Here is a 56,533-nt window from a genome sequence, read left to right on the forward strand (position 1 = left end):
TGCCGCCGAGCCGTTCCCGCAGGGTCGCGGCGTCGAGCAGGGCCTGGGTGGGGTGCTCGTGCGTGCCGTCACCGGCGTTGACGACCGAGGTGCCGGTGCCCTCCAGCCAGCCGGCCAGGCGCTGCGCGGCCCCGGAGGCCGGGTGGCGGACGATGACGCAGTCGGCGCCGGCGGCGGACAGGGTCAGCGCGGTGTCCCGCAGCGACTCGCCCTTGCCGACCGAGGAGCCGCCCGCCGAGACGTTCACCACGTCCGCGCTCATCCACTTGCCGGCGATCTCGAACGAGACCCGGGTGCGGGTGGAGTTCTCGTAGAACATGGTGATGACCGTGCGGCCGCGCAGCGTCGGCAGCTTGCGGACCTCGCGGCCGAGCAGGGTGCGCTTGAGGCCGTCGGCGGTGTCCAGCACCGCGGTCGCCAGGTCGGGGTCCAGGCCTTCGGTGGCCAGCAGGTGCTTCATGCCTTCGCTTCCCCCTCGCGCAGCAGCACCGCGTCGCGCCCATCCACGTCGGACAGCAGGACGGCGACGTCTTCGGCGCGCGCGGTCGGGATGTTCTTGCCCACGTAGTCGGCCCGGATCGGGAACTCGCGGTGCCCGCGGTCGACCAGGACGGCCAGCTGCACGGCGCGGGGGCGGCCGTGGTCGCGCAGGGCGTCCAGCGCCGCGCGCACGGTCCGGCCGGAGAACAGCACGTCGTCGACCAGGATCACCACGCGGTCGTCGATGCCGGTGTCGGGCAGGGTGGTGTCCGCGAGCGGCCGCGTCGGGCGGCGGCGCAGGTCGTCGCGGTAGAGGGTGATGTCCAGGGCGCCCGTGGGGACCTCGACGCCGGAGAACTCGGCGATCCGCTCGGCCAGCCGGGCCGCGAGCGAGGTGCCCCGGGTCGGGATGCCCAGGAGAACGGGAGGTGCGCCCGTGCCGCCGTCGAGGGCGGTCTTCTCGATGACCTGATGGGCCATCCGGGCGATGGTGCGCGCGACATCACCGGCGGAGAGCAGCTCGCGCTCGCCACCTGGTGCTGCCGCGTCACGAGGGCGTGACGCCACAGCGGACTCCTTCCCCGCCTCACCGGACGGGTCCTTAAAGGACGTCGATCTCCTGCTTGCCGAGGAAATCGACCCGATGTTAACAGGCGGCACCGTTGCCCCGTCCGGGTGGTCCCGGGGGCATCATGTTCTTGACCTGGTGACGACAATGCGTAACCATTACTCTGAGTGTTCAACTCGGCAGTCCCCCGGCGGCCCACGAGACCGACTGGGCGAGGAAACGGAGAACCACCAGATGGGCGATTACGCCAAGGCGCTCGGGGCGAAGCTCCGCGGGATCCGCCAGCAGCAGGGGCTGTCCCTGCACGGGGTCGAGCAGAAGTCCGGCGGCCGGTGGAAGGCTGTCGTGGTCGGTTCCTACGAGCGCGGCGACCGGGCGGTGACCGTGCAGAAGCTGGCCGAGCTGGCCGACTTCTACGGCGTGCCGGTGGTCGAGCTGCTGCCCGAGGGCCGGGTGCCGTCCGGGGCCGAGCCCGCCACCAAGATCGTCATCAACCTGGAGCGGCTGCAGCAGCTGCCGGCCGAGAAGGTCGGCCCGCTGGCCCGCTACGCCGCGACGATCCAGAGCCAGCGCGGCGACTACAACGGCAAGGTGCTGTCCATCCGCACCGAGGACCTGCGGTCGCTGGCCATCATCTACGACATGACCCCCGGCGAGCTGACCGAACAGCTCATCGACTGGGGCGTCCTGCCGCCCGAGGCCCGTCCGGCGAAGGAGGACTAGACGCCGGATGCCCGGCCGCTTGCGTGGCGGCGCGGGGTGGCGGACCTGACGACAGACCCGCGGCGGTGCGAGCTGACTGCCCTCCCGCCGCGAGGGAAAATCGCCTGACCAGCGGAAAAGCCCGGCGCGATCTCCGCGCGCCGGGCCTTTCTGCTGTCTTCTGCCGGGTGCTACAGGACGGCGCGGATGCGGTCGGCGATCGTGCCGATCCGGCCCAGCACGCCGTTGACGAACCGCGGCGAGTCGTCCGTGGACAGCTCGCGGGCCAGGCCCACCGCCTCGTCGATCGCCACCGGGTCCGGCACGTCCGCGGCCCACAGCAGCTCGTAGATGCCCACCCGCAGCACGGCCAGGTCGACCGGCGGCATGCGCTCCAGGCTCCAGCCGTGCGCGTGCTCGGCGAGCAGCTCGTCGATGCGCTCGCGGTGGGCGGTGACACCCTCGACGAGCGAGATCGTGTAGTCGCCGACCGGGTCGGCGTCGGTGGAACCCACCCGGTCCGCGAGCAGCGTCACCGGATCGAGTGAACGCTGGGCGGCCTCGTACAGGATCTCGACGGCGCGCCTGCGGAGAGCGCGGCGGCCGGGCTGACCGTCGCGCCGGGGCGCCGAGGTGGAGTCGGACAACCTACGCCCTGCCCAGGTAACGGCCGTCGCGGGTGTCGACCTTGACCTTGGCGCCGGTGCTCAGGAACAGCGGCACCTGGATCTCGGCGCCGGTCTCCAGGGTGGCCGGCTTGGTGCCGCCGGTGGAGCGGTCACCCTGCAGGCCGGGGTCGGTGTGCTGGATGACCAGCTCGACGGAGGTGGGCAGCTCGACGTAGAGCGGCACGCCCTCGTGCATCGCGACCTGGACCTCGGTGTTCTCCAGCAGGTAGTTCGCGCCGTCGCCGACGGTCTCCCGCGGCACGGTGATCTGGTCGAAGGTCTCGCCGTCCATGAAGACGAAGTCCGACCCGTCGTTGTACAGGTAGGTCATGTTGCGCCGGTCGACGGTCGCGGTGTCGACCTTGGTGCCCGCGTTGAAGGTCTTGTCCACCACCTTGCCGGACAGGACGTGCTTGAGCGTGGTGCGCACGAACGCGCCGCCCTTGCCCGGTTTGACGTGCTGGAAGCTCACGACGGACCACAGCTGTCCGTCGAGGTTCAGCACCAGGCCGTTCTTCAGGTCGTTGGTGGTGGCCACGGGTTGTCCAGTTCTCCTGTTTCCGATCGGGCCGCGTCAGACGACCACGAGTTCCTTGCTGCTCAGGGTGAGGAGTTCGGGATCGGCGTCCCGCACGACCAGCGTGTCCTCGATGCGCACGCCACCGCGGCCGGCGAGGTAGACGCCCGGCTCCACGGTGACCGTCATGCCGACGGCCAGTGTACCGGCGGCGTTTCCCGCGAGCCTCGGTGCCTCGTGCACCTCCAGCCCGACGCCGTGACCGAGCCCGTGGGAGAACTCCTCGCCGTGCCCGCCCTGCTCGATGACGCGGCGCGCGGCCAGGTCGACGTCGGCGACCTCCTGCCCGGCCAGCGACGCCTCCAGCCCGGTCTCCTGGGCGCGGCGGACCAGCTCGTAGAGGTCTTCCTGCCAGCCGGCGGGGCGGCCGAGCACGACCGTGCGGGTCATGTCCGAGTGGTAGCCGTCGACGGTGGCGCCGAAATCCAGTTTGACGAAGTCGCCGGTGCGCAGCGCGCGGCTGGTGGGCCGGTGGTGCGGGATGGCCGAGTTCGGCCCGGCGGCGACGATCGACTCGAACGAGGGCCCGGACGAGCCGTGGTCGAGCATGCGGTTCTCCAGGTCGCGGGCCACCTCCAGCTCGGTGCGGCCGGGCCGGATGCCGCCGTGCTCCAGCAGCGCGGCCAGCGCCCGGTCGGCGGCGGCGCAGGCCATCCGCAGCGCCTCGATCTCGGTCTCGTCCTTGATCAGCCGCAGCTGCTCGACCAGGCCCGGGGCGCGGGTCAGCTCGATGCCCTCGGCGAGGCGGGTGAACGCGTCGTGCGCCTCGACGCTGACGTGCTGGCTTTCGAAGCCGGTGCGCCGGTGGGCGGCGGCGTCTCCGGCGGCGCGCGTGAGCAGGGCCGCGGCGCTCTCCCGCTCGATGACCCGCTCCAGGTCGGGCACCTCGGCTCCGGCCTGGGTGGTGTAGCGGCCGTCGGTGCAGAACAGCGTGCGGTCCTCGCCCGCGCCGTGGACCAGCAGCGCGGCGTTGGAGCCGGTGAAGCCGGTCAGGTAGCGGACGTTGAGCAGGTCGGTGACGAGCAACGCGTCGACGCCGGACTCGTTGAGCACCGTGCGCAGGGCGTCGCGCCGGGAGGCGTGGAGGTCGGGCACAGGAGCAGCTTAGTGCGGTGCGACGATGGGTGGATGGGTATGCGGTCCTGGCTGGTTCGAGGTCTGGGCATGGCGGTGCTGCACGCGATCGCCGAAGTCGCCCTCGCCAAGGCGACGGTCTACGAGCCGACGGGCCTGACGACGGCCCGGATCGCCGTGATCGCGCTGCTGGTGGGCGCGGCGGCGTTGTGGAGCGCGCTGGACGCGTGGCTGCGCCGCGCGGACGCCGGGCGCACGTGGTTCATCGCGTCGCTGGTGGCCGGGCCGGTGTCCGGGGTGCTGTACGTGATCGGCCGCGCGGTGCTCGTGGACCGGACCGGCGCGGAGGAGCTGTGGCCGGCGATCTCCGGTGGCGCCGCGTTCACCGCGCTGCTGGTGCTGGTGCCCGCCGGGCTGGGGTTGTTCGTCGGCGGGCGGCTCAAGCGCCCGGCCGAGCCGGAGAAGCGGCCGCGTCCCACCCCGCGCCCCCGCGCCGCCGCGAAGGACTGACGCCGCGGGCTCAGCCGAGCGCCGGGCCGGCCGGGTAGCTGCGCCACTGCGCGGGTGTCACGTCCTCGGTCGCGGAGCCGTTCGCGGTGACCGCGTCCGCGCGCCGCACCGGGTACAGGCGGCCGTCGTCGAGCAGGAAACCGACGCCGAGGCCGGTCGCCTTCAGCGCCCGCGTGCCGGATTCGAGCCGGGCCGCGACCGGGAACTGGTTGAGCACGTCGAGCCGGGTGTCGAGCACGTGTCCGGCCAGTTCCTGCGCCACCGAGCGGCGGTCGATCCGCACCACCTGGCCGGAGACGACCAGGTCCATGGTCCGCACCGGCGAGGGCATCGCGAAGCCGTCCAGCACGGTCAGCGCCCGCTGGGGGTCGGCGCAGGCGTTGACGCCGACGATGTCCAGCCCGAAGCGCCGCAGGTCGGTCGGCGCGCCGGCCTCGCCGGTCACCGTGGCGCGGACGACGTCCACCGGCACCCGCCCGCACGGGTCCTTCGCCGACACGGGCGCGTGCCCGTCCGGCCGCCGCACCAGGCCCGGCCCCTCCCGCCACACGCCGGGGATCAGCAGCGGCTGGTACGGGGTGTGCACGAAGTCGCGATCCCAGAACGTGATCGTCGTGCCGTCGGCGGTCTCGTGCGCGATCGCCCACGCGCCGAGCGCGTCGATCCACATCAGGTCCGCGCTGAACGCGTCGACCAGCGATTTGGTGCGTGGCGCGGTGGTGCTCGCCACCGGCGCGAACCCGGCCTCCCCCAGCGCTTCGACGCCGCCGGCGAACGCGGGGTCCGTCGAGCGCAGCACGAACTGGCCGGCGCCGTTCCAGCCCGCGGCCAGGCCGGTGGTGTCGGTGAACATCAGGTAGAACCAGCCGTCGAGGTACACCGCGGCCGGCTGGCCCGCGCCGTAGAGGTTCTCGCGGTGGGTGTCGTGGGCCGGGTCGACGATCGGCCTGCCGCCGCCCGCGCGCTGCCAGGTGATCCCGTCGGTGCTGGTCGCGAGGCCGATCGAGTTGCCGAGCGCGTGGTCGCCCGCGGCGCCGGTGTAGTACTGGTAGTAGGTCCCGTTCACGCGGATCACCGACGGGTCGCACGCGTGCACGCCGTCGAACTGGCCGGGGTTGCCGGACAGCACCGCGGGCGGCACCGAGCCGCCGGGGCCGGTGAACGGCCCGTCCAGGGAGGCCGACTCCGCGTAGAGGATGTCGTCGCCGGGCGGCGGCGAGCCGGGGTACTGGCTGCACCACCACATGCGGTTCGTGGCGCCGTCGGCCATCACCGTCGGGCCGTAGTTGTAGGGCGCGCCGGGGCCACCGGCGGCGACGACACCGGCGCTCTCGCGCGGCGAGTCGGTCTTGAGCCGGACGTCGTCGGGCGGGGCCGGGGTGGTTTCCGGCTGGGCGCCGCCGATGACGGCGCGCTCGGCGCCCTCGGCCTGGGGCGGCACGCTGCCGGTGCACCCGGCCAGCGCGGAGACGGCCAGCACCGCGGCCAGCATCCCGCCGAGCACCTTGCGTCCGCCCACCCGTCGTCCTTCCGTTTTCGCCGCCAGCCCAGTGTAGAGAGTGATTAACCCGGTTGAGTGACGTGCGGGGGGTCGGCGACCAGTTCGACCTCGAAGCCGTCGGCGTTCTCCAGATACGCGGCGTGATGATCAGGGCCGCCGGCGTGCGGGTAGCGGTCGGCGAACAGCGGCCGCCAGCCGTGTTCGAGCGCGGCCGCGGCGAGTTCGTCGACGTGTTCGGGTGGTCCGGCGTGCAGCGCCAGGTGGTTGAGGCCCGGCGCACAGCGGTCGTGGACGGTGCCGGTCAGTGCCGGGGACTGCTCGATCACGAGGTAGCCGGGGCCGAGTTTCCAGCTGACGCCGTCCCGCCAGCGCTGATGCTCCCGCCAGCCGAGTTCGGTGAGCAGCCAGCCGAAGCTCTCCTCCGCCCGCGCGAGGTCGGGCACCCACACCTCGACGTGGTGCCAGTGTCCCTGGGTGGCGGGAAGCGCGACGAACACCCGGTGCGGCGCGCCGTAGTGCTGGCCGCCGCCGACGTCGGTGAACCCCAGGCGCCGCACCAGGTTTTGACTGGCCACATTGGACTCGTGCACGAGCGCCCACACCGCGGGCAGACCGAGGGTGGTGAAGGCGTGGCGCAGCAGCGCGTCGGCCGCTTCGGTGGCCAGGCCCTGGCCGCCGTGGGCGGGGTCCAGGAAGTACCCGATCTCGACCAGGTCGCCGGGCAGCTCGGTGGACGGCCGCAGGTGCGCCAGGCCGATGACCGCGCCGTCGCGTTCGATGATCCAGTGGCCGGTGCCGTCCGGCCCGGTGTAGGCGAGCCGCTGTGCGATCGAGGCCCGGCACCGGTCCGGGTCGCTGAGGTCGGCGGCGAGGAAGCGGCTGGTCGCCGGGTCGGCGAAGATCCGGGTGACGGCGCCGGTGTCGGTGGCTTGGAGTCCGCGCAGGCGCAGCCGGGCGGTGCGCAGGTCCGGGACGGTCATCCGGCGTTGGCGGCGAGCCAGCGCAGGGCCAGCGGATAGCCGTCGACGCCGAGCCCGGCGATCACCGCGGTGGCGATGTCGGAGAGCACGCTGTGGTGGCGGAAGGCCTCGCGCTTGTGCACGTTGGAGATGTGGAGCTCGATCAGCGGAGCGGTGAGCTGAGCGGCGGCGTCCCGCACGGCGATCGAGTAGTGGGTCCAGGCGCCCGCGTTGAGCACGACGGGGTGTCCGGCGTCGGCGGCCTCGTGCAGCCAGCCGACCATCTCGCCCTCGTGATCGGTCTGCCGCACCTCGACGTCGATGCCCAGCTCACCGCCGGTCTTGACGCACAGCTCCGCGAGGTCGGCATGGGTGGTCGAGCCGTAGACGGAGGGCTCCCGCTTCCCGAGGCGGCCGAGATTGGGCCCGTTGAGCACGAAGACCTTCACCGCAGCACGCTCCCCCGCTCGGCCCGCCGCGCCCCGGCCACCGCCGAGCAGCCCGCAGCCGCAATTGTCACGCCGCCCTGGCACACCAAGCCTTTCACAGCAACACGCTCCCACGCTCGGCGCGCCGCGCCCCGGCTACCGCTGTGCAGCCCGCAGCCGCAATCGCCACACGGCCCCGGCACACCACGCTCCCACCCTCGGCCTGCCGCGGCCCGGCCACCGCCGAGCAGTCCGCAGCATCCGCCGCGCCGCCCCGGTACACCAAGACCTTCACAGCAACACTCCCCCACCCTCGGCCTGCCGCGGCCCGGCCACCGCCGAGTACGCCGCGGCCAGCAGGGCCGGGTCCGGTCCCTCCAGGCGCCCGGGCTTGGCCAGCCCGTCCAGCACCACGAACCGGAGCACGCCGGAGCGGGTCTTCTTGTCCTTGCGCATGGACTCCAGCAGCTGCGGCAGCGCGTCCGGGTCGTACTTGGTGGGCAGGCCTAGCCGCTCCAGGATGGCGGCGTGCCGCTCGGCGGTGGCGTCGTCGAGGCGTCCCGCGAGGCGGGCCAGCTCGGCGGCGAACACCAGGCCCACGCTGACCGCCGCGCCGTGGCGCCACCGGTAGCGCTCGCGGCGCTCGATGGCGTGGCCGAGGGTGTGGCCGTAGTTGAGGATCTCGCGCAGGTCGGACTCGCGCAGGTCGGCGGCCACGACGTCGGCCTTGACCTGGATCGAGCGGCGCACCAGCTCGCCGAGGACCTCCCCGGCCGGGTCGGTGGCGGCCTCCGGGTCGGCCTCGATGAGTTCGAGGATGCGCGGGTCGGCGATGAACCCGGCCTTGACGACCTCGGCCATGCCGGCGATCAGTTCGTTGCGCGGCAGGGTTTCCAGGGTCGCGAGGTCGACCAGGACGGCGCTGGGCTCGTGGAAGACGCCGACGAGGTTCTTGCCCGCGTCGGTGTTGATGCCGGTCTTGCCGCCGACCGCGGCGTCGACCATGCCGAGCAGCGTGCTGGGCACGTTGACCAGCCGGACACCGCGCATCCAGGTGCCGGCGACGAACCCGGCGAGGTCGGTGACCGCTCCCCCGCCGAGGCCGATGACGACGCCCTGGCGGTCCAGGCCGATGCGCCCGAGGACCTCCCAGCAGAAGCCGGCGACGGAGAGCGCCTTGCCGTCCTCGGCGTCGGGGATCTCGACGCGGTGGGCGTCCAGGCCGGCGGCGTTGAGTTCGTCGCGGACGGCTTCGGCGGTGGTGGTGAGCGTGGGCTGGTGGATGATCGCCACGCTGGAGGCGTCCTTGACGGCCTCGGCCAGCTCGCCGAGCAGCCCGCGGCCGACGACGACCGGGTACGGCCGGGCGGTGCGGACCTCGATCCGGACCGGGTCGGTCACTGCGTTCCCTCCAGGGCTAGTTCGCGGGCGATGGCGTCGACGATCTCGGCCGGGGTGCGGTCGTCGGTGGCGACCTCGATGGTGGCGACCGCGCGGTAGACCGGCAGCCGCGCTTCGAGCAGCGAGCGGTAGGTGGCGCGCGGGTTGACCCCGGCCAGCAGCGGGCGCGCGGTGGACAGGCCGACGCGCTGCACGCCCGCGGCGAAGCCGACGTTGAGGAAGACGACGGGGTGGCCGACCAGGCGCTTCTGGGTGCCTTCGGCGAGGACCGCGCCGCCGCCGACGGAGAGCACCCCGTCGTGTTCGGCGAGCGCCTCGGCGATGACTTCTTCTTCGAGCGCGCGGAAGGCCGGTTCACCGTCGTCGGCGAAGATGTCCGCGATCGGACGGCCGGCGCGGGCGACGATGTCGTCGTCGCTGTCGCGGAACGGCACGCCCAGGCGCTGCGCGAGCAGCGGTCCGACCGTGCTCTTGCCCGACCCGGGCGGGCCGGCGATCACGATGCAGGGAGGTTGGCCCACCGTTCCTCCAGTGCCGCGAGGTAGGACTCGGCGTTGCGCTTGGTCTCCGCCAGCGAGTCGCCGCCGAACTTCTCCAGTGCCGCGTCGGCGAGCACGAGCGCCACGACGGACTCCAGGACGACCCCGGCGCGCGGCACCGCGCACACGTCGGAGCGCTGGTGGATCGCGACGGCCGGCTCGCCGGTCTTCACGTCCACTGTGGACAGCGCCCGTGGGACGGTGGAGATCGGCTTCATCGCGACGCGCACCCGGACCGGCTCGCCGTTGGTGATGCCGCCCTCGAGGCCGCCGGCCCGGTTGGAGCGGCGGGTGACCCCGGCCGGGCCGTCACCGCGGTCGATCTCGTCGTGGGCCTGGCTGCCCCACCGGCGGGCGGTGGTGAAGCCGTCGCCGACCTCGACGCCCTTCATGGCCTGGACGCCCATCAGGGCGCCCGCGAGGCGCGCGTCGAGGCGGCGGTCCCAGTGGACGTGGGAGCCGAGCCCCGGCGGCAGCCCGTAGGCGATGACCTCGATGACGCCGCCGACCGTGTCACCGGCGTGGCGGACGGCGTCCACCTCGGCGACCATCGCGTCGGTGGCCTCCTGGCCGAACGCGCGGACCGGGCTCTCGTCGACGGCAGCGAGGTCCTGCGGCCCCGGCAGCGGGCCCTCGGGAGCGACGGCGCCGCCGATCGACACGACGTGGCTCACGATCTCCGCGCCGAGCAGCTGGCGGAGGAAGTTCCGGGCCACGGTGCCCAGGGCCGTGCGGGAGGCGGTCTCGCGGGCGCTGGCGCGCTCCAGGACGGGGCGCGCCTCGTCGAAGCCGTACTTCTGCATGCCGGGCAGGTCGGCGTGGCCGGGGCGCGGGCGGGTGAGCGGCTCGTTGCGGGCCAGGCCCTCGAGTTCGGCCGGGTCCACGGGGTCGGCCGACATGACCTTCTCCCACTTGGGCCACTCGGCGTTCTCGATGTGCACCGCGACCGGTCCGCCCTGGGTGACGCCGTGCCGGACGCCGCCGAGGAACTCGATGTGGTCGGTCTCGAAGCCCATGCGGGGGCTGCGGCCGAACCCGAGCCGCCGGCGGGCGAGCTGCTCGCTCACGTCGGCGGTGGTGACCTCGACCCCGGCCACCATCCCTTCGAGCACGGCCGCGAGGGCCGGACCGTGCGATTCACCAGCGGTTATCCAGCGCAGTACCACCAGACGATCCTGTCATGTCGGCTACGGCCCGGTGCAGGCGGCTCCGGCGCAGGCGGCTCCGTGCAGAAAGCTCAGTGCAGGAAGCCCGGTGCAGGCTGCTGGGGCGGGTGGGCGCACGGTGGACCTCTCGCGCGGGGGCCGGCTCGACGGTGGCGCGCGTCGTAGCAGCCTGTCCGGACCTCAGCCGTCACGGTCCCGGCGGCCACCGCCGCACTGGACGCCCGCCCGCGGCTACCGCACCCCCAACTGCGAGAGCACCCACCCCTGCCCCGGCGGTCACCTGCGTCGCACGGTCGCGGCGCCCTCGGTTGCACGATGGCCCGTCTCCCGCTGCCGCGCTCGCGGGGCTGCCGTCACCCGGGACGGATCAGCACCAATGTGATGGCCGCCGCCAGTAGCCCCGGGCCGTGCGGCACCCCGTCCGGCCAGCGGCGCGTCGCGGCCAGGACGGCCGTGATCAGCGCGGCCAGCACGACGGCCACCGGCAACGCGAGCCACCCCGCCGAGCCGAGTGCCGCGCCGAGGGCGCCCGCCAGCTTGACGTCGCCGGCGCCCATCGCGTGCGGTGCCAGCAGGTGGACCGCCAGGTGCGCGCCCCCGAAGACCGCGGCCGCCGCGAGCGCCTTCGCCGGATCCGGTGCGACGCCGACGAAGAGCGGGTACGCGGGCAACGTGAGCACATCCGGCAGCCGCCGGTGGCGCAGGTCCGCCGCGATCAACGGCACGGCGAGCGCGGCCAGCACGAAGGCCGTCCAGGCGGGCGCCACGGTGGCGAGCCCCGCCCAGGCAGCTCCGGTGCCGAGCACCACCACGGCGGCCGGCACCGGGGCGTCGGCTCTCCGGAGGAGGCTGGCCGTCCCGGCACCCACTGTTGCTCCGGCGGCGCCGAGCGCCGCCACGATTCCCCAGTTCACGAATCCAGCCTGCGCGGTCGGCCGCGTAACGCCAAATGCGGGCGCGTACGAGATTCCCACTCGCACGGCGCCCTTCGCGCGAATGGTCATTTCGTCGCCGCACGAGAGTTCCAGTCGCGACCGCACGAGAATCCCAGTCATCGCACTGGCGTGATGGGTGGCCGCGTAGCGGGCTCACGAAAGTCCCACTCGCGTGGAATGTGCCGCGGGTTGTGCCACTCACCGCCACGCGAGGTGACCAGCCATCGGCGCGCGAGATGCCCAGTCGTGCCAGGGCGACTCGCGTGCGGAGTCGCAACGTAAGGAGGAACTGCGCTACGCGGCGCAGTGCGGGCTATCCCTCGCAGTACGGGTCACCACGTGCAGTGCGGGCCACCCCAGCAGTACCGGGTACCCATGCAATGCGGGCTACCGCGTGCAGTGCGGACCACCCGCGCAGTGCGGACCACCCGGCGCAATGCGGGCTACTTCACGCAGTACCGGCCACCCGTGCAATGCGGACCACCCGCGCAGTGCGGACCACCCGGCGCAATGCGGGCTACTTCACGCAGTACCGGCCACCCGTGCAATGCGGACCACCCGCGCAGTGCGGACCACCCGGCGCAATGCGGGCTACTTCACGCAGTACCGGCCACCCGTGCAATGCGGACCACCCGCGCAGTGCGGACCACCCGGCGCAATGCGGGCTACTTCACGCAGTACCGGCCACCCCGTGCAATGCGGACCACCCGCGCAGTGCGGACCACCCGGCGCAATGCGGGCTACTTCACGCAGTACCGGCCACCCCGTGCAATGCGGGCCACCCCGCGCAGTGCGGACCACCCGGCGCAATGCGGGCTACTTCACGCAGTACCGGCCACCCCGTGCAATGCGGGCCACCCCGCGCAGTGCGGGCTACGTGGTGCGGGCTTCCCCGTGTGGTGCGGCAGGAGCACCACGGCGTGCCGCAACAGAGATACGAGGCCACGAGGAACGCGCAATGAGGAAACGGTGGCGGCGCAAGGGGCGCGATTCGATGAGAAGACGGCCTCACACGAGGTGCGGCAGCGCGAGAGACAACCTCGCATGAAGCACGGAGCACGGAGCACGGCGCCACAAAGCTCAACGAGGGACGACACTGCAAGGCTCAAACGACGTGCGACACCACGAGGAACGGGAAGGTGCCACGACAAGAGCCGCGGCAACGCGACACCGGAAGACGTGCATTCCGCCCCGTGGCAGCCCGAACGGGTCTATCCCGTGATCGGTGTTTCTGGCGGTTCGGTTAGTAGGTTTCGGCGGCCGGCCAGCGGTCACCGAAGGTGATGGCGAAGGCGTTGAGTACGGGTTTCCAGCGCATCGTCCATCGGGCGCGGCCTGTGCCGGTGGGGTCCAGGCTGCGGGTCACAAGGTACAGGCACTTCAGGGCGGCCTGCTCGGTTGGGAAGTGGCCGCGGGCTCGCACCGCCCGCCGGTAGCGGGCATTGAGCGATTCGATCGCGTTGGTCGAGCAGATCATTTTTCGGATCTCGACGTCGTAATCGAGGAACGGCACGAACTCGGTCCAGGCGTTGCGCCACAGTCGGACCAGCGCCGGATACTGCGCAGACCATTTGTCGTCCAGTTCCTGCAACGCCACTTCCGCCGCTGTCGCGTTGGGGCCTCGTACATGGCTTTGAGGTCCCGTTTGAGCGCGTCGGTGTATTTCCGGGAGGTGAGCCGGAACGAATTGCGGATGAGGTGGATGATGCAGGTTTGCACGATCGCGGCCGGCCAGACTTGTTCCACCACCTCGGGCAAGCCTTTCAAACCGTCGCAGACGAGGAAGAACACGTCCTTCACGCCGCGGTTTTTCAGATCGACCAGGACGCTCATCCAGAACTTGGCGCCCTCGCCGCCGCTGCCCGCCCACAGGCCGAGCACGTCCTTACGGCCGTCCACGGTGACACCGATGGCGGCGTAGAAAGGCCGGTTGGCCACCTGGCTGTCGCGGACCTTGACCACGATCGCGTCGATGAACACCGCGGCGTAGACGACGTCGAGCGGACGGCTGGCCCAGTCCTGCATCTCCGCCACGACCTTGTCGGTGATGCGGGAGATCGTTTCCTTGCTCACCGACGCGCCGTAGATCTCGGCGAAATGCGCCGAGATTTCACCGGTGGTCATCCCCTTCGCATACAGGGACAGCACGATCTCGTCCACATCGGTGAGCCGACGTTGCCGCTTCTTCACAATCTGCGGCTCGAACGTGGATTCCCGATCCCGCGGAACCTCGATCTCCACCTCGCCGGCCGCGTCCGAGAGCACCGTCTTCTTCCGGGTCCCGTTACGCACATTCGCCGAATCACGCCCCGGCTCGGCACGATGCTTCTCATGTCCGAGGTGCTCGGTCATCTCCTCATTCAGCGCGGTTTCCAACACGTTCTTGGTGAACAGCTTCAACAGCCCGTTCGGGCCGGTCAGCTCCAGCCCCCGCTGCCGGGCCTCGGCCACCATCGCCACCGCAGCGGCCTGCTCCGGTGACAACCGCTTCTCACTCTTACGTGGAGTCACAGCCCCAGATGTCATCACTCACAGTGCCCATCCCGCCGGACCTCAGCCCGGCGTGTCGGGCCAGAAACACCGATCTTGAAACAGTCCCGCCCGAACCGCGTCGCCGGGAAAGGGGTGCAACCATCGTCCGCGTCGCTGGGAAAGGGGCCCAGCCACCGTCCGAGTCGCCAAAAAAAGGCTCTGTTGATCTATGTGTGGGTGCGGTCAGGTAGTTCGGGGCGGTAGCCGCCGAGCGCGAGGAGTGCGAGGGAGATCAGGGCGTCGGCGTGTTTGAACCCGAAGGCCAGGCGGGTCAGTAGCCGGATCTTGGTGTTGGTCGATTCGATCAGCGCGTTGGACAGACCGTGATCCAAGCTCGCGTGGATCGCCGGCAGCTCGGACCGGATAGTGCGGGCGAGCTTGACGAACTCGGGTATCCGGCAGCGCACTGCCCAGGACAGCCACCGTTGCAGCGCTTCTTTTCCGGCCTGCCCGCCCACGGCGAAGACGTGTCGAAGGCCTTCTTTGAGCAGGTAGGCGCGGTAAAGCCGGGGGTTGGTCTTGGCGATCCAGGTCAATTTGTGACGCTGATGATCGGTGAGGTTGTCCGGGTTCTTCCACAACGCCCATCGTGCGCGTTTCATGCCTTGAGCCGGACCGGCTGAGGCGGTGCGGCCACGCCGGTCTTTGTGGCTTCCGCCAGGCTGGCGGCGTGCGGTATTCCATACCTGGCGCCGAACCTGGTCTAGAGCATCGGTGGCCCATTTGACCACGTGGAACGGATCAGCGCAGCGGATCGCGTCCGGGCAGTACTGTTCGACGGTCCGCGCGATCCACGCGGCCGCGTCCGCCGAGACATGCGTGATCTGCGCGCATCGATCGGCTCCGAGCAACTCGAAGAACACGGCCAACGTCGGTTTGTCGTTGCCCGCCGCCGCCCATACCAGCCGGCCGGTGTCGTGATCGACAACAATGGTGAGATATCGATGGTTCTTCTTATAGCTGATCTCATCGACCCCGATTCTGCGCAGCCCGGCCAGGCGATCCACCCTCGCGTCGATATCGGCCCGGACCCGGGTGATGATCGAGCCGACCGTCGGCCAGGCGATCCGCATCAGCTGCGCGACCGTGGACCTCGACGTCGCGGTCGCCAGCCAGGCGACGGTGTCGTCGAACGCGCGGGTATGCCCAGCACCGTGCCGCGCCCAGGGCACCGCACTGACCACGACCCCGTGCTGGCGACACCGCACCCGGGATGCGTCCGCCTCGACGAACGCCTGAATAGTTCCCAGGTCCAGTGCACGCCATCGCCGCCGGCCCCGGCCGGCGTCATACCGCGGGCATCGCCGCGAGCACACCCCGCACCGGTCACGATCCCGGCTCCGGACCCGCACCGCGGCCACCAGCACCTGCGCGGCCCCATCGAACTCGACCGACTCCACGACCGCCGGATTCACACCCAGCAACCGACCCCATATCCTGGCAGCGGGCACGTCGTTCTCCGTCTATCCGGTTTCTGTTCCTCGACAGCTCAGAAACCTAGACCCAGCAACGACGTGCCCCTCCGCTACCTGGGCAGACCCACCCACACATCAGTACAAAGAGCCAAAAAAAAAGGGGGCCCAACCACCGCCCGCCGCGCCCGGCAAAGGGGGCACAACCAAACCCTCACGGCTGCCACCGCAGCAGCGGCACCCCGCTCGTCGTGCGGATTTCCAGCGCCTTGATCTCCTCGGGCGGCAGGTCGGTGCCCACCGAGATCCGCGCGTCCCGGTCCGGGGCGGCGTTCCAGGTCGCCAGCTCGAACTCCGAGCCGTCCGCCCGCACGGCCACCAGCAGGTACCCCGCGCCCTGGTAGGCGCCCCGGTAGCTGCACGACATGTCCACCCGGCTACCGCCCGACACCTCGGCCACCGCGGCCGTCGCCTGGACCGGGTAGGCGCCCAGGGGCGTCATCGCTGTCCCACCACCGGCATCCGGCTGCGGTGCGAAGATCGCCACCAGCACCGCCGCCGCAGCGGCCACCGCCACCCCGAACGTCGTCAGCACTCGCCGGCGCCGGGCGCGCCGCACCCCGCGCAGCAGCGCCGGCAGCACCCGGTCCGGCGGCGGCTCCGCCTCGACCATGTCCGGCGTCACCTGCGACAACAGCCCGGGCAGGCCGGCCAGCTCGGCCACCGCGCGGGAACACGCCGCACACCCTCGCAGGTGCGCCTCGTAGGCGGCGCGGTCCTCCGGTGAGAGGGCGCCCAGCACATACGCCGCGTCGTAGGGCACGAACTCGTCGGGCTCGGTCACCGGGTCACCCCCTTCTCCTCCAGCGCGAGCTTCAGCGCCCGCAGCGCGTAGTGCGTCCGGGACTTGACCGTCCCGGCGGAAATCCCGAGCCGCGCGGCCGCGTCGGCGACCGAGAAACCCTGGAAGTAACACAGCAGCAGCACCTCGCGGTGCGCCGCGGACAACTCCTTCAACGCCTCCACCACCAGCCAGCCCTGCAGCGCCCGGTCGGTGTCGTCCGGCGTGGCCAGCTCGGGCGGCGAAGCGGTGGTCACCTCCGACCGGTGGGCGGCCGACCGCCAGTCGTCGATCGCGATGCGGCGCGCCACCGTGAACAGCCACGCCCGCGCCGACCCCCGCGTCTGGTCCAGCACCCGGGGATGCTTCCACGCCCGCAGCAGCGTCTCCTGCACGACGTCCTCGGCGCGGGCCCGGTCCCCGCCGGTCAGGCGCAGCGCGTAGGACCAGAGGGCGGCCGCGTGGTCGTCGTGCAGCGCCCGCATCAACTGGTCTTCCGCGCCGCCGGTCACGCCGGCACGCTCTGCTTCCGCCGCACCCGCTGCGCGAACAGCAACGCCACGCCGAACACGACGCACCCGGCCTCGGTGACCACGCCCCAGGTCTCGGCGGACGTGGCGAACTGCTCCCGCACGCCGAACAGCCCGCCGGGCGTCAGCGAGATCAGGTACGCGCCCAGCGTCACGGCGCCGAACCCGATCGCGGCCAGCACCGGCAGCCAGTGGTGCCAGAACAGCACGGCCAGCGCGATGACCACCCCGGCGACGACGTTAACCAGGAACAACGGCCCGATCACGTCGATCGAGTCGAAGCCCTCGTTGGCCCACAGGTCCCAGTGCACCCACGCGGATCCGAGCAGCCCGAGGACCACCAGGATCCGCAACAGCCACGCGACCATGACCCGACCTCCTCCACCGGCGATCCTTGCACCGTTCACCACGGGGCGGAACGCGATCGGGTTCAATCCGCCGCCGGATTGAACCCGCCGGGGCCCTCGGTCGTGTCACCGGGCATGACTGCTCACTCACCCACCCGCCGTACCGTCCTGACGACCGGGGTCGCCGTGGCCGGCGCCGCCGCGGGCACCGTGGTCCTGGCCGCCTGCGGTGGCGGCGACAGCGGCACGTCCGGAAGCAGCCAGAACACCGGCCCGGCCCCGGCCGCCCCGTCCGGCACCACCGTCGCGGCGCTGGGCGACGTCCCGGTCGGCCAGGCCAAGTCGGTCACGGTCGACGGCAAGCCGGCCATCCTCGCCCGCCCCACCGACACCACCGCGGCCTGCTTCAGCGCGGTGTGCCCGCACCAGGGCGCGACGGTGGCCCCCGAAGGCGACGCAATCAAGTGCCCGCTGCACGGCTCGGAGTTCGACACCCTGACCGGCGCGCTGGAGAAGGGCCCGGCGGAGACCGGCCTGACCCCGATCCCGGTCAAGGTCGAGGGGCAGAACGTGGTGACGGCTTAGTCCCAGGCGAAGAGCTGCTCGCCGGCGTCGACGGTGCCGCCGGTGAGCACCCCGGACAGCGCCGCGGCGTCCGCGTCGAGCGCCACCACCGGCACCACCGGTGAGTACCCCGCCGCGGCGACCGCGTCCGGGTCCCAGCTGATCAGCGGCTGCCCGGCGCGCACCGACTCGCCCTTCACGACGTGCAGCGTGAAGCCCTCGCCCTTCTGCTTGACCGTGTCGATGCCCAGGTGCACCAGCACCCCCTGACCACCCTCGGTCGCGACGACGAACGCGTGCGGGTGCAGCGTCACCACCGTCCCGTCGACCGGGCTGAGCGCGTCCTGCCGCCCGCCCGCGGGCAGCACCGCGACCCCGGGACCGACCATCGACTGCGCGAACACCGGGTCGGGCACCTCGGACATGGGCGTGACGCGGCCCGGCACCGGGCTCTGCACGGTCAGGCTCACATCAGGTCCTGGATGTCGCTGGCGATGGTGTCCGCCTCGGGGCCGACGACGACCTGCACCACCGAGCCCATCTTCATCACGCCGTGCGCGCCGGCCGCCTTGAGCGCGGCCTCGTCCACCAGCGAGCCGTCCTCGAGCTCGCACCGCAGCCGCGTGATGCAGCCTTCGATCTCGACGACGTTGTCCGCGCCGCCCAGTGCCGCGAGGATCTGTTCCGGCCTGTCGTCCGCCACGGCGGCCTCCTTCTCTGCTTGCCGAACACGAACCCGTAACGGTGGTTGACACCCGCCCGGGTAGCGGAGCATTCTGCCCCATCAAGAAATGGTCTAGACCGGAACGTACCAATTCCCGGCGTCCGGTGCGACCCCGGAAACCAACCCGAAACCTGGAGGTGGCATGGCGCAGACCGCGACCACCGCCGACCGCGTGGTGGACGGGCCGACGCCGAAACACGCGCAGCTGCGGGAGATCCTGCGGCGCAGCATCGAGCGCGAGCTGCCGCCGGGGTCGCCGATCCCGTCCGAGCGCGAGCTGGCCGAGCGCTACCAGGTGTCCCGGCTGACGGTCCGCTCCGCGATCGGCAAGCTCGTCGAGGAGGGCCTGCTCACCCGCGCCCGCGGCAAGGGCACCTTCACCGCCACGCGGCGCATGGAGCTGCAGCTCTACCTGATGTCGTTCACCGACGACATGCGCCGCCGCGGCCTCACCCCGGCCACCGAGCTGCTGCACTGCGGCCTGGAGAACCCACCGGTGGAGACCGCCGGCGCTCTCGGGCTGGGCCCGCGCGAACCGGCCTACCGGCTGGTGCGCCGCCGCCGCGCGGACGGCACCCCGCTGGCCGTCGAGCGCGGCTGGTACCACCCGGGCCGGGTGCCCGGGCTGCCGGATCTGGACCTGACCTCCTCGCTGTACGCGCAACTCGCGCAGCACTACGACCTCCGCTTGGACCACGCCCGCCAGACGGTGTGGTCGGAAGCGGCGGACCGGGAGACCGCGCGGCTGCTCGGCATCCGCACCGGCGACCCGCTCCTGGTCTTCCGCCGGGTCTCCAGCGCGTCCGGAGTCCCCGTGGAGGACATGACCTCGTGGTACCGGGGCGACCGGTACCAGGTGTCCATGCAACTCGATCGCACAGTCCCCGCCGAACACGGAGGTAACCCGTGAGCGCCACCGTCGCAGATGGAACCAAGGGCAAAGGCAGGGGGATGGCGGGGCTGCAGCGCTTCGGCCGCAGCCTCATGCTTCCCATCGCCACCCTGCCCGCCGCCGGCCTGCTGAGCCGGCTCGGGCAGGACGACCTGCTCGGCAAGGACGGCCTCGGCTGGGACAAGGTCGCCGCCGTGCTCGCCGCGGCCGGTGGTGGCCTGTTCGACTGGCTGCCGCTGCTGTTCGCGGTCGGCATCGCCGTCGGCTTCGCGCGCAAGGGGGACGGCTCGACCGGGGTCGCCGCCGTGGTCGGGTTCGTGGTGTTCAACAAGGTCGTGCAGGTGTTCGCGCCGGTCAGCGACCTGGAGGGCTTCAAGGAGGGCTGGTACCTGCAGCCGATCAAGTGGCCCTACAGCGTGCTCGGCGGCATCGTGGTCGGCCTGGTCACCGCGGTGCTGTGGCAGCGGTTCCACCGCGTGAAGCTGCCGCCCTACCTGGCGTTCTTCGGCGGCCGCCGGTTCGTGCCGATCGTCAACTCGCTGGTGCTGCTGCTGATCGGCGTCGTGTTCGGCCTGGTCTTCCCGGCCGTGGACAACGCGATGCAGTGGCTCGGTGACGCGGTGACCGGCAACGCCGTCGTGGGCGGCGGGATCTACGGCCTGCTCAACCGGCTGCTGCTGCCGATCGGCCTGCACCAGCTGATCAACGTGCCGGTGTGGTTCATCTTCGACGGCGGCGACATCACCAACTTCTTCAACGGCGACCCCAACGCCGGCGCCTTCACCACCGGCTTCTTCCCGATCTTCATGTTCGCGCTGCCCGCCGCCGCGCTGGCGATCTGGCAGACCGCGCGGCCGGGTCAGCGCAAGGTCGTCGGCGGCATCATGATCGCCGGTGCGTTCACCTCGTTCCTGACCGGCGTGACCGAGCCGATCGAGTTCGCGTTCATGTTCGTCGCGTGGCCGCTGTACCTGATCCACGCCGTGCTGACCGGCCTGTCTCTGGCGATCTGCAACGCGCTGGACATCCACCTCGGGTTCTCGTTCTCGGCCGGGTTCATCGACTTCGCGCTGAACTCCTCGGCGCCGGCGGCGAACCGGGCGTGGCTGCTGATCCCGATCGGCCTGGTCTACGCGGCCATCTACTACTTCCTGTTCCGGTGGGTGATCACGAAGTGGAACCTGCGCACGCCGGGCCGGGAGGACGACGCCGAACAGCCCGCCGCCGACGCCGGCACGCCCAGCAAGTGAGGAAAGGGACGACATGCCGCAACGACGTGTGACGGTCGCCAGCAAGGTGGGCCTGCACGCCCGCCCCGCCGCCCTGGTCGCCAAGACGGCGGCCGCGCAGGCGGTGCCGGTGACGATCGCCAAGGACGGTGCCGACCCGGTGCCGGCCGGGAGCCTGCTCAGCCTGATGACGCTGGCCGCGGGCCACGGTGACGAGGTGGTCATCGCCGCCGAGGGCGACGGGGCGGAGGCCGCGGTGGACGCGGTCGCCGAACTGGTCGCCAGCGACCTCGACGCCTGATCCGGCGGCGGCTGTCCCCGGCGCGGGACAGCCGCCGTTTAGGCTTTGCGGTATGCGGAGCCTGGAGCGGATCGATCAGTGGCCTGCCCCGCACGCGGCGGCGGCCGTGGTGCGGGCGGACGGAACGGTGGCGGGCAGCCACGGCGACACCGCGCGCACGTTCCGGCTGGCCTCGGTGACCAAGCTGCTCACGGCGTACGCGGCGCTGATCGCCGTCGAGGAGGGCGTGGTCGAGCTGGACACGCCCGCCGGGCCGGAGGGCGCGACGATCCGGCACCTGCTCGCGCACACCGCGGGCCTCGGCTTCGACTCCGACCGCGTGATGGCCCCGCCCGGCACGCGGCGCATGTACTCCAACGCCGGCTTCCAGGTCCTCGGCGACGCGCTGGCCGAGCACTCCGGCATCCCGTTCGCCGAGTACCTGTCGGAGGCCGTGCTCGCCCCGCTCGGCATGACGTCGACCCGGCTGGCGGGCTCCCCCGGCGCGGGCGGGGTGTCCAGCGTGGACGACCTGGTGCGGTTCGCGGCCGAGCTGCAGGCGCCGAAGCTGCTCGACCCGGCCACCCTGCGCGCGGCGACCACCGTCGCCTTCCCCGGGCTGAGCGGGGTGCTGCCCGGGCTCGGGCACCAGAAGCCCAACGACTGGGGGCTGGGCTTCGAGATCCGCGACTCGAAGAGTCCACACTGGACCGGAGCGGGCAGCTCGCCGCGGACGTTCGGGCACTTCGGCCAGTCCGGCACGTTCCTGTGGGTGGACCCGGACGCGGCCGCCGCGTGCGTCGTGCTGACGGACCTGGACTTCGGCCCCTGGGCGATCGAGGCGTGGCCGCCGTTCACCGACGCCGTGCTCGCCGAACTGCGCGCCGGGTGACCGGCCACTGGTCGTAGGCCATCCGGGTCGTTCCCGGCCACCCGATCCGCATTGACGACTTTCGTCGGGTTCTTCTCGCGCTAACTTCTGCCTGTCGCGCACATCGTCGGGCGCGAATACCTCACCCCTGCGGAGGTTTATTCGTCATGCGCATTTTCCGGTGGATTTCCACCGTTCTCGCCGCGGCCGGGATCGCCGCGGGCGGCGCCGCTCCCGCATTCGCCGCGGGACCGGCCGTCGAACCGTTCATCGTCGGGGGCAGCACCGTGTCGAGCGCGCCGTGGGCGGCGGCCGTGTTCGTCGACGGTCAGTTCAACTGCTCGGGCACCATCATCGCGTCGCGGTGGGTGCTCACCGCCAAGCACTGCCTCGGCTCGGGCATGACCGTGCGCGTCGGCAGCGTGTACCGCTCCTCCGGCGGCGTCACCGCGACCGTGACGCGCCAGGTCGCCAACCCCAGCAGCGATTTCGCCCTGCTCCAGCTCGGCACTTCGATCAGCACCACCTACGCCCGGCTGGCCGGCGCCGACCCGGCGGTCGGCAGCACGAACTCCATCTACGGCTGGGGCCGCACCAGCTACGACGGCTCCGCGGCCGAGCAGCTCAAGACCGCGACCGTGCGCAACACGCGCATCGGCGGCAGCTGCACCGACGCCTACGGCGGCCGCGCGATCTGCTCCACCGGCGTGAACGGCGTGGCCTGGAAGGGCGATTCCGGCGGCCCCCAAATGGCCAATGGCGTGCAGGTGGGCGTGGCGTCGATGGCGGACGGCAGTTCTTCGCAAATCTACGGCAGCGTCGCCGCGAACCGATCCTGGATCACTCGGACGGCGGGGGTCTGACAATGCGGAAATCACTGCGCAAAACAATCCGGCGGGCCATTCTGACGACCGCCGCGTTCGCCACCGCGCTCACCGCGGCGCTGACCCCGGCGCAGGCCGCGCAACCGGCCGGTGACACGGTCACGCCGTTCGTCGTCGGCGGCACCAACGCCACCCAGGGCCAGTTCCCGTGGATGGTGCGGCTGTCCATGGGCTGCGGCGGCGCGCTCGTCGCACCCCGGGTCGTGCTGACCGCGGCGCACTGCGTGTCCCGGACCGGCACCAACTCCAGCATCACCGCCACGATCGGCAAGGTGGACCTGCAGAGCAGCGGCGGCCAGTCGATCAAGTCGACCTACGTCTACCGCAGCCCCGCCTACGCCAGCACCGGCGCGCAGGACTGGGCGCTGATCGAACTGGCCTCCGCCCCGTCCGCGCCGACGCTGAAGTTCGCCGCGCCCGGCGACACCTCCCTCAACAGCGGCACCTTCACCATCATGGGCTGGGGCGCCACCGTCGAGGGCGGCGGCCAGTCGCGCTACCTCAAGTACGCGACCGTGCCCTACGTCAGCGACTCCACCTGCCAGCAGTCCTACGGCAGCGATCTCCAGCCGGCCTACGAGCTGTGCGCCGGCTACCCGGAGGGCGGCACGGACACCTGCCAGGGCGACTCGGGCGGCCCGATGGTCAAGAAGAACGCGGCCGGCGAGTGGGTCGAGGTCGGGATCGTGAGCTGGGGCGAAGGCTGCGCCCGGCCGGACTACCCCGGTGTCTACGCCGAGGTGCAGTCCTTCTCCAGCAACATCAGCAACCGCATCAGCTCCAGCGGCACGATCGTCCGCTGAGCCGGCCAGGGGCGCCTCTCCCCGCGGGGAGGCGCCCCGTCACAGCGTCATGACCCGCACCGGGTTGCCGTCGCGCCAGGCAGCGATGTCCTCGACCGCGTCCCGGTAGAAGATCTCGTACACCTCGCGCGTCACGTAGCCCAGGTGCGGGGTCAGGGTGGCGTTGCGCATCGCGCGCAGCGGGTGGTCGGCCGGCAGCGGCTCGATGTCGTAGACGTCCAGCGCCGCGTGGATGCGGCGCGCCCGCAGCGCGTCCAGCAGCGCCTGCTCGTCGACGATCGGGCCGCGCGAGGTGTTGACCAGCAGCGCGCCCGGCTTCATCGCGGCCAGCTCGGCCGCGCCGACGAGACCGCGGGTGCGCTTGGACAGCACCAGGTGCACCGACAGGACGTCCGCACGCGCGAACAGGTCCTCTTTGGACACCGCGGTGACGTCGTGCTCGGCGGCCCGCTCGGCGGTCAGGTTCTGGCTCCAGGCGATGGTTTCCATGCCGAACGCCTGGCCGATCTTCGCCACCCGCTGGCCGAGGTTGCCGAGCCCGAGCAGGCCGAGCGTCTTGCCGTGCAGGCCGGCGCCCACGGTGGACTGCCACGCGCCGTCGCGCATGGCGGCCAGCTCGGTCTCCAGGTGGCGGTGCGCGGCGAGGATGAGCGCCCAGGTGTGCTCGGCCGTCGGGTGCGGCAGGTAGCCGGTGCCGCACACCGTGACGCCCAGCCGCTCGGTGGCCTTGAGGTCGATGGCCGCGTTCCGGCGGCCGGTGCTGACCAGCAGCTTCAGGTCGGGCAGCCGCTCCAGCAGCTCGGCGGTGAACCGCGTGCGCTCCCGCATCGCGACGACGACCTCGGCGCCGGCCAGCCGCCGGACCAGCTCGTCGTGGTCCCCGAGGTAGGAGGTGATCACCTCGACCTCGGCTCCCAGCGAATCCCAGTCCGCGAGGCTCCGCGCGACGTCCTGATAGTCGTCCAGCACCACGATCTTCATGGTGCTCACGCTAGTCCAGGGGCAGCGGCAGGATGCCGCCCGTGGCCGCGCGCAGGGCGTCCCGCATCGCCTCGCGCGGGGCGGGCCGTCCGGTGAAGTGCTCGACCTGCCCGAACGCCTGGTGCAGCAGCATGTCCAGTCCGGTGGCGACCCGGCCGGCGGCGGCCTCGGCCAGCGGTGTGGGCCACGGGTGGTAGATGACGTCCAGCACGCACGGCGCCGCGGCCAGCTCGGCCGCGTGCTCCGCGACCGCCGCGGGCGGGACGGTGCTCACCAGCACCGCGCAGTCGGCGGCGAGCTTGCCGAAGTCCGCCGAGGCCCACCCGCGCACGTCGGCCTCGATACCGGCCCGGCCGGCCGCCTCGACGGTCTCCCGCGCCCGCGCCGGGTCGCGCACCACGAGCACCGCGCGCCGGACGCCCAGGGCCGCGAACGCCACGACGGTCGCGGCCGCCGTGCCGCCCGCGCCGAGGACCAGACCGGTGTCCCCGCCGGTGAAACCGCCCGCGCACCGCAGCGCACCGGCGACCCCGTCGACGTCCGTGCAGTCGGCCAGCCACCCGCCGGCGGTCCGCACCAGCGTGTTGGCCGCGCCCGCGGCCACCGCCCGTGGCGTGGCCTCGCTCGCGAAGTCCAGCGCGGCCCGCTTGCCCGGCATGGTGACCGACAGGCCGGCCCATTCCGGGCCGAGCCCGCGCACGAACCCGGGCAGACCCTCGGCGTCCATCTCGACGCGGTCGTAGGTCCACCCGTGCAATCCCAGTGCCGCGTACGCCGCCTGGTGCAGGACCGGCGACAGCGAGTGCGCCACCGGCTTGCCCAGCACCGCGGCCCTGCGTTCGGTAGGCACCGGCTCAGTAGGCACCGCGTTGCCTCGCCAGGGTCTTGTTCTGCTCGTGCTCGGGGAGGTCCGAGGCGAAGCAGGACAGGCCGTTCTTCTCGCACTTGACGAAGTACACGTAGGTGCCCTGGGTGGGGTTGGCCGCCGCGTCGATGGCCTCCGGGCTGGGCGAGGAGATCGGCGTCGGCGGCAGCCCCGGGATCTTGTACGTGTTGTACGGGCCGGGCCGGTTGCGGTCCTCGTCGGTGGTGGTCACGACCGGCTTGTCCAGCAGGTAGTTCACCGTCGAGTCCAGCTGCAGCCGCATGTTCTGCGCGAGCCGGTTGTAGATGACCTGCCCGATGTTCTCGAAGTCCTGCTTGACGCCCTCCCGCTCGATGAGCGAGGCGACGATCAGCGTCTCGTACGGCGTGCGGCCCTGGAACTTCGACGTCGCGGCCAGCCCGGCGCTCTGGATCCGGGTGGCCGACGTCTTGAGCACGTAGGACAGCAGTTCCTCGGCCGACCAGCCGGGCTTGACGTCGTAGACCCCGGGGGCGACCAGGCCCTCGATGCGGCGGGCGTCGGTGGACCCGGAGATCACCGGCACGGCCCAGTCCGGCGCGCCCAGTGCCTTCAGGTCGGCCTTGGCCGCGGTGTCGCGCAGCTGCTCGACCGGGATGCACGTGCTCTGGCCGTTCAGCTGCGCGCAGGAGGCCTTCGACAGCAGCGAGAACACGCCGGGCGTGACCGTGCCGTCGGGCTGGGTGATGTCGTCCAGCTGGGTCCCGGCACGCACCTGCAGCACGCCGACGCGCGAGCCGTCCTGGGTCAGCCTCGCCACCGCCGCGGCGCCGGACATCTTCGTCTTCACGACGTAGTAGCCGGGCTGCAGGCTCAGCACCTTCGAGTTGTCCTCGCTGGCCTTCACGAACGCCTTCGCGCTGGCCACGACCCCGGCCCCGGCCAGTTCCTGCCCGATCGCGCCGGTCGAGTCGCCCGCGCTGATCTCGATCAGGACGTCGGACTCGCCGCTGCCCTCGTAGTCGTCGTAACCGAAGACGGCGTCGATGCCGTACCAGGCGCCGCCGCCGATGAGCGCGAGCACGACGAGCGCGACCAGCCAGCGCACCGGCTTGCGGCGGCGTTCCGGCTCGGCCGGATCGTCGTCGGCCGGCTCGATGTACTCGGGCTCGGCGCGCTCCTCGTCGGCGTTCTCCGGGTAGTCGTCGTACTCGTCGTAGTCGTAGTCGTCCTCGAGGTGGATGATCTCGGTCGGCGACTCGTCCGGCGGCGGCTGGCGCGGCCGGCGGGGACGCGGCGGCGGGGGCCGCTCGTCGAACAGATCGAGGCCGTGGTCGGCCGGCGCGGGACGGCGCACGGGCGGGCGTCGCGGCGCCATCGGCGGCGGTGCCTGCGGCGGCGCCGGCGGCGGTGGCTGGGGCGTCTCGGGGCGCGCGTGACGCGGCGCGCCGGGACGGCGTGCGGGCATGGCCCGGTCCGCGCCGCGCGGCGGGACCGGCGGCGGCGGGGGCACGGGCGGACGACGCCGCGGCGCCCCGGCACGTGGGGAATCGGCACGCGGGGAATCGGGACGCGGGGAACCGGGGTGCGGGGGCTGCTCGCTCACGCCTCACCCGCCCGTGCCCGGTGGGCGGCCCGGGCGTCGAGCCAGCCCTGCAGGATCTCCACGGCGGCGGCCTGGTCGACCACCGCGCGCTGCTTGCGGCCCTTCACGCCCCGCTGGGACAGCATGCGGGACGCGCTGACCGTGGTGAGGCGCTCGTCGGCGAGCCGCACCGGGACCGGCGCGATCCGCCCGGCGAGGGCGTCGGCGTAGCCGGCGGCGATCTCCGCAGCCGGTCCGTGGCGGTCGGCGAGTGTGCGGGGCAGTCCCACGATCACCTCCACCACCTCGTGTTCGGCCACCAGTGCGGCAAGCTGCTCGAGATCGCTGTCGCTGTTCGCATCACGCGACAGGGTAACCAGCGGGCTGGCGAGGACCGGCGAGGGATCGCTGAGCGCCACCCCGACCCGGACGGATCCGACATCGACGCCGAGCCGCCGGCCGGCCCCGGGATCGTGCTCCCCGGGGCGGTCCGGTTTCCGTGCGGTCACCCTGCCGCGACCGCGCCACGCAGCGCCGTGATGGCCTGCTCGATACCCGCCGGGTTGCTGCCGCCGCCCTGCGCGAGGTCCGGCTTGCCGCCGCCGCGGCCGCCGACCGCCTCCGCGAAGGCCGGCACCAGCTTGCCCGCCGCGAAGCCCTTGTCGCGGGCCGCGGCCGTGGTGGCCACGACGAAGCTGAGCTTCTCGCCCTGCGGCGCGAACAACGCGACCACACCGGGGCGCGAGCCGAGCCGGTTGCGGACCTCCTGGGCCAGCGAGCGCAGCGCGCCCGCGTCGATGTCGCCGTCGAGCTTCTCCGCGACCAGCGACACGCCCTGGACGTCGGTCGCCTTGTCCGCGAGCGAGCCGGCCGAGCCGAGCACCTGCTGGGTGCGCAGCTGGGCGATCTCCTTCTCCGCGTTGCGCAGGCGGGTCAGCACGTCCTCGATGCGGGAGGGCAGCGCGTCGCTGGGCACCTTGAAGGTGTTCGCCAGCTGCGAGACCAGCAGCTGCTCCTTGCGCACGTGCTTGAGCGCGTCGGTGCCGACCAGCGCCTCGACGCGGTGCACGCCGGAGCCGATCGAGGAGTCCGACACCAGCTTCACCAGGCCGAGCTCGCCGATGCGGCCCACGTGGGTGCCACCGCACAGCTCGCGCGAGTACTCGCCCATGTCGACGACGCGGACGTTGTCGCCGTACTTCTCGCCGAACAGCGCGACCGCGCCCAGCTCCAGCGCCTTGTCCTTGGTCGTGGTGTAGGTCTGCACCTCGACGTCGTTCTGGAGGTAGTCGTTGACCTCCTCCTCCACCTCGGTCAGCACGTCGGTGGAGACCGGGCCGGGAGTGGTGAAGTCGAACCGCATGCGACCCGGCGAGTTCAGCGAACCGGCCTGCGCGGCGCGGCGGCCGTAGGCACCGCGGACCGCGGCGTGCACCAGGTGGGTGGCCGAGTGCGAGCGCGCGATCGAGCCGCGGCGGGTCTGGTCGACCGACCCGGTGACCTCGGTGTCCAGGCCGATCTCGCCCGCGATCACCTCGACGCGGTGCACCCACAGACCGGGCACGACCTTCTGCACGTCGACGACCTTGGCCTCGCCGCCGGAGCCGAGCAGGACACCGGTGTCGGCGACCTGGCCACCGCTTTCGGCGTAGAACGGGGTGCGGTCGAGGATCAGCTCGGCCTTGTCGCCCTCGCGCACGACCGGCACGCCCTGGCCGTCCTTGAGCAGGCCGATGACCTTGGCGCCGGCCTGCAGGTCGGTGTAGCCGAGGAAGTCGGTCTCGCCGTGCCGCTCCAGCAGCTCGCGGTAGACCGACAGGTCACCGTGGCCCTTCTTGCGGGCCGCCGCGTCGGCCTTCGCGCGCTGGCGCTGCTCCTCCATCAGCGTCCGGAACCCGTCCTCGTCCACCGACAGCCCCTGCTCGGCGGCCATCTCGAGGGTCAGGTCGATCGGGAAGCCGTAGGTGTCGTGCAGCTGGAAGGCGCGGTCACCGGCCAGCACGTCGCCGCCGGCCTTCTTGGTCTCCTCCGCGGCGAGGTCGAAGATCCGCGACCCGCTGGTCAGGGTCTGCAGGAACGCCTCCTCCTCGACCCGCATGACGTCGCTGATCCGGTCGAAGTCGCGCGCGATCTCCGGGTAGGACGGCGCCATCGCGTCCCGCACCACCGCGGCGAACTCGGGCAGCACCGGCTCGTGCACGCCGAGCAGGCGCACCGAGCGCACGATGCGGCGCAGCAGGCGGCGCAGCACGTAGCCGCGTGCCTCGTTGCCCGGGGTCACGCCGTCGCCGATCAGCATCACGCCGGAGCGGGCGTGGTCGGCGATGACGCGGAACCGCACGTCGTCGGCGTGGTTCGCGCCGTAGCGGCGGCCGGAGAACTCCTCGGCGCGCGCGATCACCGGGCGCACCAGGTCGGTCTCGTAGACGTTCTCCACGCCCTGCAGCAGGTAGGCGACGCGCTCGACGCCCATGCCGGTGTCGATGTTCTTCTTCGGCAGCTCGCCGATCGGCGGGTGGCCGTACTTCGGGCTCTGCTCACCCCGGATGTCCTGCATGAACACGAGGTTCCAGATCTCCAGGTACCGGTCCTCGTCGACCACCGGGCCGCCGTCGCGGCCGAACTCCGGGCCGCGGTCGTAGTAGATCTCCGAGCACGGGCCGCCGGGCCGGGCACGCCCATGTCCCAGTAGTTGTCGCGGCCGTCGCGCGCCTGGATGCGCTCGGACGGGATGCCGGCGACCTTCTGCCACAGGCCCGCCGCTTCGGAGTCGTTCTCGTAGACGGTGACCCAGATGCGGTCGGGGTCGAAGCCGAAGCCGCCGTCGTCGGAGGACTTGGTGATCAGCTCCCAGGCGTTGGCGATCGCGCCTTCCTTGAAGTAGTCGCCGAAGGAGAAGTTCCCGGCCATCTGGAAGAACGTGTTGTGCCGCGTGGTCTTGCCGACCTCGTCGATGTCGCCGGTGCGCACGCACTTCTGGATGCTGGTCGCGCGCGGGTACGGCGGCGGGACCTCGCCCAGGAAGTACGGCTTGAACTGGACCATGCCGGCGTTGACGAACAGCAGCGTCGGGTCGTCCAGGATCAGCGACGCGCTGGGCACCGGGGTGTGGTCCTTGGCCTGGAAGTGCGCCAGGAACCGCTTGTTGATCTCGTGTGTTTCCACTGGTCAGTCCTCGTGGGGAAGCGGCGGGCGCCGCGTGTGTCAGGGGCTGCGGCGTCGGCGGAGGGCGCGGCTGGCTGGGCCGCGTCAGCCCTCCGCCCGGCGAGCTCGCGCCGGGCGCCGGGCCGCGTGCCGGCCTTCGGAGGCGCGCGGGGTGCTCACCCCGGACCGGTCCTCCACCATGTGACGCAGCTCCTGTTCCCGCTCGCTCATCCCGGCGCGCACGTCCGCGCCGAACGATCCGATGGCGCCGGCCAGCTCCGACACGGCGTCACCCAGGTTCGAGGCTAACCCCGCCGGCGACGCTTGACGAGCGGTTTGACCTGCCTTGCGGGTCAGTGCGACGCCGGTCACGACGCCGACGCCGAGCCAGAACAGGCGCTTCACTTGCGGCCCCGCTTCCGGCTGTGCTTGCCGTCGGCGAGCTCCTTGCTCTTGCGGCGGGAGCGGATGGCCTTGCTCAGGCCGTAGGACAGGGCGGCGGTCTTGACCAGCGGGCCGCCGAGGGTCGCGGTGAAGACCGACGACAGCGCGGACACGTTGCCGCTCACGGCCTGGGCGTTCGCGGTGATCCCGTCGACGCGCTCGAGCTGGGTGTTGACGTGGGTGATCGTCTCGTTGGCGCCGATCAGGATCGGGTCGGAGTTCTGGTGCGCCTTGCGGATGGCGATCGTCGCCTCGTCGAGCGTGCGACCGAGCTTGATCAACGGGATCGCCAGCAGCAGCACCAGCAGGACGAACGCTCCTGCGGCGATCAACGCGGCGATCTGCCCTGCCGACACGGGCCCTCCTCGGGTTCTAGCGGCGTGAATGCCGGTCAGGTTACCGTGCGTCGCCGTCAGTGGCTGGACGGCCCCTCCGGGCCGGAGCCGAGCGCCGGCATCGCTCGGCGTGGTGCGGACCCCGCGCCGGCGACCGCCTCGCGCGGCGTGTCCGTGACGATGCCGCCCCGGTCATCGGCAGGCCCGGGCGCGCCGGTCAGCCGCCGCGCACCGAGCGGCGCAGCCGGGGCACGCGCTCGGACAGCGTGCGTTCGGCGCCGCGTTGCGTCGGGTGGTAGTAGTCCACGCCCACCACCTCGTCCGGCGGGTACTGCTGCGCGACCACGCCTTCGGGCACGTCGTGCGGGTAGCGGTAGCCCTGGGCGTTGCCGAGCTTGGCCGCGCCCGCGTAGTGGCCGTCGCGCAGGTGCGGGGGCACCGTGCCCAGGCGGCCGGCGCGCACGTCGGCCAGTGCCGCGTCGATGCCGGTGACCACGGCGTTCGACTTGGGGGCGGTGGCGAGGTGGATGGTGGCCTGGGCCAGCGCGAGCCTGCCCTCGGGCATGCCGATGAACTGGACGGCGTGCGCGGCGGCGACCGCGGTCTGCAGCGCGGTCGGGTCGGCCATGCCGATGTCCTCGCTGGCGTGCACGACGAGGCGGCGGGCGAGGAACCGCGGGTCCTCCCCCGCCTCGATCATGCGGGCCAGGTAGTGCAGCGCGGCGTCCACGTCGGAGCCGCGGATGGACTTGATGAACGCGCTGATGACGTCGTAGTGCTGGTCGCCGTCGCGGTCGTAGCGCACCGCCGCCTTGTCCACGGTGGACTCGACGATCGGCAGGTCGATGGTCTTGTGCTCGGTGGCCGACGCGGCGTCGGCGGCGGCTTCGAGTGCGGTCAGCGCGCGGCGGGCGTCGCCGGAGGCCAGGCGGACGAGGTGGTCCTCGGCCTCCGGCGTGAGTTCCAGCTCGCCGTCCAGGCCGCGCTCGTCGGCCAGCGCGCGGCGGATGAGCAAGCGCACGTCGTCGTCGGTGAGGGGTTTGAGCTGCAGCACGAGCGAGCGGGACAGCAGCGGGGAGACGACGGAGAACGACGGGTTCTCGGTGGTGGCGGCGACGAGCAGGACCGTGCGGTCCTCGACCGCGCCGAGCAGGGCGTCCTGCTGGGTCTTGGAGAAGCGGTGCACCTCGTCGATGAACAGGACGGTGTTCTCGGCGTTGTACTGGCGGCGGCGCCGGGCTTCCTCGATGACGCCGCGGACCTCCTTGACGCCGGCGGAGAGCGCGGACAGCGCGACGAAGCGGCGGCCGGTGGCGGTGGAGACGAGGTTGGCGAGGGTGGTCTTGCCGGTGCCGGGCGGGCCGTAGAGGAGCACCGAGGCCGGGGCGGCGCCCTCGACGAGGCGGCGCAGCGGGGCGCCTTCGCCGAGGAGGTGCTGCTGCCCGACCACCTCGTCGAGCGAGCGCGGCCGCATCCGGACGGCGAGGGGCGAACCCGGCGGGACCGGCGCCGTCTGGGGCTGCGTCACGCGCTCCGGCGGCGGCTCCAGGTCCGGGTTCACCGTGAAGAGTTCGTCCTGCACGCCTCCACCGTAATGCGGACCCCCGACGAAACCGTCACTGCTCCGCCGGTCGCGGCGCCGCCTCCAGTTCCAGGGGCTCGACGCGCCGGGCGCGCCAGGACTCGGCCGCCGACCGGGCCACGATGGCGGCCGCGTAGGGCAGCAGGTCGCGGCCGCGGCGCCACAGCCACGGGATGCCCTTGAGCACGAGCCAGCCCACGTGGTCGACGGTGCGGGGCGCGACGCCGCCGGAGCAGACGAGGCTCACCGGCGAGGGCACGGCGATCCCGGCGTCGGCGAGGAGTTCGGTCACCCCGCGCGCGAGGAGGCGGTGGCCCAGTTCGGAGGGGTGCAGCCGGTCGACGCTCCAGGCGGCGAGGTCGTACGCGCCGGGCAGCGAGCCCAGGTCGAGGCAGGTGGCGCCGTGGCGGCGGGTGACGAGTTCGATGACGTCGTTGAGCTCGGTGATGCGCGCGGTGAGGGCGCGGCGCAGCGGGCCGGGCAGCCGGAAGACGCGGCTGTGGTCGTGGAAGCGCATGGTGACGACGGTGGCGCCGACGGCTTGCAGGGCGGTCACCACGTGTTCGAGGTCGCGGGCCATGCCGAGGGGGTCGAAGTCGGAGCGGAGGGTGTCGTTCATGCCGACGATCACGACCGCGACGTCGGGCCGGTGGTGCAGGGCCGCCGGCAGCTGGCCGGTGCGCACGCAGCGCATCCGGGCCCCGGTGAAGGCGGTGTTGAGGTACCCGGCGGGCGGGATGCCCAGCGCGGCGGCCACCAGCGGGCCGACGCCACGCCAGGAGCCGCCGGGGACGGGGTCGCCGAGGCCCACGGCGGTGGAGTCGCCGAGCACGGCCAGGCGAACGGCACGGGGAAGCGGATCGGGGGTCTGGGTGAATTCTTCACGCACCGCAGTCACGTCTGAAGACCATCAGGCACGGAGCCGCCCACCACGTGATCGCCGGGTAACACGCCCCGGACGGCTCAGCGAACGTCTGGGTTTGTGGGGGTGGGCCGGGGAGAGTTCGCCTGGGTGGATGGGGAGAAGGGGCGCTCGTGCGGGGGCGAGGGGGCAGGCGCGGCCGGGCGAGAGGGCCAGTCGTGCCCGTGCGAAAGCGCCACTCGCACCCGCGCGAGAGGGGCACCTCGCGCCCGCACGAGAGGGCCACTCGCGGCCGCGGCCGCACGAAAGGGCCACTCGCAGCCGCGCGAGAGGGCACCTTGCTCCTGCGCGAAAGGCCCACTCGCGGCCGTGGCCGCGCGAGAGGGCCACTCGCCCCCGCTCCCGCGCACGAGAGGACCACTCGCACTCACGCGAAAGGCCCACCCGCAGCCGCTCCACGCGAGAGGGCCACTCGCCCCCGCTCCCGCGCACGAGAGGACCACTCGCACTCACGCGAAAGGCCCACCCGCAGCCGCTCCACGCGAAAGGGCCAGTCGCACCCGCACGAAAGGGCCAGCCGCGCCCACACCAAAGGGCCAGCCGCGCCACACGAAAGGCCCACTCGCACCCGCGCGAAAGCGCCACTCACTGCCGCACGAGAGGGCACCTCGCGCCCGCTCGACAGGACCACTCGCGGCCGCGGCCGCGCGAGAGGACCAGTCGCGGCCGTACGAAAGGCCCACCCGCTGCCGCACGAGAGGGCCAGCCGCTCCCGCTCCCGCACGAGAGGACCACTCGCACCCACGTGAAGGGTCCACTCCCGGCTGCTCCGCACGAAAGGGCCAGTCGTGCCCTCTCGAAAGGGCCAGTCGCGCCCGTGCGAGTGGGCCAGTCGCGGCCGCTCCGCACGAGAGGGCCACTCGCGCCCACACGAAAAGGCCACGCACGCTCACGCGAGAGGCCCCCTCGCGCTCACGCGAGGGGGCCACTCGCACCCGCTCCCGCATGAGTGGGCCTGTCGCAGGCGCACGAAAAGGCCACCCGCACCCACTCCCGCTCCCGCGCGGGTGGGCCTGTCGCTGCCGCACGAGAGGGCCACCCGCACCCGCTCCCGCACGAGTGAGCCTGTCGCGGGCGCACGAAAAGGCCACCCGCACCCACTCCCGCACGAGTGAGCCTGTCGCGGGCGCACGAAAAGGCCACCCGCACCCACTCCCGCACGAGTGAGCCTGTCGCGGGCGCACGAAAAGGCCACCCGCACCCGCTCCCGCACGAGTGAGCCTGTCGCGGGCGCGCGAAAGGACCAGTCGCCCCCGCGAGAAGGCCGGCATCCGAGCCCGCCAGCGGCAAGCCGTGCCCGCTGACCGCCAAACCGGAGCCTCAGCGGAAAGCCGGGTACAGCGGCAGCTCCAGCCCCGGCCCGAAGCGGGCGTCCAGCGCCTTCGCGACCTCGCGGGCGTGTTCGGCGACCTCGTCCCGGCCGCCGCGCTCGGCGTGGGTTCCCAGGTCCTTCCACCAGCTCACCAGCGCCGCGACGCGGCCCGGCGAGATCTCTGCGGCCGCGCCGCCCAGGTCGGCCCACGTGGTCACCCACAGGAGCAACATCTGGTGGTCCAGCAGGAGCGCCGACAGCACGTCGTTGTCCGCGAGGGCCGGCCAGACGCCGGACACCTCCGCCTTCCACGCCGCGATCATCGCCTCGCTCATGCCGCTCGGCAGCGCCCAGGCGTCGTCGCAGGTGGCGAAGGGGACGCGCAGGTTCGCGGCGTCCACCAGGGCGTTGCGGACCAGCCCGCGCTCGAAATCCAGGAAGTGCACGCCGCCGCTGGTCACCAGGTTGTTGTCCGGGCTCAGGTCCACCGGGCTGAACGCGCGGTACGGCGACGACGCCGAACCCTCGCACACGTACTCGGCGTACGCACGCACGTCGTCCGGCGTTCCGACCCCGACCGCCTCCTCGAGCAGTGTCGGCAGGCGCGCGCACGCCACCGCCGGGGTGGTGTCCTCGTCCGGCACGAACCCGCCCAGCCGCCGCAGCAGCGCCTCGAAATCGGCCTCCCGGCCGGCCGTCGTCGCGTGCAGCCGGCCCAGCGACCGCGCCCAGGACAGCAACGCCCGCTCGGCCAGCCGCGCGTCCTGCCCGCGCAGCCTGTCCCACAGGGTGGGCGCGCGGCCGAGGTCGTCGATCACGATCACGCGCAGCGGCCCGTCGTGGGCGAGCAGCTCCGGGCACATCCGGTCCTCGGCGGGCAGCGCGGTGAACAGCTGGTAGCTCACCGCCTCCTGGGCGAACGGGTCGGCGGCCCCGCGCGGCGGCGCGTCCGGGTAGTGCTTGATCACGAGCGTGCGGGGCAGCCCGAACGGGGACGCGGCGATGCGGGCGCGCACCACCGTCGCCGGCCCGCTGCCGGGCAGCGCCTCCGGCTCGACCAGCCCGATCGGGCTGCCGAAGCGCCGCGTGAGCACCGTCTCCGCCGCCTGCACGGCCGCGTCCACGGCCTGCGTCCCGCTCACCGGAACAGGCGCCACAGCCGGGTCCTGGCCGTCCTCGGTGCCCGGGGAAGTGTCCACCGTCATCGCCTTCGACCCTACTAGCGGGCGAACGTCGCTCACCACAACGATTTTTCCACTTCCGGCAACGGCCGCACGGCGACGCGGTCCCGGTTTCGGCGTCGCAGCAGCAAAACCACGGCCGCCGCCGCAACGATCCCGACCAGGTTCACCGCCAGCTGACCGAACGAGTAGGCCGCCTTGACCCACTCACCCACGACCGCCGCCACCACCGCGTACCCGGCGGCGGGAACGGTGGTGACGGAGATGAACACACCCACCAGCGCGGCCGACTTCGCCGACGTCATCGACAGCATCCCGGCCGCCCCGGCGAGCAGCGCGACGATCAGCGAGTACCAGCCGACGTCGTAGACGAAATCCACCTCGTGGGCTTCGCGGAAGCTGCTCACGTCGAGCAGCCCGACGGCCCAGGTCAGCACCGTGACCCCGGCGGTCACCAGCATCGCGAGCGGGAACCCGAGCCCCAGCGCCAGCAGCGCGCGGCGGACGAGGTCCCCGCGGCGCAGCACCAGCCCGACCGCGATCGCCGCGAGCGGCCCGAACTCCGGCCCCACCACCATCGCGCCGACGATCGTGACCGGTGAATCGGTCACGATCCCGACCGAGGCCAGCAGGCACGCGATGGTCAGGAACGTCAGGAACGTGGCGTTGAGCCGCGACTCCTCGCCGGTGCGGTTCAGCAGCTCCTGCCAGACGACCGCGTCCGCACCCTCACCCGGCGCGCTTTCCTCCGCGCGGTCGGCCGAATCGGACAACGCGGTGTCGAGCGCTTCGAGCGTGATCGCGCCACTGTGGTCCAGACCCAGCTCGCACAGCGCCTCGACCACGTCGTCGGCCGCCTCGCGCGCCACGTCGGCCTCGATGAGGTCACCGGCCGGGGACACGGCGGCACCGGTGTGCACGATCAGGTGCGCCGTGCCCGGCTGGTCCCGCAGCACCGCCAGCGCGCGCTCGGTGTCCTCCGGCGGGCTGACGACCCGCAGGTGCAGCACCGCGGTCAGCCCTTGGGCGCCGGCGGCTTCGCGTCGACGCCGGCCTCGCGACGCTGCTGCGCGGTGATCGGCGCCGGGGCCCCGGTCAGCGGGTCGTAGCCGCCGCCGGTCTTCGGGAACGCGATGACGTCCCGCAGCGACTCGGCCTTGGCCAGCAGCATCACGATGCGGTCCCAGCCGAACGCGATGCCGCCGTGCGGCGGGGCGCCGAAGGAGAACGCGTCGAGCAGGAAGCCGAACTTCTCCTGCGCCTCGGCCTCGGACAGGCCCATCACCTCGAAGACGCGCTTCTGCACGTCCGCGCGGTGGATACGGATCGAGCCGCCGCCGATCTCGTTGCCGTTGCAGACCAGGTCGTAGGCGTAGGCCAGGGCGTTGCCCGGGTCGGACTCGAACTTGTCGATCCACTCCGGGGTCGGCGAGGTGAAGGCGTGGTGCACCGCGGTCCACTTGCCCGAGCCGACGGCGACGTCGTCGGTCTCGTCGGCGGGCTCGAACAGCGGGGCGTCCACCACCCACACGAAGGACCACTCGTCCTCGTCGATCAGGCCGAGCCGGTGCCCGATCTCCACGCGGGCCGCGCCGAGCAGGGCACGGGCTTCGCGCGGCTTGTTGGCGGCGAAGAAGACGCAGTCGCCGGGCTTGGCGCCGACGGCCTCGGCCAGGCCCTCGCGCTCGGATTCGGAGATGTTCTTGGCGACCGGGCCGGACAGCGTGCCGTCCTCGCCGATGAGCACGTAGGCCAGGCCCTTCGCACCGCGCTGCTTGGCCCACTCCTGCCACGCGTCGAGCTGGCGGCGCGGCTGGTCGCCGCCGCCGGGCATGACGACCGCACCGACGTAGGGCGCCTGGAAGACGCGGAACGGCGTGTCGGCGAAGTACTCGGTCAGGTCGGTCAGCTCGAGCCCGAAGCGCAGGTCCGGCTTGTCGGTGCCGTACTTGGCCATGGCGTCGGCGTAGGTCATGCGGGTGATCGGGCGCGGGATGTCGTGGCCGATCAGCTTCCACAGCGCCGACACGACCGCCTCGCCCACGGCGATCACGTCGTCCTGGTCGACGAAGCTCATCTCGATGTCGAGCTGGGTGAACTCCGGCTGCCGGTCGGCGCGGAAGTCCTCGTCCCGGTAGCAGCGGGCGATCTGGTAGTAGCGCTCCAGGCCGCCGACCATGAGCAGCTGCTTGAACAGCTGCGGCGACTGCGGCAGCGCGTACCAGGAGCCCGGGCGCAGGCGGGCCGGCACCAGGAAGTCGCGGGCGCCCTCCGGGGTGGAGCGGGTCATCGTGGGCGTCTCGACCTCGACGAAGCCCTGGCCGTGCAGCACCTCACGGGCGGCGCGGCTGACCTCGCTGCGCAGGCGGATGGCGCGGGCCGGGCCGCTGCGGCGCAGGTCGAGGTAGCGGTACTTGAGCCGCACCTCCTCGCCGACGTCGACGCGGTCGTCGATCGGGAACGGCAGCACCGCGGCCTCGGACAGCACCTCCAGCTCGGTGGCCAGCACCTCGATCGCGCCGGTGGGGATCTCCGGGTTCTCGTTGCCCGCGGGCCGCCGCGCGACCTCGCCGGTGACCTTGACGCAGAACTCGGAGCGCAGCTGGTGGGCGCGCTCGGCCATCTCGCCCTCGCGGAACACCACCTGGGCGACCCCGCTCGCGTCCCGCAGATCGATGAAGATCACCCCGCCGTGATCGCGCCGCCGGGCGACCCACCCGGTGAGCGTGACGATCTGGCCGGCGTGCTCGGCACGCAGGGTGCCGGCGTCGTGGGTGCGAAGCACTGCGGTTGTTCTCCTTGCGAGGCGTTCAGCTCGTGGCGTCAGCAGGGGTTTTCCTGCCCGTATGAGGCTAACGAACGCCCCGCTGGGCGAGTCCACCAGGTTTCTTACCGGGGCTGCGCGGCCCCGGGCGCGGTGGAGGGGCTGCCGCGGCTGTTCCCCCGCGGCGCTCCGGTTCGCGGGCGCCGGGTGAACCGCTCGCGGGCGTTCAGGTTCGCGGGGCGGCCGCGCGAAGGTCGCGCGGCGGGCGCTCCGGTTCCTGGGCGGCGGGTGAACCCTCGCGGGCGCTCACCTTCGCGGGGCGGCCGCGCGAAGGTCGCGGCGGGCGCTCCGGTTCCCGGGGCCGCGCGGCGGGGCCGGTTACAGCAGGCTCAGCTGCTCCCCTTGCGCCGGGCGCTCCGGGTCGCGCGGGGACGGCATCCGGTGCGGCTCCTCGCGGCGGTTGAGGCCGTGGCACCGCAGCAGGGGCGCGACCCGCGCGGACAGCGCCCTCCGATAGGCGGGCATCGCGTAGCTGCCGCGGCCGTAGATCTCCCGGTAGCGCTCCACCAGGTCCGGCCGGTGCGCGCCGAGCCAGCGGGCGAACCACTCCCGCGCGCCGGGCCGCAGGTGCAGCGCCAGCACGGTGGCCCGGGCGGCCCCGGCGGCGGCGATCTCGGCGAACAGCGGGTCCAGCGCCTCCTCGGTGTCGGTGAGACCGGGCAGCACCGGGGCGACCATGACGTGGCAGGGCAGGCCGGCGTCGGCGATGCGGCGGACCAGGTCCAGCCGGGCGCGCGGGCTCGGCGTGCCGGGTTCGAGGCTGCGCTGCAGGTCGCGGTCGAGCAGCGCGATCGACACCGCCATGCCCACATCCACCTCCCGCGACACCGAAGTGAGCAGCGGCAGGTCCCGCGTCAGCACGGTGCCCTTGGTGAGGATCGAGAACGGGGTGCCGGAGCCGGCGAGCGCGCCGATGATGCCGGGCATCAGCCGGTAGCGGCCCTCGGCCCGCTGGTAGGGGTCGGTGTTGGTGCCCATGGCGACGTGCTCGCGCCGCCAGCTCGGCCGCCGCAGCTGGGCGGCCAGCACCTCGGGCGCGTTCACCTTCACCACGACCTGGGTGTCGAAATCGCGGCCGGCGTCGAAGTCGAGGTAGGTGTGCGTGTTCCGGGCGAAGCAGTTGTGGCTGACCACCCCGGCGGCGACGAAGTCACCGGTGCCGGTGGTGATGTCGAACAGGGTCTCCGCCCGCCCGAGCGGCTCGATCGCGACGACGTCCAGGGCGGCGTCCGGCTCGGCCACCGCACCCGCGGCACCCATCAGCGTGTCGCCGGGCACCAGGTGCGGCCGGTCGTCGCCGGTGACGTGCCGCCAGCCCTTCGCCGTGAGGAACCGGTGGTCACCGCTGGCGACGAGGGTCGTCCCGCCGCGCAGGGTCAGCCGGTGGGCCGGCTTCACGGTGGTCCAGTGCGCCAGCACCGTGGTGCGCACCAGGCGACGGACGCCGCCGCGCACTTCGGTGCCCTGGATCTCGTCGCCCACGCGCAGCTCGGCGAGCGGTTTGGTGCGCCCGTCGGCCAGCAGGATCGGGGTGTCCCCGGCCAGGCAGTAGGTGCACGCGTGGCTGCAGCCCCGGTACGGGTTGACGGTCCAGGAGAACGGGACCATCGACTCGCCCGGCACCTTGTTCAGCACCGAGCGGGCGTGGACCTCGTGGAACGTGACGCCCTGGAACTCCGGCGACGTCACGGTCCGGACCAGGCCGTCCAGGCCCAGCAGGGCCGGTTGCGCGTCGCGGCCGGCGCGTTGGTTCTCCCACCTCACCCACTCAGTCGAACACGCGTTCGAAGAGCTGTCAACACCAGGAGACCAGGAGGTCGGCCAGCTCACGGGGACGACTGAGCGCGGCCAGGTGCCCGCCCGGGATCTCGTCCAGCTCCAGGCCCAGCCGCTCCCGCACCACCCGGCGCTGGAACTCCAGCGGGAAGAACCGGTCGTCGCGACCCTGGACGAACCGGGTCGGCACGTCCGGCCACTTCTCCAGTGGCCAGGGGGTGGTGAACGGTGTGCCGGACTGCCGCGGGCTCGCCCTGCCGGATCGCTTCGGCCCGCACGTCGGGCGGCAGGTCGTGCAGGAAGTCCCGCTCGACGTCCATCTCCTCCGGATGGGCCTGGTCGTAGCCGGTGCCGGCCCACCACTGGCCGCCCGTCTCGCCCGGCGCCGGGACCATCGCGTTGAGCAGCACCAGGAGCGAGACCGGCACGCGCTCGCAGACGAGCGGGGCGGTGAAGCCGCCCATCGACTGGGCCACCAGGACGACGTTGCGCCGGTCGCCGATCGCCCGCACGACCACGTCGGTGTATTCCGGCAGTCCGGCGGAGTCGTCCTCGGCGGGCAGGTCGACGGCGATCGCCTCGTGGCCGCGCCGGGTCAGTTCCGGCACGAGCCGGTGCCAGTACCACGCCTGGCCGCCGGCGCCGGGAACGAGCACGAAGGTGGTCATGTCACTGCCCTCGCCGTGCGAAGTCCGCGGCGGACCGGCCACCGGGGAACCGGTCCTGGAAGTCGAAGGTGCCGACCCACTCCGGCCGGACGGCGATGCGGGCCATCCGCACGCCGGGCCGGTCCGCTTCCGCGGCGGCGGCGTCGCCTAGGAGTGACTGGTGTCATAGCGCAAGGGGAAGCTACTCTTTTCTCGTGCGGAGTTATGACGACCCGTGCGGGGTGGCCCGTGCCCTGGACGTGGTGGGTGAGCGGTGGGCGCTGCTCGTGGTGCGCGAGCTGCTGCTGGGGCCGAAGCGGTTCCGGGACCTGAGCCGGTCGCTGCCGGGGATGAGCCAGAACGTGCTGTCGCAGCGGCTGCGGGACCTGGAGAGCGCGGGTGTGGTGCGGCGGCGACGGCTGGGGCCGCCGGCGAGCACCAGCGTGTACGAGCTGACCGAGCACGGCGCGGAGCTGGAGCCGGTGGTGCTGGCGCTGGCCCGGTGGGGCAGCCGCCGGCCGGTGCCGCCGTCCGGAGAGCTGAGCGTGGACGCGCTGGTCCTGGCACTGCGGACGACCTTTTCGGCGGACCGGGCAGGCGATCTGTCGACCCGGGTCGCGCTACGGCTGGGCGACGACGCGTTCCTGGCCAGGGTCGATTCCGGCGAGTTCTCGATCGAGCGCGGCTCCGGCGAGGCCGATGCGGTGCTGGAGACCGACGCGCGCACGTTGCGGTCGCTGGTGTTTCTCGGCACCCGCCTGGACGATGCCGCAGTGACCGGCGACCGGGCGGCGGTCGAGCGGTTCCTCGGCTGCTTCCCCCGCCCCAGCACCTGACGATCACCGACAGCGCGGGTCAGCGCGCGCGGACACGCAACCACCGGAGACCGACGCGCGCACGTTGCGGTCGCTGGTGTTTCTCGGCACCCGCCTGGACGAGGCCGCGGTGACCGGCGACCGGGCGGCGGTCGAGCGGTTCCTCGGCTGCTTCCCCCGCCCCAGCACCTGACGATCACCGGCGGCGCGGGTCAGCGCGCGCGGTCGAGTAGCTCGTGCACTCCACCGCAACCTTCGACGCCCGGAGGTGGACGTGGAACATCCCGGCCCGCGGCAGGTCCGGATACGCAAACGCCACACCGCCCCAATCGATCGGCGACCGGGCGGTGGCCGAGCGGTTCCTCGGCTGCTTCCCCCGCCCCAGCACCTGACGATCACCGACAGCGCGGGTCAGCGCGCGCGGTCGAGTAGCTCGTGCACTCCACCGCAACCTTCGACGCCCGGAGGTGGACGTGGAACATCCCGGCCTGCGGCGGGTCCGGATACGCAAACGCCACACCGCCCCAATCGATCGGCGACCGAGCGGCGGCCGAGCGGTTCCTCGGCTGCTTCCCCCGCCCCAGCACCTGACGATCACCGGCGGCGCGGGTCAGCGCGCGCGATCGAGCAACTCGTGCAGCAGGGAGACCACCTCCTCCGGCGGGAAGTCCATCGCGTTCTCGCCCACGCTCACCTCGAACGAGCAGCGCCGCGGGTCCGGCGACGAGCGCACCCGCAGGAACAGCTGCACGCCCTTCTCGTCGATCAGCTCCTCGGCCGCGCGCTCCACCGCGGCCTTCGGGGCGGGCAGGTGGACGTGGAACATCCCGGCCTGCGGCGGGTCCGGATACGCGTACGCCACGCCATCCCGCTTGATCGCCGTCACCAGGGCCCGGGCGTGGGCGTGGAACTCCGGCATCCGGGGCAGCAACGACTCCAGCCCCTCCAGGGCCGCGACCGCCAGCGGCCACGCGTCCGGGATCGCGCCGCCCAGGCGCCTGCGCCACACCGCGGCCTCCCCACCAGCGCCTCGTCCCCGGCCAGCACGGCACCCCGCACCCCTTGGAGTCCTTTGTAGAGCGACACGTACACCGAGTCGAACAGGCCGGCGATCTTGGGGAACTCCGTGCCGTAGAACGGCTGCGCCTCCCACAGCCGCGCACCGTCCACATGCGCCGCCGCTCCGCGCGACCGCGCGTACCCGACCTGCGCGGCCAGCTCGTCCCACGCCGGCAGCACCCCGCCCAGATCCCGCTGCGGCAGCTCCCACACCACCGCGGCCAGCGGCTCCCCCACCGCCTCCAGATCCGCCAGCCGCATCAGCTCGTTGCGGTCCCCCACCGGCCGGAACCGCAGCCCGTGCACCGCCGCGTAACCCTGCTCCTCCCAGTTGTCCAGGTGCGTGTACGGGTGCGCGGCGAACGTCCGCCTGCCGGACCGCTCCGCGTGCACCCGCAACGCGACCTGCTGCGCCATCGTCCCGCTGGGGAAGAACAGCGCCGCCGGTTTGCCGAGCAGCGACGCGATCCGCTCCTCCAGGGACGCCACCGGCTCGGCGGGCGAGGCGTCTTCCCCCACGCGCGCCAGCCATCGTTCGAGCATCGCCCTGGGCCGCCGCCACACGGGGCCATGCGACGCGAGCGTGCGCTTGATCTTCGTCTCGTCCACGAGCGCGATCATCGCAGGCACCACCGACAGTTTCCCGCCTTCCACTCAGTGAAAGACCCACTGGTGCGTCCCGGGCAGCTCAGGAGGATGGCGGAAAACCTCGCGCATCAGGAGTGACAGTGAGCTTTCTCGACGACGAGAAGTGGACCGGACGCGTCTTCACCGGCAGCTGGGAGCGCGCGGCGGGCGGCGACGCGGCGGTCGTGGAGCCCGCGACCGGGGACGAGCTGGGACGCGTCGGCATCGCCTCGCCGCAGGATCTCGCGGCCTCCGCGGCGAAGGCGGCGCAGGCCCAGCGCGCGTGGGCGGCGACCTCCTTCCAGGAACGCGCCGCGGTCCTGCGCCGCGCCGGCGACCTGTGGCAGCAGCACGCCGCCGAGCTGAAGGACTGGCTGATCCGCGAGTCCGGCAGCATCCCCGGCAAGGCCGATTTCGAGCTGCACGTCGCCGCTCAGGAGTGCTACGAGGGGGCCGCGCTGCCGAGCCACCCGACCGGCGAGGTCCTGCCCAGCGAGGCGCCGCGGCTGAGCATGGCCCGCCGCGTCCCGGCCGGTGTCGTCGGCGTGATCGCCCCGTTCAACGCGCCGCTGATCCTGTCGATCCGCTCGGTCGCGCCGGCGCTGGCGCTGGGCAACAGCGTCGTGCTCAAGCCGGACCCGCGCACCGCGGTCTGCGGTGGCGTGGCGCTGGCCCGGGTCTTCGAGGAGGCCGGGCTGCCGGCCGGGGTGCTGCACGTGCTGCCCGGCCGGCCGGACGTGGGCGCCGCGCTGGTCGAGGACGAGCACGTCCGCGTCATCTCGTTCACCGGGTCGACCGCCGCGGGCCGCGCGGTCGGCGAGTCCGCCGGCCGCCACCTCAAGCGCGCGCACCTGGAGCTGGGCGGCAACTCGGCGCTGATCGTGCTCGACGACGCCGACCTGGAGCAGGCGATGAGCGCCGCCGCGTGGGGCTCGTTCTTCCACCAGGGCCAGATCTGCATGACCACCGGGCGGCACCTGGTGCACGCCTCGCTCTACGACGAGTACGTGGAGCGCCTCGCGGACAAGGCGAACCACCTGCCGGTGGGCAACCCGTTCACCGATCAGGTCGCGCTCGGCCCGATCATCGACGAGCGGCAGCGCGACAAGATCCACGGCCTGGTGACGTCCAGTGTGGACGCCGGGGCGAAGATCGCCGCGGGCGGCACGTACGAGAACCTCTTCTACCGCGCCACCGTGCTCGCCGGGGCGGGCCCGTCGGTGCCGGCCTACGACCAGGAGGTGTTCGGCCCGGTCGCGCCGGTCGCCAAGTTCGCCACCCTGGACGAGGCGGCGAAGCTCGCGTCGGAGAGCGAGTACGGGCTGTCGCTGGGCATCATCACCTCCGACGTGGCGAAGGGTCTGGCGCTGGCCGACCGGATCCCGACCGGCATCGCGCACATCAACGACCAGACGGTCAACGACGAGGCGCTGGCCCCGTTCGGCGGCGTGTTCGACTCCGGCACCGGCTCGCGCTTCGGCGGGCCGGCGGCGAACATCGAGGCGTTCACCGAGACCCGCTGGGTCACGATGCGCGGCGACGTCGCCGGCTACCCCTTCTGACCGGGCGGGCGGGGGCGCGCCGGGCGCCCCCGCTCAGCCGACGATCCCGTCCACGAAGCACCAGCGCCAGTTCTCGCCGGGCTCGTAGCTGCGGATCACCGGGTGCCGGGTGTCGTGGAAGTGCTGGGTGGCGTGCTTGCGCGGCGAGGAGTCGCAGCAGCCCACGTGCCCGCACTCCAGGCACAGCCGCAGGTGCACCCACGACGAGCCCTCGCGCAGGCAGTCGACGCAGCCCTGCGCGTCGGTCTCCGGCGCGCCGGCCTGCTCCAGGTGGTCGCAGGTGCCCGCGGTGGCCGCGGGGGTGTCCAGTTCACGTTCCATGCCCGGCTCCTCCTCGGGTCGCTCCAGCAGCGACTCCTCGATGTCCAGCCCCTCCATCACGCGCCGGAGCACCTCGTCGTCGGCGGTGCCCCGGTCCCGCGCGGTGAGCAGGACGTCCCGCTCGGCCGCCAGCATCTCGGCACGCAGCCGACGGTACGCGTCGCTGGGGGTCTCCTCCACCGCGCTGAGCCGGCCGAGGTTCTCCCACGCCGAGTCCGACCGGTAGGACTGCTTGTCCCGCAACCGGTCGATGACCTCCGGCGGGTCGGCCGGGCGGCGGATCTCCTCCAGCCGCGCCAGGCCCGCGGACGTCATGTCGTGCAGCAGCGCGGCCTCCTGCAACGCGTCCTCCGCCGGGTTGGGCGGTGGCAGGCTCAGGCGGCGCACCAGGCCGGGCAGGGTCATGCCGTGCAGCAGCAGCGTTCCGGCGACCACGACGAACGCGGCCAGCACCAGCACCGCCCGCTGCGGGGTGTCGTCGGGGAGCACGAACGCGGCCGCGAGGGTGACCACACCGCGCATGCCCGCCCACGAGATCACCGCGAAGTAGGACCACGGGGTCCGTTCACCCGGCCGCGCGCGGGCCACCAGCCCGTAGCCGAACACCCACACGATCCGGGCCAGGATCGTCGCCGCGAGCACCCCGGCGCAGATCAGCGCCAGCGACCAGGCCGGCAGCCGGGAGTCGCCGACCTCCTCGACGATGCGCCGCACCTGCAGCCCGATCAGCAGGAAGACCACGTTCTCCAGCAGGAACTGGACGGTGCGCCAGTTCAGCCTGCTGGCCAGCCGCGACGGCCCGGACAGCAGCTTGGGCGTCTGGTGCCCGACGATCAGCCCGGCCACCACGACCGCGACGACGCCGGAGCCGTGGATCGCCTCGGCGGGCAGGTAGGCCAGGAACGGGATCACCAGCGACCACGCGGTGTCCATCACCGGGTCGGTGAGGCGGCGGCGCAGCGTGCTCGCGCCCCACCCGATCAGCGCGCCGACCGCGCCTCCCCCGCCGGCGGCGAGCAGGAAATCGCCGCCGACCTCCCAGATGCTGACCGCCCCGGCGATCGCGGCGATGGCGGTGCGCAGGGACACCAGCGCGGCCGCGTCGTTGAGCAGGCTCTCGCCCTCCAGGATCCGCACGATCCGCCGCGGCATGCCGACCCGGCGCGCCACGGCGGTGGCGGCCACCGCGTCCGGCGGCGCGACGACCGCGCCGAGCGCGAACCCGGCGGCCAGCGGGATGCCGGGCACGATGAGCCACACGACCCAGCCGACCACCAGCGTGGTGAACACGACGAGCCCGACCGACAGCGCCGCGATCGGCACGCGGTTGGCCCGGAAGTCGTACAGCGGGGTGCGGATCGCGGTCGCGTAGAGCAGCGGGGGCAGCAGCCCGATCAGGACGACCTCGGGGTCGAGGTGGTAGTCCGGCACGCCCGGGACGAACGAGGCGAGGACGCCGATCGCCACCAGGCACAGCGGCGGGGACCAGTTGAGGCGCTGCGCGATACCGGTGACGAGGAGCACGACGGCCACCAGCGCGGCCAGTTCGACGGCGACGATCATCGGGATCGGGCCGGCAGCGTCTCACCGGCCAGCGGCGCGGCGATCTCGTAGAGGCGGGTGGTGGCGCGCCAGAAGTGGCTGCGGCCGACGACCCGGCGGCGGGCGTACCCGCGGCTTTCCAGGGTGTAGACGATCGAGGCGCAGGTGGCGAGCGGGATCTCGGTCGCCCGCGCCAGCGCGGTGAGGGTGAGGCCCTCACCGGCCTCGACGAGGGTCTCCAGCACGGTCAGCGTGCGGTCGACCGAGGGGGATGCCGGTCTGTCCGACGCCATGCGCGGTGCCTCTCGGGGTGATCTTCTCGGATCTCGATGATAGTCACCCCCGTCCGGACGCGTGAAGATGCGCCCAGGCGCGGCGTTCCGCGGCGAGGAACTCGGCGAACGTCCACGGGCGCCGTCCCGTGACGTGCTCGACGGTGTGGCTGGTGACCGCCACCTCGCCCGTCGCGATCGCCGCGTAGGAGCCGACCCAGCCGTCGATCTCCCAGTCCTGCGCGCCCGCCCGCGACGCGCGCGCCTCCTCCAAGGTCTCGGCGTGGTAGGTGATCTCCCGCCCGGTGGCCTTGCTCAGCAACGCCGCGGTCTCGTGCAGGTCGATCGCCTCCGGGCCGGTCACGTCGTAGACCTGGCCGGCGTGCCCGTCGTCGAGCAGGCATTCCACCGCCAGCCGCGCCACGTCCTGCCGCGCCACCCACGCCAGCCGCCCGTCACCGGCCGGGCCGCGCAGCACCCCGTCGGCGCCGACGAAGTGCGGCGCGACGTCCGCGTAGAGCGTGTTGCGCAGGGCCGTCAGCCGCAGCCCGGACTCCCGGATCAGCCGCTCGGTCTCGGCGTGCTCGCGGGCGAAGGTGAACGTCGCCAGCGGGGCCGCGCCGAGGAACGAGGTGTAGACCACCCGGTCGACCCCGGCCTCGGCGGCGGCGCGGACCGCGTTGCGGTGCAGGTCCATCCGCTCGGGACCTTCGTGGCCGGACACCAGGAACAGCGTCGACACGCCGGCCAGCGCGTCGCGGAACCCGGTGGCGTCCGCGTAGTCCGCCGCGACGACCTCGGCGCCCGCGATCCGGGGCGCCCGCGCGGGGTTCCGCACGCACAGCCGCTGCGCGACACCCCGTTCGGCGAGCAGCGCGGCGACCCGCGAACCCAGCTGCCCGGTGGCCCCGGTGACGGCGATCCTGCCCATGGTCCTCCCTCTACGTGCCGGTACCCGGCAGGATACGTTCGGCGACCGGCCGCGCCAGTGCGCGGTTCACCGCCGCCGGCACCTGGGCCGGGTCGGTGAGGACGGCCGCCACGTGGGCGTCCGGCCGGATCACCCAGATCTCGCCGGGCCGTGCGGCCAGCGCTTCGGCGAGCACCCCGGTCACGTCGATCTCGGACAGGCGCAGCAGCCGCACCGGGGCCGCGGTGTCCACGGACGGTTCCAGGTCCACCCCGTCGGTGGTCAGCAGCAGGACGCCGTCGCGGGCCAGCTCGCGGAACCGGCCGCAGGCGGACCCGGTCACCGACACCGGCACGTCCGGCACCAGGATCCCCGGCCCGGCCGGCGGCACCTCCCCGCGCGGCGGGCGGCCGGCGAACGGCCGCGACTCCGCCGGGGTGGTCAGCGGCGACTCCACGTACCAGAACGGCTCGGCCAGGCGCCCGGAGTCCACCTGTGCCCGCATCGCCGGGTCGGTGGCCGCGGCCTCCAGGACCTCGCGCCGCCGCCGGTGCTGCTCGGCGGTCTGCGGCACCAGGAAGTCCATCGTGGCCGTGGTGACCGCGATGTTCTCCAGCGCCGCCGCGTGCCGTTCGTCGTGATAGGACTCCAGCAGCTCCTCGCCCGCCCAGCCGTGCAGCACGAAGGCGAGCTTCCACGCGGCGTTCTCGGCGTCGCCGACCCCGGAGTTGAGGCCGCGCGCGCCGAACGGCGACACCAGGTGCGCGCAGTCCCCGGCGAGCAGGACGCGGCCCACGCGCATCCGGTCCGCCACTCGCGAATGGAAGCGGTACACCGACTTCCACACGATCTCGTAGGGCTGATCGCCGATGATCGCGCGGATCCGCTCGTCGAGCGCGCCACTGGCTTCCTCGGCGGCCAGGTCGTAGTCGCCGGGGACCTGCCAGTCGATGCGGAACGTCGAGCCGGGGCACGGGTGGATCAGCACCTGGCGGCCCGGGTTCCACTCCGGGTCGAAGTAGAACCGCCGCTCCTGCGCCCAGCCGGGCAGGTCGGCCCGGATGTCGCAGATGAGGAACCGGTCGTCGAAGGAGTGCCCGCCGAAGCCGACGCCGAGCATCCGGCGGATGTCCTCGCCCCGGGCCCCGGCACACGCCACGGCGTAGTCGGCGCGCAGGTCCGCGTGCCCCTCGACGGCGAGCGTGACCCCGTCGCCGTCCTGGGCGATGCCGGTGACCCGGTGGCCCCAGCGCACGTCGATCAGGGGCTCGGCGGCGATCCGCTCGTCCAGGATCTCCTCGGTGCGGGCCTGGGAGACGTTGACGAACGGCGGGAACGCCGAGCGGCCCGGATCGGCCATCGAGTAGGCGAACAGCTCACGGTCCCGGTGGAAGGTGCGGGCGGTGGTCCAGGTGACGCCCTCGGCGGCGATCCGCCGCCCGGCGCCCACGGCCTCCCACACGTCGAGCACGTCGCGCTGCTGGCAGATCGCCTTGGAGCCGACCAGGTCGCGCTCGGCGCGCCCGTCCAGCAGCAGCACCGGCACGCCCCACCGGGCCAGCAGCAGCGCGGTCGTCTGGCCGACCGGGCCGTTGCCGATCACCGCGACCCTGCGGTCTGTCGTCGTGGTCATCGTTCAGCCCTGCAGCTGGTCCCAGACCTCGCGGTCCCGCTGCGCGGTCCAGATGACCGGGCGTTCGATGCCGGACAGCTCGTCCCACAGGCGGGAGACGTCGAAGGGCAGGCAGTGCTCGAAGATCGGCCAGTGCCCGTACCGCGGGGCCAGCGCGGCGTGGGTGCGCTCGAAGGCCTCCTTGAGGGTGCCGCCGGCCCGCTGCACCGCGCCGACCTCGCGGATCATCACGTCCAGGAAGCCGCGGGTCTGCTCGATCGCCGCGTCGACGGCGTCCCGGCCGCGGCTGACCGCGCCGCGGCCGCCGATCAGCGCCTCCGCGCCGAACGCCTTGACCCGGTCCAGCGTCGCCGAGGCCCAGTCGCGGTGGAACGCGTCGCCGGTGTAGAGCGCGGCCTCGGCCTCGACGAGGTCGCCGGCGAACAGGATCTTCTGGCGGGGCAGCCAGGCCACGATGTCGCCCTCGGTGTGCCCGCGGCCGCAGTACTGCAGCACCAGGTCGCCGCGGTCGCCGCCGAGGTCGATGGTGAGCCGGTCGGAGAAGGTCAGGGTGGGCCAGGTCAGGCCGGGCACCGAGTCGGCGCCCTTGGCCAGCCGCGGCATGCGGCCGAACTCGCTCTCCCAGTCCTCCTTGCCGCGCTCGGCGACCAGGGCGCGGGTGTTCTCGTGCGCCACGATGACCTCGGCGTCGAACGCGGACGCGCCGAGCACGCGCACGGCGTGGTAGTGGGACAGCACGAGGTACCGGACCGGCTTGTCGGTGTGCTCCCGCAGCTTCGCCAGCCACTCCCCGGCCGCGACCGGCGTGGCCAGTGCCTCGAAGCAGACGAGGAAGTCCTCGCCCTCGATGGCGCCGACGTTCGGGTCGCCTTCCGCGGTGAGCGCGTAGACGCCGTCGTCGAGCACCTCCAGGGTCTGCTCCTTCTCCGTCAGGTCGCCGGACGAGGCGAACGACTTCTGAGCCACCCTGCACCTCCTTTGATCAAACCTTTGACTATTCGACGGCAGTCAGGGTAACCCGGGTCACCCCGCAAGGGAAGACTACTTCCGAAACGCGACGTTGTTCGGATGAGCGGCGCGCGGGGGCCTAGCCTGGGGCGCATGACCGCAGAACCGGCTGCCCCCGACGAGCTGGACTACCTGACGTTCGTGGACTACGCGATCGCGAAGACGACCGCCGAACTGCCCGCGGTCGACGCCACCGCGATGCGCCTCGGACTGACGCTGCACCGCCTGACCAGCGCACTCGTCTACGACTGGGAGTCCACGGTGCACCGGCCGCGCGGGTGGAGCTGGGGCGGCTTCCGGGTGCTGTTCGTCCTGTGGCTGGCCGGCCCGATGGAGGCCAAGCGGGTGGCGCAGCTGTCCGGGATGAGCCGGGCGGCGGTGTCGGCCCTGGTCAACACGCTGGAGCGGGACGGGCTGGTGTCGCGCAAGCAGGCCGAGCACGACCGGCGCGCGGTGCTGCTCAACCTCACCGACGCCGGCCACGAGGCGATCACCAGCGCGTACGAGGCCCACAACGCCCGCGAGCAGGCGTGGGCCAACGCGCTGACCAAGCCCGAGCAGACCATCCTGATCGGGTTGCTGGAGAAGCTCACGACCAGTTCCGCGGCACTCGACGCGAAGCGCCGCTTCTAGGAACCGGCCCCTTGATCGACGTGGCGCAGGTCACTACCCTGCCACGCCGCAATCGTCAAAACTTTGACTGCTTCAGGCAGCCGGGAGGACCGCTTCGATCGCCTCGACGACCTCCGGGGCCTCCGGGTCGGTCCGCGGCCGGAACCGGGCCACCACCTTGCCGTCCGGGTCGACGAGGAACTTCTCGAAGTTCCACTGCACGTCCCCGCTCTCGCCGTCGGCGTCCGGCGTCTCCACCAGCTCGGCGTACACCGGGTGCCGTCCGGGGCCGTTGACCTCGATCTTTTCGAACATCGGGAACGTGACGCCGTAGGTCGCCGAGCAGAAGGTGGCGATCTCCTCGGCGCTGCCCGGCTCCTGGCCGGCGAACTGGTTGCACGGGAAGCCCACGACGGAGAAACCCCGGTCGCCGTAGCGTTCCTGCAGCCGCTCCAGCGCCGCGTACTGCGGCGTCAGGCCGCACTGGGAGGCGACGTTCACGACGAGCAGGGCTTTGCGCCCCAGTTCGCCGAGGGTCGCGGGTTCGCCGGCGAGCGTGCGCAGCTCGATGTCTGCCAGGGCCATGGAGATCCTCCGCGATGATCGGTAGCTACCACCCCTGGCAACGCCGGCCCGGCCGCGCCGTTCCCCGTCCGGCGCCGACCGTGACCAGCGTTACACCCGATCAGCCCAGCCGTTGCGCCGGAACCGGCGTGATTCCCTCCGCCGGCTTCAGCCCGAGCGCGTCCAGCAGCAACGCGCAGTCCTCGGCGTCGGCCGCCGCGGACGCGACCGCGCGCACCGCGCGCCGGCGCTGCGCCGCGATCATCTCGGTGTCCTCGGCCGACGTGACCGGGACGTTGAAGTCGGCGACCTCCCGCAAGTGGTCTCGCATGTCCATCCCCTGTCTGCACGTGATCCGTGTAGGGCGGCGGCACCCGGGGTAGCCGGGGGACCGGAGAAAGGAGCGGTTGATGAACTACTCCCCGGACCCGGTGCGTGCCGAGGGCCCGGCCGCCGTAACCGAAGGTACCCCGGACGGGCCGACCGTGCTGGTGCTCGATCCGACCGGCCTGGCCAAGCACGAGGGCCTGCCGGCGACCTGGCGGGACAAGACCGACCGGTGGCGGATCGTGTGGTGCCGGCTGCCCTCCGACGGCGGGCTGACCCAGGCCGACGACCTGCTGTCCGACCCGCCCGGTGAAGCGGTGCACGTGGTGGCGAGCGCGCCGTTCGCCGACGGGGCCCTGCGCCTGGCGGAGAAGCACGCCCGCGCGCTGCGCTCGGTGCTGCTGGTCGACCCGGCCGCGGACCAGTTCGTGCCGCCGGGCGACGGCGAGATCGCCGACCGGCACTGGGTGGACGACCACCGGGAGCGGATCGACGCGCTCGCGCAGTCCGGCGTGCACGTGCGGGTGGTGGCGCACAGCACCGGCGGCGCCGACGACCGGATCCCCGCGCCGCTGCCGCTGGGCCACCCCGACGTGGTCGCGGGTGTCGAGCAGGCGATCGCCGAACTCGAAAAGACCCACTGACACGAGGAGGGATGGGCGTGACCGAGCCCGACGAGGAGTCCGTCCGCGAGGCGCTGGAGCGGGAGTCGCCGCTGCCGCCCGACCCCGAGGCCCCCGTGGCCGACGCGCTGGCCCAGCGGCAGAACGTGAACGCCCCGCGGCAGACCGGCCCGGAGCCGGGCCTGCCGCCCGAGGCGGACGCCGGCGACGTGGCCGAGCAGCAGCAGGAAGTGGAGTTCGAGACCGACGAGGAGGCGCTGCGTGGCTGACCCCGCCCGGATCGTGATCCTCGGCGGTGGTTACGTCGGCGCCACGACCGCCCGGCAGCTGCGCAAGCGGCTCACCGCCGAGGAGGCCCAGCTGACCGTGGTCGACCCGCGGTCGTACATGACCTACCAGCCGTTCCTGGCCGAGGCCGCGGCCGGTTCCGTCGAGCCGCGGCACGTGGTCGTGCCGCTGCGCGAGGTGCTGCCGGGCTGCACGGTGATGGCCGCGGAGGCGACCGGCGTCGACACGACGTCGAAGTCGGTCACGCTGCGCGTCGCCGACGGGCACGTCGAGCGGCTCGGCTACGACATCCTCGTGGTCGCGCCCGGCTCGGTGTCCAAGACGCTGCCGATTCCCGGGCTGGCCGAGCACGGCATCGGGTTCAAGACCCTGGAGGAGGCCGTCTACCTGCGCAACCACGTGCTGTCCCGGCTCGACATCGCGTCCAGCACGAGGGACCGGGAGCTGCGGCGCAAGCTGCTGACGTTCGTGTTCGTCGGCGGCGGCTACGCGGGCATCGAGGCGATGGCCGAACTGGAGGACATGACCCGGCACGCGCTGCCCGCCTACGGCCTGGACCGGTCGGAGCTGCGGTGGGTGCTGGTGGAGGCGGCCGACCGGATCATGCCGGAGGTCAGCTCGTCGCTGGCGAGCTACACGCTGGAGGTGCTGACCAAGCGCGGCTTCGAGGCGCACCTGGGCACGACGCTCAAGTCGTGCGAGGACTGCCACGTCGTACTGGGCGACGACACCGAGTTCGACGCCGGCACGATCGTGTGGACCGCGGGCGTCAAGCCGAGCCCGATGCTCGCCGACACCGACCTGCCGCTGAACCCGCGCGGCCGGGTCTGCTGCGCCACGACGCTGGAGGTGGACGGCACGCCGGGCGTGTTCTCGGCCGGGGACGCCGCCGCGGTGCCGGACGTGACCAGCAAGGAGCCGGGCGCGGTGTGCGCGCCGTCGGCGCAGCACGCCTCGCGGCAGGCGGTGGTGCTGGCGAAGAACATCGTCGCCACGCTGCGCGGCGGGCCGCTGGAGGGCTACCGGCACTCCTACGCCGGGTCGGTCGCGAGCCTGGGCCTGTACCAGGGCGTCGCGCAGATCTACGGCGTGAAGCTGCGTGGCTGGCCGGCGTGGGCGCTGCACCGCGCCTACCACCTGATGACGATGCCGACCGCGCACCGCAAGACGCGGATCGCCGCGGACTGGCTGATCTCACTGCCGTTCGGGCGACAGGTGGTGGCGACCGGCGAGCAGCACCACCCGCGGGAGCAGTTCGTGCGGGCCAGCCGGAGGTAGTGGTGGGGTTCCCGGTCGCCCGCAAGCTGATCGACAGCCACCTGGTGTCCGGTGAGCCGGTGCCGGGTCGCGAGATCGGGTTGCGGGTCGACCAGACCCTCACCCAGGACGCCACCGGCACGCTGGTGATGCAGGAGCTGGAGGCGCTGGGGCTGGACCGGGCGCGCACCGAGGTGAGCGTCCAGTACGTCGACCACAACCTGCTGCAGGCGGACGAGAAGAACGCCGAGGACCACGCGTTCCTGCGCTCGGCGTGCCGTCGGTTCGGGCTGTGGTATTCCAAGCCGGGCAACGGGGTTTCGCACCCGACGCACATGGCGCGGTTCGGGGTGCCGGGGCGCACGATGGTCGGGTCCGACTCGCACACGTGCGCCGCCGGGTCGCTCGGCATGCTCGCGATCGGGGTCGGCGGGCTGGAGGTCGCGATGGCGATCGCCGGGGAGCCGCTGTACCTGCGGATGCCGGAGATCTGGGGGGTGCGGCTGACCGGGTCGCTGCCGGAGTGGGTGTCGGCCAAGGACGTGATCCTGGAGATGCTGCGCCGGCACGGCGTCACGGGCGGGCTGAACCGGATCGTGGAGTACCACGGGCCGGGGCTGGCGTCGTTGTCGGCGATGGACCGGCACGTGATCGCGAACATGGGCGCCGAACTCGGGGCCACGACAACGGTGTTCCCCGCCGACGAGGCGGTGCGTGATTTCTTGCGGGCACAGGACCGGGCTTCGGATTTCGAGGAGCTCGTCGCCGATCCGGACGCGGTGTACGACCTGTCCGACGAGATCGATCTGTCTGCTTTGGAGCCGCTGATCGCGTGCCCGTCGTCGCCGGACGACGTGGTGCCGGTGCGGGAGGTGGCCGGCACCGAGGTGCGGCAGGTGGTGATCGGCTCGTCGGCCAACCCCGGGCTGCGGGACTTCGCCGTGGCGGCGGCGATGGTGCGGGGGCGGCAGACCCATGATGCGGTGAGCTTCGACGTGAACCCGTCGTCGCGGGAGATCCTCGCGGATCTGACGAAGATGGGCGCGACGCTGGATCTGGTGTCCGCGGGCGCGCGGCTGCACCAGGCGGGGTGCCTGGGGTGCATCGGGATGGGGCAGGCGCCTGCGGCCGGGCAGAACTCGCTGCGCACGTTCCCGCGGAACTTCCCCGGCCGGTCCGGGACGCGGGAGGACCGGGTGTGGCTGTGCTCGCCGGAAACCGCGACGGCGGCCGCGCTGACCGGGGTGATCACCGATCCGCGGGAGCTGGCGATGGCCAGTCCGGTGGTCGAGCTCCCCGAGCGCGCGACCGTGAACACGGCGATGCTGGTGCCGCCGCTGCCGCCGGAGCGGGCCGCGCGGGAGGAGCTGGTCAAGGGACCCAACATTTCGGCGCTGCCGGATTTCCCGCCCCTGCCGGACGACGTCGAGGGCGCCGTGTTGCTGAAGGTGGGCGACAACATCTCGACGGACGAGATCTCCCCCGCCGGTGCCGCGGCCCTGCCGTTCCGCTCGAACATCCCGAAGCTGGCCGGCTTCACGTTCACCCGCGTCGACGAGACCTACCCGTCGCGGGCCCGCGAGACGGAGGGCGGGCATTTCGTCGTCGGCGGGGAGAACTACGGGCAGGGGTCGTCGCGGGAGCACGCCGCCATCACGCCGCGGCATCTCGGTGTGGTGGCGGTGATCGCCAAGTCGTTCGCGCGGATCCACTGGCAGAACCTCGCCAACTTCGGCATCCTGGCGCTGGAGTTCACCGACCCGGCCGACTACGACCGCGTCGAGCAGGGGCACGTCCTCGCGCTGCGGGCGTTGCGCTCGCAACTGCCCGAGGGCGAGGAGATCACGGCCACGGACACCACCACGGGCACGGACATCCCGCTCCGGCACCGCCTCTCGCGACGCCAGGTGGAAGCGGTCCTGGCAGGCGGCCGGATCCCACTGCTGGCCCGGCGGTGAACCGGACCACGCGCAACCATCGGCTCATGCCCGTCCGAGGCTGATCTTCAGTTGTCATCATCCAAGCGGGTACCTCCGTTGTGGATCGGGCGGTCAGCGGAGCCAGGATCGCGGCGTCGGGGCGAGGCGGAGGCGGTCGGGGGGCCGTGATGATCGTTCGG

General features: G+C 72.6%; 57 protein-coding genes and 3 pseudogenes (2 of these 60 cut by a window edge). 16 read left to right on the plus strand and 44 right to left on the minus strand.

The genetic code is table 11. From position 1 onward, the window contains the following. Both L1857_RS23585 and pyrR read right to left on the minus strand, forming a co-directional pair. Positions 1-460 carry the 5' portion of an aspartate carbamoyltransferase catalytic subunit gene (locus L1857_RS23585; protein WP_116110754.1) on the minus strand. Its footprint begins 500 nt before the window's first position, so only the first 460 of its 960 coding nucleotides appear in the window; it begins with the start codon at positions 458-460; its stop codon lies off the left edge, out of view. Next, positions 457-1,047, minus strand: a complete 591-nt coding sequence (pyrR, locus tag L1857_RS23590; RefSeq protein WP_094008119.1) for a bifunctional pyr operon transcriptional regulator/uracil phosphoribosyltransferase PyrR — start codon at positions 1,045-1,047, stop codon at positions 457-459. Before pyrR ends, L1857_RS23585 begins: the two co-directional genes overlap by 4 nt. A gap of 235 nt (positions 1,048-1,282) precedes the next feature. On the opposite strand from pyrR, the gene bldD reads away from it, so the two are divergent. Continuing rightward, positions 1,283-1,771: a transcriptional regulator BldD gene (gene bldD, locus L1857_RS23595; RefSeq protein WP_020422358.1), complete on the plus strand. Its 489-nt coding sequence runs from the start codon at positions 1,283-1,285 to the stop codon at positions 1,769-1,771. Between the two features lie 170 nt (positions 1,772-1,941). On the opposite strand, the gene nusB is transcribed toward bldD, so the two are convergent. Genes nusB through L1857_RS23610 form a run of 3 tightly spaced genes read right to left on the minus strand, consistent with a single transcriptional unit; the run spans position 1,942 to position 4,090 of the window. After that, positions 1,942-2,397, minus strand: a complete 456-nt coding sequence (gene nusB, locus L1857_RS23600) for a transcription antitermination factor NusB (protein WP_116110753.1) — start codon at positions 2,395-2,397, stop codon at positions 1,942-1,944. A gap of 1 nt (position 2,398) precedes the next feature. Beyond that, complete coding sequence (efp, locus tag L1857_RS23605) at positions 2,399-2,956, minus strand: elongation factor P (RefSeq protein ID WP_094008121.1); 558 nt, start codon at positions 2,954-2,956, stop codon at positions 2,399-2,401. 36 nt (positions 2,957-2,992) lie between these two features. After that, entirely contained in the window at positions 2,993-4,090 is a 1,098-nt protein-coding gene (locus tag L1857_RS23610; RefSeq protein ID WP_094008122.1) for a M24 family metallopeptidase, read from the minus strand. 69 nt (positions 4,091-4,159) lie between these two features. On the opposite strand from L1857_RS23610, the gene L1857_RS23615 reads away from it, so the two are divergent. Beyond that, positions 4,160-4,579, plus strand: coding sequence for a hypothetical protein (locus tag L1857_RS23615; RefSeq protein ID WP_249466348.1), 420 nt, complete (start codon positions 4,160-4,162; stop codon positions 4,577-4,579). A gap of 10 nt (positions 4,580-4,589) precedes the next feature. On the opposite strand, the gene L1857_RS23620 is transcribed toward L1857_RS23615, so the two are convergent. The 12 genes and pseudogenes from L1857_RS23620 to L1857_RS23675 form a co-directional block, all read right to left on the minus strand. Next, positions 4,590-6,071, minus strand: a complete 1,482-nt coding sequence (locus tag L1857_RS23620; RefSeq protein WP_233157472.1) for a glycoside hydrolase family protein — start codon at positions 6,069-6,071, stop codon at positions 4,590-4,592. A gap of 71 nt (positions 6,072-6,142) precedes the next feature. Beyond that, the gene (locus L1857_RS23625; RefSeq protein ID WP_116110750.1) at positions 6,143-7,060 is read right to left on the minus strand and encodes a GNAT family N-acetyltransferase; all 918 of its coding nucleotides are present in this window, start codon (positions 7,058-7,060) and stop codon (positions 6,143-6,145) included. Then, positions 7,057-7,488: a type II 3-dehydroquinate dehydratase gene (gene aroQ, locus L1857_RS23630; protein ID WP_116110749.1), complete on the minus strand. Its 432-nt coding sequence runs from the start codon at positions 7,486-7,488 to the stop codon at positions 7,057-7,059. The genes L1857_RS23625 and aroQ overlap by 4 nt, the downstream gene beginning before the upstream one ends. 270 nt (positions 7,489-7,758) lie before the next feature. Beyond that, entirely contained in the window at positions 7,759-8,868 is a 1,110-nt protein-coding gene (aroB, locus tag L1857_RS23635; protein ID WP_094008126.1) for a 3-dehydroquinate synthase, read from the minus strand. After that, complete coding sequence (locus tag L1857_RS23640) at positions 8,865-9,368, minus strand: shikimate kinase (protein WP_094008127.1); 504 nt, start codon at positions 9,366-9,368, stop codon at positions 8,865-8,867. The genes aroB and L1857_RS23640 overlap by 4 nt, the downstream gene beginning before the upstream one ends. Next, entirely contained in the window at positions 9,365-10,576 is a 1,212-nt protein-coding gene (gene aroC, locus L1857_RS23645) for a chorismate synthase (protein ID WP_198958354.1), read from the minus strand. Before aroC ends, L1857_RS23640 begins: the two co-directional genes overlap by 4 nt. Positions 10,577-10,926: 350 nt before the next feature. After that, positions 10,927-11,397, minus strand: coding sequence for a prepilin peptidase (locus tag L1857_RS23650; protein WP_094008129.1), 471 nt, complete (start codon positions 11,395-11,397; stop codon positions 10,927-10,929). A 1,354-nt stretch (positions 11,398-12,751) separates the two neighbouring features. After that, a pseudogene (locus L1857_RS23655) lies at positions 12,752-14,034 on the minus strand (IS256 family transposase). A 173-nt stretch (positions 14,035-14,207) separates the two neighbouring features. Then, a complete protein-coding gene (locus tag L1857_RS23660) occupies positions 14,208-15,491 on the minus strand; it encodes an ISL3 family transposase (protein WP_116115555.1) in 1,284 nt (427 codons plus the stop codon). Positions 15,492-15,666: 175 nt separating this feature from the next. Further along, the gene (locus L1857_RS23665) at positions 15,667-16,296 is read right to left on the minus strand and encodes an anti-sigma factor family protein (RefSeq protein ID WP_094008038.1); all 630 of its coding nucleotides are present in this window, start codon (positions 16,294-16,296) and stop codon (positions 15,667-15,669) included. Then, positions 16,293-16,778, minus strand: a complete 486-nt coding sequence (locus tag L1857_RS23670; protein WP_233157463.1) for a sigma-70 family RNA polymerase sigma factor — start codon at positions 16,776-16,778, stop codon at positions 16,293-16,295. Before L1857_RS23670 ends, L1857_RS23665 begins: the two co-directional genes overlap by 4 nt. A gap of 23 nt (positions 16,779-16,801) precedes the next feature. Beyond that, positions 16,802-17,191, minus strand: a complete 390-nt coding sequence (locus L1857_RS23675; RefSeq protein WP_094008036.1) for a hypothetical protein — start codon at positions 17,189-17,191, stop codon at positions 16,802-16,804. A 114-nt stretch (positions 17,192-17,305) separates the two neighbouring features. Between L1857_RS23675 and L1857_RS23680 the strand changes: the two genes are divergently transcribed. Then, a complete protein-coding gene (locus L1857_RS23680) occupies positions 17,306-17,755 on the plus strand; it encodes a Rieske (2Fe-2S) protein (RefSeq protein WP_249466351.1) in 450 nt (149 codons plus the stop codon). Here L1857_RS23680 and L1857_RS23685 read toward each other — a convergent pair. Both L1857_RS23685 and L1857_RS23690 read right to left on the minus strand, forming a co-directional pair. Then, on the minus strand, positions 17,752-18,204 hold the full coding sequence (locus L1857_RS23685) for a PTS sugar transporter subunit IIA (protein ID WP_094008034.1): 453 nt from the start codon (positions 18,202-18,204) through the stop codon (positions 17,752-17,754). The genes L1857_RS23680 and L1857_RS23685 overlap by 4 nt on opposite strands. Next, complete coding sequence (locus L1857_RS23690; protein WP_255407950.1) at positions 18,201-18,509, minus strand: PTS sugar transporter subunit IIB; 309 nt, start codon at positions 18,507-18,509, stop codon at positions 18,201-18,203. Before L1857_RS23690 ends, L1857_RS23685 begins: the two co-directional genes overlap by 4 nt. 91 nt (positions 18,510-18,600) lie before the next feature. On the opposite strand from L1857_RS23690, the gene L1857_RS23695 reads away from it, so the two are divergent. The 6 genes from L1857_RS23695 to L1857_RS23720 all read left to right on the plus strand — a co-directional run bounded on the left by L1857_RS23695 (position 18,601) and on the right by L1857_RS23720 (position 23,417). Next, positions 18,601-19,368 (plus strand): GntR family transcriptional regulator, encoded by a 768-nt coding sequence (locus L1857_RS23695; RefSeq protein WP_094008032.1) that lies wholly within the window; start codon positions 18,601-18,603, stop codon positions 19,366-19,368. 41 nt (positions 19,369-19,409) lie between these two features. After that, the gene (locus L1857_RS23700) at positions 19,410-20,600 is read left to right on the plus strand and encodes a PTS transporter subunit EIIC (protein WP_094008031.1); all 1,191 of its coding nucleotides are present in this window, start codon (positions 19,410-19,412) and stop codon (positions 20,598-20,600) included. 13 nt (positions 20,601-20,613) lie between these two features. Continuing rightward, on the plus strand, positions 20,614-20,880 hold the full coding sequence (locus tag L1857_RS23705) for an HPr family phosphocarrier protein (RefSeq protein ID WP_094008030.1): 267 nt from the start codon (positions 20,614-20,616) through the stop codon (positions 20,878-20,880). Between the two features lie 52 nt (positions 20,881-20,932). Then, the gene (locus tag L1857_RS23710) at positions 20,933-21,751 is read left to right on the plus strand and encodes a serine hydrolase domain-containing protein (protein ID WP_094008029.1); all 819 of its coding nucleotides are present in this window, start codon (positions 20,933-20,935) and stop codon (positions 21,749-21,751) included. Between the two features lie 146 nt (positions 21,752-21,897). Further along, positions 21,898-22,593 (plus strand): S1 family peptidase, encoded by a 696-nt coding sequence (locus L1857_RS23715; RefSeq protein ID WP_249466354.1) that lies wholly within the window; start codon positions 21,898-21,900, stop codon positions 22,591-22,593. Between the two features lie 2 nt (positions 22,594-22,595). Continuing rightward, entirely contained in the window at positions 22,596-23,417 is an 822-nt protein-coding gene (locus tag L1857_RS23720; protein ID WP_094008027.1) for a S1 family peptidase, read from the plus strand. Between the two features lie 39 nt (positions 23,418-23,456). Here the strand turns inward: L1857_RS23720 and L1857_RS23725 are convergent, their stop codons facing one another. The 15 genes and pseudogenes from L1857_RS23725 to L1857_RS35790 all read right to left on the minus strand — a co-directional run. Beyond that, positions 23,457-24,398, minus strand: coding sequence for a D-2-hydroxyacid dehydrogenase family protein (locus L1857_RS23725; RefSeq protein WP_116115075.1), 942 nt, complete (start codon positions 24,396-24,398; stop codon positions 23,457-23,459). 10 nt (positions 24,399-24,408) lie between these two features. After that, complete coding sequence (locus L1857_RS23730) at positions 24,409-25,248, minus strand: shikimate dehydrogenase (RefSeq protein ID WP_283258020.1); 840 nt, start codon at positions 25,246-25,248, stop codon at positions 24,409-24,411. Positions 25,249-25,252: 4 nt separating this feature from the next. Next, positions 25,253-26,620, minus strand: a complete 1,368-nt coding sequence (gene mltG / locus L1857_RS23735; RefSeq protein ID WP_094008025.1) for an endolytic transglycosylase MltG — start codon at positions 26,618-26,620, stop codon at positions 25,253-25,255. Positions 26,621-26,844: 224 nt separating this feature from the next. Continuing rightward, a complete protein-coding gene (ruvX, locus tag L1857_RS23745) occupies positions 26,845-27,336 on the minus strand; it encodes a Holliday junction resolvase RuvX (protein WP_094008024.1) in 492 nt (163 codons plus the stop codon). Then, a pseudogene (alaS, locus tag L1857_RS23750) lies at positions 27,333-29,992 on the minus strand (alanine--tRNA ligase). Before alaS ends, ruvX begins: the two are co-directional and overlap by 4 nt. A gap of 84 nt (positions 29,993-30,076) precedes the next feature. After that, on the minus strand, positions 30,077-30,376 hold the full coding sequence (locus L1857_RS23755) for a hypothetical protein (protein ID WP_094008022.1): 300 nt from the start codon (positions 30,374-30,376) through the stop codon (positions 30,077-30,079). Further along, positions 30,373-30,771, minus strand: coding sequence for a DUF948 domain-containing protein (locus L1857_RS23760; RefSeq protein WP_094008021.1), 399 nt, complete (start codon positions 30,769-30,771; stop codon positions 30,373-30,375). Before L1857_RS23760 ends, L1857_RS23755 begins: the two co-directional genes overlap by 4 nt. Before the next feature lie 196 nt (positions 30,772-30,967). Next, positions 30,968-32,332: a replication-associated recombination protein A gene (locus tag L1857_RS23765; protein WP_027928667.1), complete on the minus strand. Its 1,365-nt coding sequence runs from the start codon at positions 32,330-32,332 to the stop codon at positions 30,968-30,970. 34 nt (positions 32,333-32,366) lie between these two features. Further along, complete coding sequence (locus tag L1857_RS23770) at positions 32,367-33,230, minus strand: SGNH/GDSL hydrolase family protein (RefSeq protein ID WP_429727777.1); 864 nt, start codon at positions 33,228-33,230, stop codon at positions 32,367-32,369. Positions 33,231-34,574: 1,344 nt separating this feature from the next. After that, on the minus strand, positions 34,575-35,771 hold the full coding sequence (locus tag L1857_RS23775; protein WP_094008018.1) for a phosphotransferase: 1,197 nt from the start codon (positions 35,769-35,771) through the stop codon (positions 34,575-34,577). Between the two features lie 32 nt (positions 35,772-35,803). Beyond that, positions 35,804-36,757 carry a DUF389 domain-containing protein gene (locus L1857_RS23780; protein WP_094008017.1) on the minus strand — a complete coding sequence of 318 codons (954 nt, stop codon included), beginning with the start codon at positions 36,755-36,757 and terminating at the stop codon, positions 35,804-35,806. A 5-nt stretch (positions 36,758-36,762) separates the two neighbouring features. Further along, positions 36,763-38,532 carry an aspartate--tRNA ligase gene (gene aspS, locus L1857_RS23785; protein ID WP_094008016.1) on the minus strand — a complete coding sequence of 590 codons (1,770 nt, stop codon included), beginning with the start codon at positions 38,530-38,532 and terminating at the stop codon, positions 36,763-36,765. A gap of 357 nt (positions 38,533-38,889) precedes the next feature. Beyond that, positions 38,890-40,335, minus strand: coding sequence for an Rv2578c family radical SAM protein (locus L1857_RS23790; RefSeq protein ID WP_116111072.1), 1,446 nt, complete (start codon positions 40,333-40,335; stop codon positions 38,890-38,892). A gap of 31 nt (positions 40,336-40,366) precedes the next feature. Further along, a complete protein-coding gene (locus tag L1857_RS35785; protein ID WP_429727778.1) occupies positions 40,367-40,537 on the minus strand; it encodes an alpha/beta fold hydrolase in 171 nt (56 codons plus the stop codon). A 103-nt stretch (positions 40,538-40,640) separates the two neighbouring features. Further along, a pseudogene (locus L1857_RS35790) lies at positions 40,641-41,015 on the minus strand (alpha/beta fold hydrolase); the annotation flags it as partial. A gap of 221 nt (positions 41,016-41,236) precedes the next feature. Between L1857_RS35790 and L1857_RS23800 the strand changes: the two are divergent. After that, positions 41,237-41,830 (plus strand): winged helix-turn-helix transcriptional regulator, encoded by a 594-nt coding sequence (locus L1857_RS23800; protein ID WP_116111071.1) that lies wholly within the window; start codon positions 41,237-41,239, stop codon positions 41,828-41,830. A gap of 589 nt (positions 41,831-42,419) precedes the next feature. Here the strand turns inward: L1857_RS23800 and L1857_RS23805 are convergent. Together L1857_RS23805 and L1857_RS23810 are read right to left on the minus strand one after the other, a co-directional pair. Continuing rightward, the gene (locus tag L1857_RS23805) at positions 42,420-42,728 is read right to left on the minus strand and encodes a hypothetical protein (protein ID WP_249466357.1); all 309 of its coding nucleotides are present in this window, start codon (positions 42,726-42,728) and stop codon (positions 42,420-42,422) included. Further along, positions 42,692-43,489: a threonine aldolase family protein gene (locus L1857_RS23810; RefSeq protein ID WP_249466360.1), complete on the minus strand. Its 798-nt coding sequence runs from the start codon at positions 43,487-43,489 to the stop codon at positions 42,692-42,694. The genes L1857_RS23805 and L1857_RS23810 overlap by 37 nt, the downstream gene beginning before the upstream one ends. Positions 43,490-43,596: 107 nt before the next feature. On the opposite strand from L1857_RS23810, the gene L1857_RS23815 reads away from it, so the two are divergent. Then, positions 43,597-45,057 carry a benzaldehyde dehydrogenase gene (locus L1857_RS23815; protein ID WP_094008006.1) on the plus strand — a complete coding sequence of 487 codons (1,461 nt, stop codon included), beginning with the start codon at positions 43,597-43,599 and terminating at the stop codon, positions 45,055-45,057. A 33-nt stretch (positions 45,058-45,090) separates the two neighbouring features. On the opposite strand, the gene L1857_RS23820 is transcribed toward L1857_RS23815, so the two are convergent. From L1857_RS23820 to L1857_RS23840, 5 genes are read right to left on the minus strand one after another with little or no spacing between them, the layout of a single operon-like run. After that, complete coding sequence (locus tag L1857_RS23820; protein ID WP_094008005.1) at positions 45,091-46,941, minus strand: Na+/H+ antiporter; 1,851 nt, start codon at positions 46,939-46,941, stop codon at positions 45,091-45,093. Continuing rightward, a complete protein-coding gene (locus L1857_RS23825; protein ID WP_094008004.1) occupies positions 46,938-47,213 on the minus strand; it encodes a helix-turn-helix domain-containing protein in 276 nt (91 codons plus the stop codon). The genes L1857_RS23820 and L1857_RS23825 overlap by 4 nt, the downstream gene beginning before the upstream one ends. 43 nt (positions 47,214-47,256) lie before the next feature. Next, positions 47,257-48,123: an SDR family oxidoreductase gene (locus L1857_RS23830; RefSeq protein WP_094008003.1), complete on the minus strand. Its 867-nt coding sequence runs from the start codon at positions 48,121-48,123 to the stop codon at positions 47,257-47,259. A gap of 10 nt (positions 48,124-48,133) precedes the next feature. Then, the gene (locus L1857_RS23835) at positions 48,134-49,735 is read right to left on the minus strand and encodes an FAD-dependent monooxygenase (RefSeq protein WP_116111066.1); all 1,602 of its coding nucleotides are present in this window, start codon (positions 49,733-49,735) and stop codon (positions 48,134-48,136) included. Positions 49,736-49,738: 3 nt separating this feature from the next. Next, the gene (locus L1857_RS23840) at positions 49,739-50,701 is read right to left on the minus strand and encodes an MBL fold metallo-hydrolase (protein ID WP_094008001.1); all 963 of its coding nucleotides are present in this window, start codon (positions 50,699-50,701) and stop codon (positions 49,739-49,741) included. 135 nt (positions 50,702-50,836) lie between these two features. Between L1857_RS23840 and L1857_RS23845 the strand changes: the two genes are divergently transcribed. Beyond that, positions 50,837-51,376, plus strand: a complete 540-nt coding sequence (locus L1857_RS23845) for a MarR family winged helix-turn-helix transcriptional regulator (RefSeq protein WP_094008000.1) — start codon at positions 50,837-50,839, stop codon at positions 51,374-51,376. Positions 51,377-51,448: 72 nt separating this feature from the next. Here L1857_RS23845 and L1857_RS23850 read toward each other — a convergent pair whose 3' ends face one another. Further along, positions 51,449-51,940: a glutathione peroxidase gene (locus L1857_RS23850; protein ID WP_116111065.1), complete on the minus strand. Its 492-nt coding sequence runs from the start codon at positions 51,938-51,940 to the stop codon at positions 51,449-51,451. Positions 51,941-52,040: 100 nt separating this feature from the next. Beyond that, positions 52,041-52,256 carry a hypothetical protein gene (locus L1857_RS23855; protein WP_094007998.1) on the minus strand — a complete coding sequence of 72 codons (216 nt, stop codon included), beginning with the start codon at positions 52,254-52,256 and terminating at the stop codon, positions 52,041-52,043. A gap of 73 nt (positions 52,257-52,329) precedes the next feature. Here L1857_RS23855 and L1857_RS23860 point away from each other — a divergent pair, with 73 nt between their 5' ends. Genes L1857_RS23860 through L1857_RS23875 form a run of 4 tightly spaced genes read left to right on the plus strand, consistent with a single transcriptional unit; the run spans position 52,330 to position 56,372 of the window. After that, on the plus strand, positions 52,330-52,890 hold the full coding sequence (locus L1857_RS23860) for a hypothetical protein (protein ID WP_094007997.1): 561 nt from the start codon (positions 52,330-52,332) through the stop codon (positions 52,888-52,890). 11 nt (positions 52,891-52,901) lie between these two features. Then, positions 52,902-53,138 (plus strand): hypothetical protein, encoded by a 237-nt coding sequence (locus L1857_RS23865; RefSeq protein WP_240325306.1) that lies wholly within the window; start codon positions 52,902-52,904, stop codon positions 53,136-53,138. After that, positions 53,131-54,435, plus strand: coding sequence for an NAD(P)/FAD-dependent oxidoreductase (locus L1857_RS23870; RefSeq protein ID WP_094007996.1), 1,305 nt, complete (start codon positions 53,131-53,133; stop codon positions 54,433-54,435). The genes L1857_RS23865 and L1857_RS23870 overlap by 8 nt, the downstream gene beginning before the upstream one ends. Positions 54,436-54,437: 2 nt before the next feature. After that, positions 54,438-56,372, plus strand: coding sequence for an aconitate hydratase (locus L1857_RS23875; RefSeq protein ID WP_116111063.1), 1,935 nt, complete (start codon positions 54,438-54,440; stop codon positions 56,370-56,372). 93 nt (positions 56,373-56,465) lie between these two features. Here L1857_RS23875 and L1857_RS23880 read toward each other — a convergent pair whose 3' ends face one another. After that, on the minus strand, positions 56,466-56,533 hold the 3' end of the coding sequence (locus tag L1857_RS23880; protein ID WP_094007994.1) for a putative quinol monooxygenase. It continues 802 nt past the right edge of the window; 68 of the gene's 870 nt are visible here — the last part of the coding sequence; the start codon falls outside the window, past its right edge — the gene reads right to left on this strand; the stop codon is at positions 56,466-56,468.

The sequence above is a fragment of the Amycolatopsis thermalba genome (assembly GCF_023376025.1).
GTDB classification, from domain to species: domain Bacteria; phylum Actinomycetota; class Actinomycetes; order Mycobacteriales; family Pseudonocardiaceae; genus Amycolatopsis_E; species Amycolatopsis_E thermalba.

Bases quoted from the DNA above. Each gene is read 5' to 3' on its own strand.
- L1857_RS23615 (WP_249466348.1), top strand. From the start codon at position 4,160: ATGGCGGTGCTGCACGCGATCGCCGAAGTCGCCCTCGCCAAGGCGACG.
- bldD (WP_020422358.1), top strand. From the start codon at position 1,283: ATGGGCGATTACGCCAAGGCGCTCGGGGCGAAGCTCCGCGGGATCCGC.
- L1857_RS23700 (WP_094008031.1), top strand. From the start codon at position 19,410: ATGGCGGGGCTGCAGCGCTTCGGCCGCAGCCTCATGCTTCCCATCGCC.
- L1857_RS23855 (WP_094007998.1), bottom strand. From the start codon at position 52,256: ATGGACATGCGAGACCACTTGCGGGAGGTCGCCGACTTCAACGTCCCG.
- L1857_RS23775 (WP_094008018.1), bottom strand. From the start codon at position 35,771: ATGACGGTGGACACTTCCCCGGGCACCGAGGACGGCCAGGACCCGGCT.
- L1857_RS23695 (WP_094008032.1), top strand. From the start codon at position 18,601: ATGGCGCAGACCGCGACCACCGCCGACCGCGTGGTGGACGGGCCGACG.
- L1857_RS23670 (WP_233157463.1), bottom strand. From the start codon at position 16,778: ATGCGGGCGCTGCACGACGACCACGCGGCCGCCCTCTGGTCCTACGCG.
- L1857_RS23680 (WP_249466351.1), top strand. From the start codon at position 17,306: ATGACTGCTCACTCACCCACCCGCCGTACCGTCCTGACGACCGGGGTC.
- L1857_RS23625 (WP_116110750.1), bottom strand. From the start codon at position 7,060: ATGACCGTCCCGGACCTGCGCACCGCCCGGCTGCGCCTGCGCGGACTC.
- L1857_RS23825 (WP_094008004.1), bottom strand. From the start codon at position 47,213: ATGGCGTCGGACAGACCGGCATCCCCCTCGGTCGACCGCACGCTGACC.
- mltG (WP_094008025.1), bottom strand. From the start codon at position 26,620: ATGGCGCCGCGACGCCCGCCCGTGCGCCGTCCCGCGCCGGCCGACCAC.
- L1857_RS23620 (WP_233157472.1), bottom strand. From the start codon at position 6,071: ATGCTGGCCGCGGTGCTGGCCGTCTCCGCGCTGGCCGGGTGCACCGGC.
- L1857_RS23830 (WP_094008003.1), bottom strand. From the start codon at position 48,123: ATGGGCAGGATCGCCGTCACCGGGGCCACCGGGCAGCTGGGTTCGCGG.
- L1857_RS23860 (WP_094007997.1), top strand. From the start codon at position 52,330: ATGAACTACTCCCCGGACCCGGTGCGTGCCGAGGGCCCGGCCGCCGTA.
- L1857_RS23865 (WP_240325306.1), top strand. From the start codon at position 52,902: ATGGGCGTGACCGAGCCCGACGAGGAGTCCGTCCGCGAGGCGCTGGAG.
- L1857_RS23810 (WP_249466360.1), bottom strand. From the start codon at position 43,489: ATGATCGCGCTCGTGGACGAGACGAAGATCAAGCGCACGCTCGCGTCG.
- L1857_RS23845 (WP_094008000.1), top strand. From the start codon at position 50,837: ATGACCGCAGAACCGGCTGCCCCCGACGAGCTGGACTACCTGACGTTC.
- L1857_RS23715 (WP_249466354.1), top strand. From the start codon at position 21,898: ATGCGCATTTTCCGGTGGATTTCCACCGTTCTCGCCGCGGCCGGGATC.
- L1857_RS23805 (WP_249466357.1), bottom strand. From the start codon at position 42,728: ATGCCGGAGTTCCACGCCCACGCCCGGGCCCTGGTGACGGCGATCAAG.
- L1857_RS23850 (WP_116111065.1), bottom strand. From the start codon at position 51,940: ATGGCCCTGGCAGACATCGAGCTGCGCACGCTCGCCGGCGAACCCGCG.
- L1857_RS23710 (WP_094008029.1), top strand. From the start codon at position 20,933: ATGCGGAGCCTGGAGCGGATCGATCAGTGGCCTGCCCCGCACGCGGCG.
- L1857_RS23675 (WP_094008036.1), bottom strand. From the start codon at position 17,191: ATGGTCGCGTGGCTGTTGCGGATCCTGGTGGTCCTCGGGCTGCTCGGA.
- L1857_RS23820 (WP_094008005.1), bottom strand. From the start codon at position 46,941: ATGATCGTCGCCGTCGAACTGGCCGCGCTGGTGGCCGTCGTGCTCCTC.
- L1857_RS23725 (WP_116115075.1), bottom strand. From the start codon at position 24,398: ATGAAGATCGTGGTGCTGGACGACTATCAGGACGTCGCGCGGAGCCTC.
- L1857_RS23720 (WP_094008027.1), top strand. From the start codon at position 22,596: ATGCGGAAATCACTGCGCAAAACAATCCGGCGGGCCATTCTGACGACC.
- L1857_RS23835 (WP_116111066.1), bottom strand. From the start codon at position 49,735: ATGACCACGACGACAGACCGCAGGGTCGCGGTGATCGGCAACGGCCCG.
- L1857_RS23690 (WP_255407950.1), bottom strand. From the start codon at position 18,509: ATGCTCCGCTACCCGGGCGGGTGTCAACCACCGTTACGGGTTCGTGTT.
- L1857_RS23705 (WP_094008030.1), top strand. From the start codon at position 20,614: ATGCCGCAACGACGTGTGACGGTCGCCAGCAAGGTGGGCCTGCACGCC.